The following is a 57,671-nucleotide window of genomic DNA, read 5'->3' as shown; positions in this document are numbered from 1 at the left end:
CTGGAGGTAGTTCTGGATCGCGGGGGAGGAGTCGACCGCCTTGCGCAGCGCGCCGCGGTCGCCGACGGCCGTCACCTTGTACGGCGGGGAGTAGACGCGGCCCTGGAGGATCAGGGTGTTGCCGACGCAGCGGACGGCGCTGGTGGAGATCAGCCGCTGGTCCATGACCTGGATGCCCTTGGCGCCGCCCTGCCAGAGGGCGTTGACGACGGCCTGGAGGTCCTGCTGATGGATGACCAGGTCGTTGGGCTGCGGCTGCGGCACGCCGGGGATCCTGGCCGTGGCGTTGGGCGGGGCGTCGGTGAGGGTGACGGTCAGGCCGGGGCCGCTGATCGGCGTGGTGCCGGCGGCCGCCTCGAGGGCGGCCAGCTTCTTGTTCCGGGCGGCGGTGCCGCCGTCGCCGCGCCGGGCGAGGGCGTCCACCTGCTCGCGGGCGGCCGCGGCGCTCTCGTCCAGGCCGGCGTTCTTGCGGCTGCGCTCCTGGATGAGGTCGGAGAGCCGGAGCATGGAGTCGTCGGTGCGGATGTTGGTTCCGTGGGCGGTGTTGAAGCTCATCCAGAAGATGAGACCGGCCAGCGCGAAGACGGCCCCGGTCAGCAGCCGGACGGGCTTGAAGCGCCGGGACGGCCTGCTGGTGGAGTCCGCAGAATTACTCAACGTACCCTTATCCTCTCCGGCGCCACGGAAGCACTACGCTAACGGACGCCCGGGGAAAGGTGGCGTTCCCGCCGCTCGCCGCCTCGGACCAGCCCTTTGTACGTTTCCCTTGTTCCCCAGCGCGGTCACGCAGCGCATCGACAGGAGAGTTCCTCGTGCCGAAGTCACGGATCCGCAAGAAGGACGACTTCACGCCGCCGCCGGCGAAGCAGCAGACCATCAAGCTCAGCAGTGGGCGGGGCTGGGTGGCGCCGCTGATGCTGGCGATGTTCCTGATCGGGCTGGCCTGGATCGTCATCTTCTATGTGACCAGCGGTGACATGCCCATCGAGTCCCTCCACAACTGGAACATTGTGGTCGGTTTCGGCTTTATCGCAGCGGGGTTCGTAGTCTCCACACAGTGGAAGTAGCAAGCCTTCCGGGGAGCCTTCCGAGGAGTTATCCACACCCTCGTCCACAGTGGGGAAAAACTCAGAAGATCTGTGGATAACTTCCCCGGGGTTGACGCCGGTGTGACTGGTCGGCGGCGCGGGGTGCCCCGGGGCGCCCCCGCCCACCAGCGGAAACGCAGCTGTGTGCACGGACGGACACGTGTTCCCCACGCCATGCACAAGATTCTGTACTCGCTGTGGACAACCCACCGCCCGGTCAGCCGGGAACACGGCGAGCTCAGCCCGGACTCAGCCCGGGAACACGGTGAGCGCAGGCAGCGTCGCCGTCCGTACGACCACCGCGGCGACGATCACCAGCAGCGTCAGACCGCAGGTCAGCCCCTGCACCAGCGTCCGCTTCCCACGGGGCGCGTGCACCATCCCGTAGGCCACGGCGGTGCCCACCACCAGGCCGCCGATGTGGGCCTCCCAGGCGATGTTGCTCCAGGTGAAGGTGAAGATCAGGTTGAGCACGAGCAGCGCCACGACCGGGCGCATGTCGTAGTTGAGCCGCCGCATCAGCACCGCCGTCGCGCCCAGCAGGCCGAAGATCGCCCCGGACGCGCCGAGCGAGGGCTGGCGGGGGTCGGCGACGACGAAGGTCAGGGCGGCGCCGCCCAGACCGGACAGCAGGTACAGCGCCAGATAGCGGGCCCGGCCCAGCGCCGCCTCCAGCGGGGGACCGATCCACCACAGCGAGAGCATGTTGAAGGCGATGTGCATCGGCGCCTGGTGCAGGAACATCGACGTCAGCAGGCGGTACCACTGGCCTTCCGCGACGCCTTGGGGCTCGCCGCCGAGCACGGCGCGGCCGAACAGCTCAAGATCGTCGAGCAGGGCGTCTCCGCCGGCCATGACCGCGATCCACAGGGCGACGTTGAGCCCCAGGAGGACCTTGGTGACCAGCCGGGGGTCGGCCGTGTGGGTGCCGCCCGCGAGCGTGCGCGGGGCGGTGGCCCGCGGGGCGTGCCCGGTGCCGGAGCCGTCGGCGACGCAGGCCGGGCACTGGAAGCCGACCGAGGCGCTCACCATGCACTCCGGGCAGATGGGCCGCTCGCAGCGGGTGCAGCGGATGCCCGTCTCCCGGTCGGGATGCCGGTAACAGCCGACGGCCTGGTCGTTCATGCGTTCCCCTTGCGCCGGTGGTGGGCGGGCCTGTCCGGGACGCGCGGCCCCGCCCGTCATACGGACGAGCGGGGCGCCGGGTTCCCTCGGGGCGTGACGAGGGAGAGGAAGTCCGTCGTCAGCGGGTCTCGATGACGACCGACTCGATGACCACGTCCTTCACCGGACGGTCGGTGCGCGGGTTGGTGTCGGTGGTGGCGATGGCGTCGACGACCTTCTTGCCGGCGTCGGTGGTGACCTCGCCGAAGATGGTGTGCTTGCCGGTCAGCCACGTGGTGGGCGACACGGTGATGAAGAACTGCGAGCCGTTGGTACCCGGGCCGGCGTTGGCCATGGCCAGCAGGTACGGCTTGTTGAAGGCCAGGTCCGGGTGGAACTCGTCCGCGAACTTGTAGCCCGGGCCGCCGGTGCCGTTGCCCAGCGGGTCACCGCCCTGGATCATGAAACCCTCGATGACGCGGTGGAAGACCGTGCCGTCGTACAGCTTGTCCGTGGTCTTCTGGCCCGTCTCCGGGTTGATCCACGCGCGCTCGCCCTTCGCGAGCTCGACGAAGTTGGCGACCGTCTTCGGGGCGTGGTCCGGCAGGAGCCGGATCTCGATGTCGCCCCGGTTGGTCTTCAGGGTGGCGTAAAGCTGCTCGGCCACGATCTACCTTCCATAGTCTTCACTGACGGCTACCGATCCTCGCACGGACGGGATCGCGGCGAGTAGCGGGCAAACGCCCGCGCGCCGCGCGAAACCGTGGCATGGTCGAGCCGGGTCCCCGCCCGCTCCGTCCCCCGTTGACCCGGATGCCCGCCCGCACGTGCCGGACCGCCCGTCCCCAGGCATGATTTTTCACTGGGTGGAAAGGCGACAAAACATACGCCACCGAGGAGGAGGTTCTCGTGACCCGCAAGGACAGCGTGCGCGCCGCGACCAGCACGGCGAAGGACAGCGTCCGGCACGCCGCGGAAGTGGTGGCGCCCTACGCCGGCACCGCGAAGGACGCCGCCGTGCACTATGCGCACGAGGCCCGGACCCGGCTGGCGCCCAAGGTCGCGGAAGCCGCGCACCAGGCCGCGCACCAGGCCCGCTGCCAGTACGACGCACACCTGCACCCGCGGATCGAGCAGGCGCGCGACGCCCTGCCCCCGAAGATCGACCAGGCCGCCGTGCGGGCCCGCACGGCCGTCGAGCCGGTCCGGGACGAGGCCGTCGCCCGCAGCGCCGCCGCCTTCGCCGCGCTGCGCGGACAGGTCAGCCCCCAGGAGATCGAGAAGCTGGTCGCCCGGCGGGACCGGCGGTGCCGGGCGGGGCGGGCGTTCCGGCGCCTCGCCGTGGTCGCCGTGGTCGCCGGCTGTGCGTACGCCGCCTGGAAGTGGTGGGACAGGCAGGCCAACCCGGACTGGCTGGTCGAGCCGCCCGAGGCCACCGAGGTGCGCGACCGCCCGCCGCTGAGCTCGGTCGACGGCGCGGGTCCCGCGGCCTCCTCCTCACCGCTCGACCCCGAGGTCCAGGCCAAGCAGGCCGAGGCCGAGTCCTCCCCCGACAACGGCGGGACGGACGACCGGCCGTTCTGACGGCGGCCGGCCGACAGGCAGGCCGGAAGAACGGCAGCCCGGCAGACCGAATGCACCGAGGCCCCCGGCCCGCGCTTTCCGCGCGGCCCGGGGGCTCGTCGTTTTCCGGGCCCGTGGTTATCCGGAAAAGAGCGCCCGCAAACAAGTTGTCGTGTGCAATAGATTACAGGTAATTCTTTGGAAAAGCGTCCGATGATTGGGGTTGTTTTAACCGGATTGCCCGCCCGTTCCCCCACCTAAGCTGCGAAGACGGCCCCTGCTGACTCCCGAGTTCTCCTGTTTCTCCACTCTCCGCCCTTTTGCGGCACACATAAACAGAGAGGTGCTGACATGGACACATTGGTTAAAGAACGCACAGCCGCCGGCCCCGGGTCGATAGAGCTGACATCCGCCGAACTGGTCACCTACCGGCACATCGCCCGGCAGGGTCTCGTACGCATCGACGAGCTGATGTCCGGCGCCCACGGCGACGTCAGCGTTCCGGCCGTGGACAAGCTCATCGCCACCGGTCTGGTGCGGCGGCTGGGAGCCGACTGCCTGGCCGCCGTCGACCCCGCCCTTGTGTCGGACCGGCTCCTCGGGCAGTGGGAAGAGCGGGTGGAGAACGCCCGGCTGGGCCTGCAGTGGATGCGCGGGCAGATGGCCGAGCTCGGTCTCATCTACGCCACCCAGCAGCAGGCGCTGCAGGGCCCCCACCTGGAGCGCATCGAATCGCACGAGGAGGTGGTCCGGGCCCTCGAACGGTACGCCGACGACTGCCGCGAGGAGGTCCTGTCCGCCCGGCCCGGCGGCGCCCACCCCGACGCGGAGCTGATCGAGGCCCGCTACCGCTACCAGCAGCTGCTCGGGCGCGGGGTGCAACTGCGCGCCCTCTACCAGTACTCCGCGCGCTTCCACCCGCCGACGGTGCGGCACACGGAGGAGGCCATCGGCGCGGGCGTCGAGATCAGGACGGTCACCGGGGACCTGGCCCGGTTCGTCATCTTCGACCGCGAGGTGCTCGTCGTACCGCTGCGCAGCAGCCCGGGCGGAGCGCTCGTGGTCCGGGACGCCGACCTCATCGCCTTCGCCGCCGAGATGTTCAACGCGGCCTGGTCGACCGGGGAACCCATCGACAAACCGCGCGAGCGGACGTTCGTCCAGAGCCTGGCGAACCAGACGAAGCGCTCCATCCTCCAGCACCTGATCGACGGCGCGGACGACCGGACGACCGCGCGCGCCCTGGGCATCTCGGTGCGCACGTGTCAGCGCCACGTCTCCGACATCATGCAGCAGCTCGGCGCCTCCAGCCGGCTCCAACTGGGCTTCCTCCTACGGGAGCAGGAGCTGCTGAGCGGACGAAGTCCGGTCGCCACCATGTGAACGACCGGACGCGGCGGAACGGTCCCGGCCGCGCGGAGGCCCGCACAGCCGGGACCACCGGGCCCTCCGCCGGGCCCGGGGCTCCTCACACCGACTCCGGCACCTGCGGACCGGGGGCCGGTACGGCGGCGCCCGCCGGCTCCGTCCGCTCGCGGCACAGGGCGACGAGGACGGCGCCGGCGATCGCCAGGCAGCCGGAGACGACCGCGGCCCAGCTCATGCCGGTGCTCATCTCGTGGGCGGCTCCCCCGCCGCGCGGGGCGAGCGCCAGGATCGCGGCGACCAGCGCGACGCCCAGGGAGGAACCCAGGTAGCGCGAGGCGTTGTTCGCCGCGGAGCCGACCGCCACGCGGTGGGCGGGCACGCTCCGTACGGCCAGCCCGGCGAGGGCCGCGTTGACCACGCCGCTGCCGAGGCCCGCCAGCACGAGGCCGGGCACGAACCGCCACCACGAGGACTCCTCGCCGATGCCGGCCAGAGCGAGCTCGCCGATCCCGCACAGGGCCAGGCCCGCGGCGACCTGCTGGCGGTCGCCGACGCGGGCGACGAACCGGCGGGCCTGCGGCGCGGCCACGAAGGACAGGCCGGACCAGAACGCGAGCAGGCCGGCGCTGCCCAGGGGACTGAGCCCCTGCATGCTCTGCGCCGCGGTCGGCACGTACGTCATCAGGCCGATCACGCCCATGCCGGTCACCAGCGCGCCGACGACCGAGGCGACGAACGCGGGGCGCTTGAAGAAGGCCGGCTCCAGCATGGGCTCCGCGACGCGCTTCTCGATCACCACGAAGCCGGCCAGCAGGACGACGGCGGCGGCCAGGAAGACCAGGACGTGGGGCCGGCCCCAGCCGCCCCGGCCCTCGGTGAGCCCCGCGATCAGCAGCGTGATGCCCGCACCGAGCGTGAGCACCCCGGCGAGGTCGAAGGCGCGCTTGTGCGCGCTGCGGGACTCCTCCAGCGAGCGGGCCGCCCAGAGCATGACCAGCGCGGCGAGCACCGCGAGGACCCAGTACGTGACCCGCCAGTCGGTGGCCCGGCCCAGGAGCGCGGAGAACACCGGGCCGATGGCGATGCCGCCGCCCACCATCGCTCCCCACAGGCCGGTGGCCCTGGCCCGCTCGGGGCCGGGGGCGAAGGCGTGGGCCAGGAGGCCGAGGCTGGAGGCCAGGAGCGCGGCGCTGGCCGCGCCCTGGACGATGCGGCCGAGGACGAACACCGGTGTGACGGGCGCGACGGCGCACACCACGGTGGAGACCACCAGCAGCGCCCCGCCGATCACGAACATCCGCTTGCGGCCGTAGTCGTCGGCGAGGGTCCCCGCCACCATCAGGCACGCCGCGAGGCCGACGCTGATGCTGCCCAGGATCCAGGTCTGCCCCGAGGGCCCGGAGCCGAGCGCCGCTCTGACGGTCTGCACGGTCGAGACGGGAGCGGTGAAGTTGATGAGCACGAGCAGGGTGGCCACGCACGAGATCGCGAGAGTCGAACGGGCGGAGGACCGGCGCTCGACCGGTTCGGTCGTCACTACTACCCCCAGGAGATCGGTGGAGTTCAGTCATTGAACCACATAGTTCAGTGACTGTACCGCTAGACTTTCGTCATGGCATTGGGACGTGGCTACGCAGACCAGGACTGTTCGCTGGCCCGGGCACTCGAAGTGGTCGGGGAACGGTGGACGCTCCTGGTGCTCCGCGACTGCTTCTACGGAGTGCGGCGCTTCGGCGACTTCCACGCCCACCTCGGCATCCCGCGCGCCGTGCTCGCCGACCGCCTCAAGGCCCTGGCCGCGGTGGGCGTCGTCGAGCGCCGCCCCCACACCACGGGCGTCGAGGTCGACTACGTCCTCACCGAGCGCGGGCTCGACCTCTGGCCGATCGTGTTCTCCCTGGCGCAGTGGGGCGAGCGCTGGCTCGCCCCGGAGGGCTCGCGCCGGCTCTTCAGCCACGCCGCGTGCGGCACGGACATCGGCTCCGGCGGCGCATGTCCCGCGTGCGGCACCGTCCCCCCGCCCGCCGACCTCCTCATCCGCCAGGGCCCCGGCGCCGACGCGACGCTGCGCGACGACCGGGTCAGCACGGCCCTGCGCAGCGGCCCCCACCGCCTCCTGACCGACCTGTTCCCGGCACCCGCGCACACGGCCCCGTCCGGCCCCTGAACAGGGCCGTCGTCCGGTTCCGGAGCGGTTCCGGCCACCCGGCCGGGCGATACATGCCCCATGCACCCGTCTTGTGACTCTCCTGTTTACGACAGTCGCAATCACGACGCCCCCGGAAGCTGTCGCGGCAGGACGGCCCGCTGGCAGGGTCTCTCCCAGGGAGCGCTCCGGCAGCTCCCCGCAGGGACGTGCCGTCCCGCAGAGGCGCGGCGGCAGTTCACGTAATTCATGGGGGAATGACGCATGCCTGGATCCGAGTGGGCGGCCGGCGACGCGCTGCGACGCGAGGTCCTGGGAAACACCTATGTCGACGGCGTGTCCGACACGTGGGCAGGAGCAGCCGAGCTGCAGGACCTGGTCGTACGCCTCGCCTGGGGGACCGTCTGGCAACGGCCCGCGTTCGACCGGAAGTTCCGGAGCCTGCTCACCGTCGCCATCCTCACGGCGATGAACCGCAAGCACGAGCTGGAGCTCCACATCGGCGGCGCGCTGCGCAACGGGTGCACGGTGGACGAACTCGTCGAGGTCGCCCTCCAGTGCGCCGTGTACTGCGGGTTTCCCGCCGCGATCGACACCGTGCGGTCGATCAAGCAGATCAGCGACGCGATGTCCTGACCAGCGGACCTGGCAAAGCCGCCCCGAACTGGGAAGACCTCAACGGAGTCCCACTGTGAAACCTAGGGCAGTGCACACGGTCACGGTTGGCATAGTCGGCGTGGGCCCTCGCGGATTGTCCGTCCTGGAGCGCATCGTCGAGAACGCGCGTGACCGTACCGGCGATTCTCTTGTCATCCATCTCTTCGAACCCAGGAACTTCGGTTCCGGTGACGTCTGGCGGACCGATCAGTCCCCCGACCTCATCATGAACATCGTCGCCTCCCAGATCACCGCCTTCGCGGACGACACCGTGAAGATGTCCGGCCCGGTCCGCAAGGGCCCGAGCCTGTACGAGTGGTCGGCCCGGCTGGCGGCGGGAGACATCTCCGGGGACCACCCCGAGGCCGTCCTGGCCGAGGCCCGGGAGGTCCACGAGAACAGTTACTGCCGCAGGTCCTTCTACGGGCACTACCTCGAATGGGCCTACGGCGAGATCCTGCGCAACCGCCCGGACACCATCGACATCCACGAGCACCGGGGCAAGGTCGTCTCGGTGACCGACACCGAGGCCGGCGGCCAGCTCGTGACCACGGACACCGGGCAGTCGGCCGAGGTCGGCCAGCTCGTGCTGGCCACGGGCCACGGGGCGGTGCACCCGTCCGCCGACGAGGAGACCCTGCGGGGCTTCGCCGCGGCGACGGGCGGCCGCTTCCTCCCGCCCGCCAACCCCGCCGACGCCGACCTGAGCGGCATCGCCCCCGGTCAGCAGGTACTCATCCGCGGCCTCGGGCTGTCCTTCTTCGACTACATGTCCCTGCTCACCCAGGGCCGCGGCGGCACGTACGTGCGGACCGGCGACGGGCTGGTGTACCGGCCCTCCGGGCGCGAGCCGCACATCGTCTGCGGCTCCCGCCGGGGCGTGCCCCTGCACGGCCGGGCGGACAACGAGAAGGGCGACCTGCGCCACGAGCCGAAGATCCTCACCGAGGAGCACATCGACAAACTGCGCTCGAACGCCGGGCCGTCCGGGGCCCTCGACTTCCGGCGCGACTGCTGGCCGCTGATCGCCAAGGAAGTCGAGACCGTCTACTACCGGCGCCTGGTGGAGATCAGGGAGTCGGAGGACGCCGCGGACGAATTCGGCGCGCTCTACAGCCTGCTCCCCTGGTCCTGCGACTCCGAGCGCACCGTCCTGCGCAAGTTCGGCGTCCCGGAGGAGCAGTACTGGGACTGGGACCGGGTGGCCCGGCCGTGGACCGACGGCGACGTCGCGTCCTCCCGCGCCTGGACCGGCTTCCTGCGGTCCTACCTGGTGGACGACATCGCCGAGGCCCGCCGGGGAAACCTCAGCAGCCCCGTGAAGTCCGCCCTGGACGTCCTGCGCGACATCCGCAACGAGATGCGCTACGTGATGAACAACGGCGGCATCGAGGGGCGTTCGTACCAGGACGACGTCGAGGGCTGGTTCAACTCGCTGCACGCGTTCCTCTCCCTGGGGCCGCCCTGGAGCCGGGTCGAGGAGCTCGTGGCGCTGATGGACGCCGGCGTGGTCGAGGTCGCCGGTCCCCGCTTCACGGTGGACCACGACCACGCGCGCGGCGTCTTCGTCGGCAGCTCGGCCGTCCCCGGTGACGTCCGTACGGGCACCGTCCTCATCGACGCCCGGCTCCCCAAGGTGGACCTCGCCCGGACGGACAACTCGATCCTCGTCCACCTCAAGAAGCACCAGCAGGTGAAGCACTTCACGGTGCAGACCGCTTCGGCCGGCGAGTACGTCACCGGCGGCGTGGCCGTCACCGAGCGGCCCTTCCGGGTCATCCGCAGCGACGGGTCGGTCCACCCGCGGCGCTATGTGTTCGGCGTGCCGACGGAAGGGGCGAACTGGGTCACCGAGACCGGCATCCGCCCCAACGTCAACTCCATCACCGTGGGCGACAGCGACTCCATCGCGCGGGCCGTGCTCGGCCTTTCCTGAGGACACCTGACACAAGCCCGACACCAGAAAGAAGTCATCATGAGTCCGCTTTCCGCCGCGGAACTGGACCCCGTGGACATCCTCGCGGTCGACGACGAGCTCGGCGAGACCGAGCGGGACATCAGGGACACCGTGCGGGCCTTCGCCCGGACCGAGCTGGCCCCGCACGTCGCCGGATGGTTCGAGGCCGACACCATGCCGCGCGAGATCGTCAAGCACCTCGGCGCCCTGGGGCTGCTCGGCATGCACCTTGACGGCTACGGCTGCGCGGGCGCCGGCGCCACGGCGTACGGGGTGGCCTGCCGGGAGCTGGAGGCCGTCGACTCGGGGCTGCGCTCCTTCGTCTCCACCCAGGGCTCGCTGGCCATGTACGCCCTCCACCGCTGGGGCTCGGAGGAGCAGAAGCAGCGGTGGCTGCCGGCCATGGCCGCGGGCGAGGCCGTCGGCTGCTTCGGCCTGACGGAGCCGGACGCCGGCTCGGACCCGAGCGCCATGCGCACCCGCGCCCGCCGCGACGGCGACGACTGGGTGCTCGACGGCTCGAAGATGTGGATCACCAACAGCCCGTTCGCCGACGTGGCCGTGGTGTGGGCCCAGACCGACCCCGAGCAGGGCGCGAAGGGCATCCGCGGCTTCGTCGTCCCGGCCGGCACGCCCGGCTTCACCGTCAACAAGATCACCCGCAAGCTGTCGCTACGCGTCTCGGTGACCGGCGAACTCGTCCTCGACGGCGTGCGCCTGCCCGCCGACGCCGTCCTGCCGGGCGCCGCGGGCCTCTCCGGGCCGCTGAGCTGTCTGAGCGAGGCCCGCTTCGGGATCGTCTGGGGCGCAGTGGGCGCCGCCCGCGCCTGCTACGGGACGGCCCTGGAGTACGCGGGTCAGCGCGAGCAGTTCGGCCGTCCCCTGGCCGGTTTCCAGCTCACCCAGCGGAAGCTCTCGGAGATGGCCGTACAGGTCGCCCAGGCGTCCCTGCTGGCCGCCCGGCTCGGCCGGCTCAAGGACGCCGGCCGCCTGGACCCCGCACAGATCAGCGTGGGCAAGCTGGCCAACGTGCGCGCGGCGCTCGACATCGCCCGCAGCGCCCGGACGATCCTGGGCGGCAACGGGATCACCCTGGAGTACCCGGTCTTCCGGCACATGGTGAACCTGGAGACGGTGCTCACCTACGAGGGCACCGAGGAGATGCACCTGCTCTCCATCGGCAAGGCGGTGACCGGTGTCCAGGCCTTCCGCTGACATCCGGCCGCACGAGAGCGCCTTCGTCGCGGCGGCCGGGCTGGTCGTCACCGAGGTGAGCCCCACCCGCGTCCGCGGCCACATCGACCTCGGACCGGACCACCACACCCCGTGGGGCATCGTCAACGGCGGCGTCTACACCACCGCCGTCGAGAGCGCGGCCTCCCACGGGGCGTCGGCGGCCGCCGGCCCCGGCCGGCACGCCGTGGCCGTGCACATCTCCACCGACCTGCTGCGCTCGCGGACCGAGGGCCGGGCCGAGGTCGTCGCCGAGGCCGTGCACCAGGGCCGCACGCAGCAGATCTGGGTCGTCACCGTCTCCGACGGACAGCCCCTCGCCCGCGGCCAGGTGCGGCTGCAGAACACCGGCACGGGCACGGGCGTCGGCACCGGCACCGGCACCGGCACGGGACAGGAGCAGACATGACCGCGTTCCCCGCCCTGGGCCTCGACACCGCGAGCCGCTTCCTCGTGGCGCTGGGCCTGGAGTTCGACGAGGTCGCGGGCGACGGCGTCCGGGGCCGCATCGCACTCGGCCCGCAGCACCACAATCCGTGGGGCGTCGTGCACGGCGGAGTCCACAGCACCGTCGTCGAACGGGCGGCCAGCGTCGGCGCCTCGAAGGCCGTCGCGGACCGCGGCCTCTTCGCCGTGGGCGTGCACAACGCGACGGACGTGTTCGTCACGACGACCGGCGGCCCCGCCCTCGTCACCGCCCACCCGGTGTTCCAGGGCGACCTCCAGCAGGTGTGGTCCGTGGAGATCACGGCAGGCGGCGGCACCGGCCCCCTCCTGGCCCGCGGACAACTGCGGCTGCAGAACGTCCCGAAGCGGGCCTCGTAGACGGCCCGCCTCTTTAAAGACCCGCCTCTTTAAAAGAGAAGCACCCCCGTACCCCGAAAGGCCATGCAATGACTGCGTCACCGTCCCGCAAGGTTCTGGACCTGATGATCGGCTACTGGGCCTCGCAGAGTGTCTACGTGGCCACCAAGCTGGGCCTCCCCGAGCACATCGAGAGCGGCCTCACCACCAGCCGCGAGCTCGCCGAGGCCACCGGCTCCCACGAGCGCTCGCTGTTCCAGCTCATGCGCTTCCTCACCGGTCTCGGGATCCTGGAGGGCGACGACAAGACCGGCTTCTCGCTCACCCCGGCCGGCGAGCTCCTCAAGGAGGACGCGCCCGACTCCCTGCGCGACCTCACCCTGATGTACGGCGAAGAGTTCTACGAGACCTGGGGAAAGCTGCTCCACAACGTCAAGACGGGGCAGCCCGCCTTCGAGGCCGCCTTCGGCGCCCCGATGTACCCGTACTTCACCGCCAACCAGGAGTCCGCACGCCGGTTCGACGGCACCATGGCCGGCGGCGCGTTCTTCCGCGACCTGCCGCGGGTCTTCGACTTCTCGTCGGCGCGCACCGTCGTCGACATCGCGGGCGGCACCGGCGCCCTGCTCTCCGAGGTCCTCAAGGCCGCCCCCCACGTCAAGGGCGTGCTCTTCGACCAGGCCCACGTGATCGAGGCCGCGAAGGCCGCCATGGCGGACCGCGGGCTCACGGAGCGCGTCTCCTACGTCGAGGGCGACTACACCGCCTCGCTCCCCACCGGCGGCGACGTCTACCTGTGGTCGCGCATCCTGCACAGCCGCTCCGACGAGTCCTGCGTCGACCTGCTGAAGCGCTGCCACGACGCCATGGACCCGGACGGCACCGTCATCGTGCTGGAGCGCACGATCCCGCCGACCGGCGAATCCTCCCTCGGGCTCTGGTTCGACCTGCAGATGATGGTCCTCGTCGGCGGCACCGAGCGCAGCGAGCAGGAGTACGCGGACCTGTTCGCGGAGTCCGGCCTCGCCCTGCACGCCGTCCTCCCGCTCTCCCTGGACATGTTCGCCATCGTCGCGAGGCGCGCGTGACGGTGCCGGCGGCGACGGCGGCGACGGCCGGCGCACCGGGTCACGCCTTCACCGAGCTGACGCCGGTCTCCTTCCTGCGCCGCGCCGCCGCCGTGTTCGCCGACCGCCCTGCCGTCGTCGACGGCGACTTCCGCTGTACGTACGCGGAGTTGTGGGACCGCTCCCAGCGGCTGGCGGGGCTGCTCGCGGAGCACGGCGTCCGGCCGGGCGACCGGGTGTGCGTCCTCGCCCCGAACACCCACCTGACGCTCGAAGCGCACTACGGGGTGCCCCTGGCCGGTGCGGTGCTCGTCGCCCTCAACACCCGGCTGGCCCCCGCCGAGATCGCCTACATCCTCGAACACAGCGGCGCCCGCCTGGTGCTGGCCGACACCGAGCTCCTGCCCCGCCTGGAGAACGCGCTCGGCCTGCTCGCCGAGCGGCCGGCCGTCATCGGCTCGGACCGCTACGACGAGGCGGTCGCCGCAGCCGCGCCGCACCGGGTCGAGGTCACCGACGAGCGCGGGCTGCTGTCCGTCAACTACACCAGCGGCACCACCGGACGCCCGAAGGGAGTGATGTACCACCACCGGGGCGCCTACCTCAATGCACTGGCCATGGCCTTCCACACCCGGATGGACCCGGCCTCGCGCTACCTGTGGACGCTGCCCATGTTCCACACCAACGGATGGTGTTTCCCCTGGGCGGTCACCGCGGCGGGCGGCGTGCACCACTGCCTGCGCAAGGTCGACCCGGCCGAGGTCTGGCGGGCACTGCGGTCCGACGGCATCACCCACCTCTGCGCGGCCCCGACCGTCCTGACCATGCTCGCCGACCACCCCGACGCGGCCCCCGTCCCGCACCCCGTACGGATCTTCGCGGGCGGTGCCCCGCCCCGGCCGGCGCTGCTGGCGCGGATGACCGGACTGGGCGTGGACGTCACGCACTTCTACGGGCTCACCGAGACGTTCGGCAACGCGCTGCTGGGCATCCAGCAGCCCGAATGGGCCGCCCTCGCCCCCGAGGACCGGGTCCGCAAGGCCGGCCGGCAGGGCGTCGCCAACGTCGTCGGGGAACCCGCGCGCGTCGTCGACCGCGACGGCGACGACGTCCCCGCCGACGGCGAGACGATCGGCGAGATCCTCCTCCGCGGCAACAACGTCATGCTCGGCTACTACCGCGACGAACAGGCCACCGCGAAGGCCTCGGCCGGAGGATGGTTCCGCACCGGGGACCTCGCCGTCCACCACCCCGACGGCTACGTCGAGATCCGCGACCGCGCCAAGGACGTCATCATCTCCGGCGGCGAGAACATCACCTCGGTGGAGGTCGAGAACGCCCTGACCGCGCACCCCGAGGTGGCCGAAGCGGCAGTGGTGGCGGGGCCGCACGCGGTCTGGGGCGAAGTCCCCGTCGCCTTCGTCTCCCGCCGCCCCGGAGGCTCCGTCGGCGAAGAGGAGCTCATCGCATTCGTGCGCGCCCGGCTCGCCCGGTTCAAGGCGCCGCACCGGATCGTCTTCGGGCGGCTCCCCACGACGTCGACGGGCAAATTGCAGAAGAACCTGCTGCGCGAACGGGCGTCCGCCCTCCCCGCCGGCCGCGAACCCGAGTGAGTCGCCCGCCTTACCGACCCTGAATTCGAGTAATTCAAGCAAAGGATGAGTGGATGTCCCGCCGCCTGTTCACTTCGGAGTCCGTGACCGAGGGTCACCCCGACAAGATCGCCGACCAGATCAGCGACACGATCCTCGACGCCCTCCTGAAGGAGGACCCGGGCTCCCGGGTAGCCGTGGAGACGCTCCTCACCACCGGCCTGGTCCACATAGCCGGCGAGGTGACGACCAGGGCCTACGCCGACATCCCCGGCCTCGTCCGCAAGAAGATCCTGGACATCGGCTACGACTCGTCCAGGAAGGGTTTCGACGGTTCTTCCTGCGGTGTGTCGGTGTCGATCGGCGCGCAGTCGCCGGACATCGCCCAGGGTGTGAACGCGGCCTACGAGGCGCGTGTGGAGGGCGATGAGGACGAGCTCGACCGGCAGGGTGCCGGTGACCAGGGCCTGATGTTCGGCTACGCGTGCGACGAGACGCCGGAGCTGATGCCGCTGCCGATCCATCTGGCGCACCGGCTCTCCCGCCGCCTGTCGCAGGTGCGCAAGGACGGGACGGTCCCGTATCTGCGGCCGGACGGCAAGACGCAGGTGACGATCGAGTACGACGGTGACAAGGCCGCGCGTCTCGACACGGTGGTCGTCTCCTCGCAGCATGCGGCGGACGTCGACCTGGAGACCCTCCTCGCCCCCGACATCCGCAAGTTCGTCGTCGAGCACGTCCTCAAGGAGCTCGTCGAGGACGGCATCAAGCTGGACACCGACGGCTACCGCCTCCTCGTGAACCCCACGGGCCGTTTCGAGATCGGTGGCCCGATGGGTGACGCGGGTCTGACGGGCCGGAAGATCATCATCGACACGTACGGCGGCATGGCCCGTCACGGCGGCGGCGCCTTCTCGGGCAAGGACCCGTCCAAGGTCGACCGCTCGGCCGCGTATGCCATGCGCTGGGTCGCCAAGAACGTCGTCGCCGCAGGCCTGGCGTCGCGGTGCGAGGTGCAGGTCGCGTACGCGATCGGCAAGGCCGAGCCCGTCGGCCTGTTCGTGGAGACCTTCGGCACCCACACCGTCGACACGGACAAGATCGAGAACGCGATCGCCGAGGTCTTCGACCTCCGCCCGGCCGCGATCATCCGCGACCTGGACCTGCTGCGCCCGATCTACGCGCAGACCGCCGCGTACGGCCACTTCGGCCGTGAACTCCCGGACTTCACCTGGGAGCGCACCGACCGCGTAGCCGCCCTGAAGAAGGCCGCAGGGGCGTAATCAGCCGAGCCGCAGGCAAGGAGAGAGCTCCCGTGCGCATCACAGTCACCGGTTCGATAGCCACCGACCACCTGATGGTCTTCCCCGGACGCTTCGCCGACCAGCTCATCACCGAGCAGCTCGACAAGGTGTCCCTGTCCTTCCTCGCCGACCACCTCGAAGTCCGCAGGGGCGGCGTGGCGGCCAACATCTCCTTCGGTCTGGGCCGCCTCGGCCTGCGCCCGGTGCTCGTCGGCGCGGCCGGCGTCGACTTCGCCGAGTACGAGGCCTGGTTGCGCGCCGGCGGCGTGGACACCGGATCGGTCCGGGTCAGCGAGACCCTGCACACGGCCCGCTTCGTCTGCACCACGGACGCCGACCAGAACCAGATCGCCACCTTCTACGCCGGGGCCATGGCCGAGGCCCGCGAGATCGACCTGGCCGAGGTGGCGCGGCGCGCCGGGCGGCTCGACCTCGCCCTCGTCGGCGCGGACGACCCGGCCGCCATGCTCCGGCACACCGCCGCCGCCCACCGCCTGGGCGTCGCGGTGGCGGCCGACCCGTCCCAGCAGCTGGCCCGGCTCGACGCGGACCAGACCCGGTCCCTCGTGGACGGCGCCCGCTTCCTGTTCACCAACGAGTACGAGGCCGCGCTGCTCAAGGAGCGGACGGGCTGGACCGCGCAGCAGGTGCTGGGCCGCGTCGGCATGTGGATCACCACGCTCGGGGCCGACGGCGCGGTGCTCGCCCGGGACGGCGAGGACCCCGTGCCCGTCCCCGCGGTCCCGGCGGGCGCGATCGCCGACCCGACGGGCGCGGGGGACGCGTTCCGCTCCGGGTTCCTCGCCGGAACCGCCTGGGGCTGGACGGCCGAACGGGCCGCCCAGCTCGGCTGCACCCTGGCCACCACCGTCCTGGAGTCCACCGGCACCCAGGAGTACAAGCTCGTGCCCGCGGACCTCGTGGGCCGCGCCGCCGACGCCTACGGGCCGGCCGCGGCCGCCGACCTGGAGCTGCGGCTGGCGGGGGTGTGAGAAGGGCTCTCCGGCCCGCGCGATGTGCGCGGGCCGGAGAGCCCTCCCGTGCGACGGGTGACGCGCGACGGGTGACGTGCGGCGTGCGACGTGCGACGTGCGACCGCGTCCGGCGGGCCCGGGCAGTCTTGGACGGGATCAGGCCGCCTCAGGCGCCGCCCCGGCCCGGTCCCGCTCCGTACCGGCCGTGAAGAACGCCGCCGCCTCGTCGAGCGCGTCCTGGTCGTCGTGCACCTGGCCCGGCCGCGTGCCGCTGCCGAGCAGGACGCCGCCGAAGTTCATGCCCATGAACTCGGCGGTGAGCCGCAGCGAGCCGACGAGCGGCTCGGCGACCCTGCGGTCCCGGGTGGCGTGCCCGGCGACGCCGTACAGCGTCCGGCCGCCCATGGCCGCCCGGAAATCGGCGCCGGGCACGCGCAGCCACCCGGACCAGTGGTCCAGGTAGAGCTTGGCGGGCGTCGCCAGGCTGTACCAGTAGACGGGGGAGACGATGACGAGGTCCGTGGCGGACAGGGTCGCGTCCAGCAGCATCCGGGCGTTCCCGGTCGGCTGCGGGTACACCCCGTCGCCCTCGTGGCGCAGGTCCTCGAAGGGGTCGAGCGGGTGATCGGTGAGCCGTATCCACTGCTGCTCGACCGGGGCCGGCAGCGCCTCGGCCGCCTTCCTCGCCAGCTGCTCGGAGTTCCCGGACACCCCGGGCGTCCTCGAACTGGCCAGCAGGAAGAGGAATTTACGTGACAACGGGCACCTCTCTCAGAAGGAGGGACGGCCCGCCGGTCCGGCGGTGCCGGCCGGAACAGGCGACGGCGGCGACGGCGGAAACCGGCGTCGGCACGTCGTGCACGGAGAAATTACCCGACGCCCCCTGCACCGCAGTGCTGCGTTCGGCGCCGGAGAGCCTGGCCAGCGCCTTGCGCCGGACCCGCTCCCGGGCGGCCGCCGCGGAAACGGGCCCCTCGGCCCGCTCGAGCGCCAGACAGAGCCGGATCCCGGCGGAGAGCCCGAGCACCCAGGCGTCCGCGGACCAGACGAGGTCCAGGACCAGGGGCGTCGCGCACGCCCCCGCGTCGTCCTCCGGCGCGTCCTCCCGCAGGCCCCGCCCCCCGGACACCCACATCCCGGCGGACATGTCGATCGCCTCCGGTGCGGCCCCCACGAGGTCGGCCAGCACGCGCCGCGCACCGGCGCGGGCCGCCGCGAAGCCGCGGCGCTCCGCCGGGCGCGTGATGCGGGCGCACCGGATCTTCTCCTCGCGCGACAGCAGTGCGATGTCGCCGATCGCGTCCGCACGGCGCCCGCCCGGGCGGCCCGCGTCGCAGAACCACACGTGCACTTCGTCCCTCACGGGGAGTGTGCGATGCACAGTGCCTCCTCCCGCCCCGTCCGGCGAAGCCGAGAAGCGGAGCCGGTTACTCAAAGAGCAGAGACGGTTACCTGCCGACGAATCCCATTCCTTTTCGGAAAGGCCACCGGTAGGGTCTGTGAAGGCCGAAAGAACGGTCGACGGGGGAGGATGTCGGATCAGATGACCGGGACAGCCCTGCGGATTTCCATGAATGGAATGTTTCCGCAGTGCGAAGCCGTCCCCACCACCGGGCCTACCAGGGCTGACTCTGCCAGATGATGTCGTCGGTGCCGTCCTGGCCTGCCCTGGAGCCTCCCCCGAGCCCCCCGGCAATGCCGACCGCGGCCTTGAATGCAGAAATAGCAAAATTAAACTTCACGCCAAATCCCCCCGGTTATGCAGTGGCGTTCCGGACGCCACCTCCCGTTACCCCCACGGTGCCCCGGAAACCGGACCGGGCGCCATAAGCGCCCTATGGCGAGAAGTCGTCAGCGAGTTCTCTTCACCCTCCACCGAGCCGACGATTGAGAAGAAAATGGACAAAATCGCTACAGAGGCGCCCCTCTCGCCTCTCGGTGACCTCCATGTACTGCTCTACCGCATGGCCCTCGAACACGGCCGGCTCCGGCCGCGGGACGCGGCGCTCCACCTGGACGTACCCGGAGCCGAGGTCTGCGCCGCGGTGGCGGAACTCTCCCGGCTGCACCTGCTCCACCCCGCCGAGGACGCTCCGGACGCGGCCCGGCCCGCGGGGTCGGCGGCCTGCGACAGCGACACCGCGTACGCCCCCCGCAGCCCCGACGTCGCGGCCACCCACGTCACCGGCCCGATCGAGTCGCAGATCCAGCAACTCCACCGCGAGTCCGAGCGGATGAGCAGTCACGTGATGGCGATGAAGCCGGTCTTCGAGGAGTCCTGGCACGGCCACTTCACCCGGACCCCCATCGAGTACCTGACCACCCTCGACGCCGTCCGCGCCGCCCTCGCGCGGCTGTCCGCCGCCGCCCGCGTCGAAGTCGCCGCAGCCCACCCCGACCTGCCCGCCCCCGCCACCCTGGAGGAGGGCCTGCAGCGCACCACCGAGGCGATCGGCCGCGGCGTGCTCCTGCGCACCGTCTACCCCCACTCGGTGCTCTCCCACGCGTACATGCGCCAGCACCTGAGCAGGATGGTGGCGCTCGGCGCCCGGGTCCGCACCACGGCCCACGTGCCCGACCGGGTCCTCTTCTTCGACGCCACCACGGCCGTCCTCGCCGACCACGGCAGCTCCTCGGACGACGGCAAGGGCGCGCTCGCCGTCCGCGACCCCTCTCTCGTGCGCTTCCTCTACCGCTCCTGGGAGAGCGCCTGGGAGTCCGCGCGACCGTTCACCGGGGAGACCGACGACGGCTCCGCCAAGGACGAACTGCGCCGCTCCGTCCTCGAACTCCTGGAGTCCGGGATGAAGGACGAGGTGGCGGCCCGCAGGCTCGCGATGTCCGTCACCACCTACCGGCGGCACGTCACCGAACTGCTCACCGAGCTCGGCGCACAGAGCCGTTTCCAGGCGGGAAGCTACGCCCGCCGGGCGGGCCTGCTGAACGGCTGACGTGCGGCACGTGCCCGCGGCAACGCCCGGCGCCGCCCCATGAAAAAATCCCCTCCGCCCCGCGTTTCCGCAGGTCAGAGGGGATTGTTTGTGGAGCCTAGGGGAGTCGAACCCCTGACATCTGCCATGCAAAGACAGCGCTCTACCAACTGAGCTAAGGCCCCGTCGCCGACCAGACTACCCGGTGCCCGCGCTCTTTTCCGACCGGGTATCGCCGGGGCCCAGCACTCTCCGTAGGATGCACCGCAAGATTCGCTGCAGCGAAGCGAAGGGGAGAGCGAGATGGACGCAGCACAGCAGGAAGCCACCGCGCGCGCACGGGAGCTGCAGCGGAGCTGGTACGGGGAGCCTCTGGGGGCGCTCTTCCGCCGTCTCATCGACGACCTCGGCCTCAATCAGGCCCGGCTCGCCTCCGTGCTCGGCCTGTCCGCGCCGATGCTCTCGCAGCTGATGAGCGGCCAGCGCGCGAAGATCGGCAACCCCGCGGTGGTCCAGCGGGTGCAGGCGCTGCAGGAGCTCTCCAGCCAGGTCGCGGACGGCACCGTGAGCGCCGCGGAGGCCGCGGACCGGATGGAGGAGGTCAAGAAGAGCTCGGGCGGCTCCGTCCTCAACTCCACGCAGACGACGGCCAGCAGCGGCGCGCCGACCGTCCGCCGGGTGGTCCGCGAGATCCAGTCGCTGCTGCGCTCCGTGGCCGGCGCGGGCGACATCATCGAGGCCGCGCAGAGCCTCGCCCCCACCCACCCCGAACTGGCCGAATTCCTGCGGGTGTACGGCGCCGGGCGGACCGCCGAGGCGGTCGCGCACTACGAGGCCCACCAGAGCTGACCGCGCGCACGCGATGGGTGAGCTCTTCGCCGGGCGTTACGAGCTGGTGGACCCGATCGGCCGGGGCGGCGTGGGGGCCGTCTGGCGGGCCTGGGACCGGCGCCGCCGCCGCTACGTGGCGGCCAAGGTCCTCCAGCAGAGCGACGCCCACACCCTGCTGAGGTTCGTCCGCGAGCAGGGGTTACGGATCGACCACCCCCACGTGGTCGCGCCGATGAGCTGGGCGGCCGACGACGACAAGGTGCTGTTCACCATGGACGTGGTGAGCGGCGGGTCCCTCGCCCATCTCATCGGCGACTACGGGCCCTTGCCGCCGCACTACGTGTGCGTCCTGCTGGACCAGCTGCTCTCCGGCCTCGCCGCGGTGCACGCGGAAGGCGTGGTGCACCGGGACATCAAGCCCGCCAACGTCCTGCTGGAGGCCACCGGCACCGGCCGGCCCCACGTGCGGCTCTCCGACTTCGGCATCGCCATGCGCAAGGGGGAACCGCGCCTCACCGACGCCAACTACGTGATGGGCACCCCCGGTTATTTCGCGCCGGAGCAAATGCTGGGCGAAGAGCCCGATTTCCCGGCCGACCTCTATGCGGTCGGCCTGACGGCGCTGTACCTCCTCACGGGCCGCAAGCCCGACGCCGAGGCGCTCATGGAGCGCTTCGCCGAGCACGGCACGCCCTGCGCCCCGGAAGAGGTCCCCGAGCCCCTCTGGCAGGTCATTGCGGGCCTCCTGCAGCCCGAGCCGGGGCTGCGCTTCCGTACGGCCACAGGGGCGCGCAAGGCCCTTGCCGCGGCCGTGGAGATGATGGACGGCCCCGCCACGGCCGCCGAGGAGCCCATCGAGGTCTTCGACCAGCTCGGCCCGCTGCCCTCGGGGTTCGGCCCGGAGGGCCCGGCGCACGCGCCCGTCCCGCTCCCGCCGCCCCTGCCGGCCTATCCGCCCCTTCCGGCGGCCCGGCTGCCGCAGCCGCCGGCTCAGCTCCCTCCGGCGCAGCTTGCGCCCGTGCAGCACACACCGCCGGCCACGCGCGCGTACACGGCGGCACGGCCCGTACGGCACCGCATACGGCAGCCGGGACCGCCCGCGAAGGTGGCCGTGCCGGTGCTGATCGTGGCGCTGCTCTGCCTGGGGATCGGCATCTGGGCCCTCAACGCCGCATAGGTTGCTTTCGCAACTCAATTATTTGCAATCGAAAACTGCAGGGTGGCCGAAAACAGCAGGGCCCCGGCCGTGTCGGCCGGGGCCCTGCTCAGGACTCGTTTTGTCTCACACACCCGAACCTGCGGGCACGGAGTCGGTCGCCTCCGTCCACAGGTCCTGCTCGGCGCGATCCGCCTGGATCTGGCGGTACACGAGGAGCCCGCCGATGGCGGCCAGTGCGACCAGGAGGAGCTTCTTCACCGCGCGACCTCGTCTTTCCTTGACGTAAGGGGACCTCTGGTGGCCGATGATACACACCGGCCGATACCGATCGGTGACCTGTGCGGCGTCCCGTCCACGATCCGGCCGCGGGCCCAACTGCCCGTCCTGCGAAAACAGATCGGCCCGGGCGGAGAAATCTCCGACCGGGCCGATCGTGCGGTGGGGCTAACAGGACTTGAACCTGTGGCCTCTTCCTTATCAGGGAAGCGCTCTAACCGTCTGAGCTATAGCCCCTCGCGACACCGAAAGATTAGCGCACTCGGGGCCCAGTCCCAAAATCCTGTCGGACCGGGCCCCGGCCGGCGCTATTCGTCCTCGGCCAGCGTGAGCTCCACACCGCCCACGAAACCCGCCGAGAGGTTGTAGATGAAGGACCCCAGCGTGGCCAGCGCGGTGGCCAGGACCACGTTGATCACGGCGATGACCGACGTGAAGAGCAGGGTGTGCGGCAGCGACAGGAACGACTGCAGGTCGAAGCCGCCGCCGTCGCTGGAGCTCGTGGCGTCGCTGATCGTGCCGCCGACGGTCTCGAAGACGCCCATGGCGTCCATGACCGTCCACAGCACGGCGGAGGCCACGATCGTGCACACGCCCAGCGCGATCGACAGCAGGAAGCTGACCTTCATCACCGACCACGGGTCGGCCTTGGCCACCCGCAGCCGTGCCGTACGCGTACGCGGCTCCGGACGGCCCGCGGGACGCGGCGCGGCGCCCGCCGCACCACCGGTGCGGGCGGCGCCCTGAGGGGCCGCAGGGCGCGGGACGGAGCCCGCCGCCCCACCGGGCTTCGCGGCCCCCTGCGGGGCCGCCTGGGGCGCCTGGGAGCCCTTGGGGGCGCCCTTCTTCAGGGCGCCCGCAGGTGCCTTGGAGCCGTCCTGGCCGGGGATCCGGGGCGGGGCCTTGACGGCGTTGCGCGGGTCGGCCGAAGCGGCCTTCGCCGAGCCCTTCGCCGCCGGCTTGCCCCCGTTGTTCCCGGCCTTCGCGCTCTCAGCGTCGTCTGCCACGGATGCAGCCTTCCCGGCCTCGGCGGCCTTCACGTCTGAGGACTGCGCAGCCTTGGAGCTCGCGGCCTTTCCGGCCTTCGCCGTCTTCGCCGCCCCGGCCGGCTTCCCTGCGTCGCCGGACCCGGCGGCCTCGCCCTCCGGCTCGGCGCCGGCGGAACCGGCCGGCGGCTCGTACGCCTTCGGCGGGTGGTACGGCTCCGGCTTGCGGGTGTCCGTCAACGTCCCCCCTCGGGAGTCCGCGTCCGCGCCGGGGCCACGGGCGCCGGCCTCATCGGTAGCAGGTGCGGCGGTAGTGCTGCGCTCGGCACCTGCACCGCTTGCCGCGGCGCCCGTGGCTCGACTCACGACTTACTCCTCGATGTTCCCTGCCGGGGCGGATGCGCCCTCGGCACCCTCAGCTCCGTCGCCCTCGACTGCATCGGCCGGCTCATCGACCTCTTCAGCCTCGCGACCGGCTTCGGCGTTCCGTGCGATGCCCACAACGGCATCGCGCTTGCCCAAGTTGATCAGCTGGACGCCCATGGTGTCACGGCCCGTCTCCCTGACCTCGCTGACCCGCGTACGGATCACGCCGCCGCTGAGCGTAATGGCAAGGATCTCGTCGGTCTCCTCGACCACCAGCGCACCGACCAGCGAGCCACGATCCTCCACGATCTTGGCCGCCTTGATACCGAGGCCGCCGCGGCCCTGAACGCGGTACTCGTCCACGTTCGACCGCTTCGCGTAACCGCCGTCGGTGGCGGTGAAGACGAACGTCCCCGGGCGCACGACGCTCATGGAGAGCAGCTCGTCGCCCTCGCGGAAGCTCATGCCCTTGACGCCGGAGGTGGCCCGGCCCATCGGACGGAGCGCTTCATCCGTAGCGGTGAAGCGGATCGACTGGGCCTTCTTGCTGATCAGCAGCAGGTCGTCCGCGGCGGAGACCAGCTCGGCACCGATCAGCTCGTCCTCGGCGCCGCTGTCCGTCTCGCGCAGGTTGATGGCGATGACGCCGCCGGACCGCGGGGAGTCGTAGTCCTTGAGCGAGGTCTTCTTCACCAGGCCCGACTTGGTGGCGAGCACCAGGTACGGCGCGACGTCGTAGTCGCGGACGGCGAGGATCTGGGCGATCTTCTCGTCCGGCTGGAAGGCCAGCAGGTTGGCCACGTGCTGGCCGCGGGCGTCACGGCCGGCGTCCGGCAGCTCGTAGGCCTTGGCGCGGTAGACCCGGCCCTTGTTCGTGAAGAACAGCAGCCAGTGGTGGGTGGTGGAGACGAAGAAGTGGTCGACGATGTCGTCTTCCTTGAGCTTCGTGCCCCGCACGCCCTTGCCGCCGCGCTTCTGCGAGCGGTAGTCGTCGGTCTTGGTGCGCTTCACATAGCCGCCGCGGGAGATCGTGACGACGATGTCCTCCTCGGCGATCAGGTCCTCGATGGACATGTCACCGTCGAAGGGCACCAGCGCCGAGCGCCGGTCCTCGCCGAACTTCTCGACGATCGCCGTGAGTTCCTCGCTGATGATCTGGCGCTGACGCTCGGGCGAGGCGAGGATCGCGTTGTACTCGTTGATCTTCGCCTGGAGCTCGTCGTGCTCCGCCACGATCTTCTGGCGCTCCAGGGCGGCCAGACGGCGCAGCTGCATCTCGAGGATCGCGTTGGCCTGGATCTCGTCGATCTGCAGCAGGCCCATCAGGCCCTCGCGGGCGATGTCGACGGTCTGGCTGCGCCGGATGAGCGCGATGACCTCGTCGATGGCGTCCAGGGCCTTGAGCAGACCGCGCAGGATGTGGGCGCGCTCCTCGGCCTTGCGCAGCCGGAAGCGGGTGCGCCGGACGATGACCTCGATCTGGTGCGTCACCCAGTTGCGGATGAACGCGTCCAGGGAGAGGGTGCGCGGCACGCCGTCCACCAGCGCCAGCATGTTGGCGCCGAAGTTCGTCTGCAGGTCGGTGTGCTTGTAGAGGTTGTTCAGCACGACCTTGGCGACCGCGTCCCGCTTGAGGACGATCACCAGGCGCTGGCCCGTGCGGGAGGAGGTCTCGTCGCGGACGTCGGCGATGCCGCCGATCCGGCCGTCCTTCACCAGGTCGGCGATCTTCTGCGCGAGGTTGTCCGGGTTGACCTGGTAGGGCAGCTCGGTGACCACCAGGCACTGACGGCCCTGGATCTCCTCGACCTGGACCACCGCGCGCATCGTGATCGAGCCGCGGCCGGTGCGGTAGGCCTCCTCGATGCCCTTGCGGCCCACCACGAGGGCGCCGGTCGGGAAGTCGGGGCCCTTGATGCGCTCGACGAGCGCGTCCAGCAGCTCCTCGGCCGAGGCCTCCGGGTTGGCCAGGAACCACTGGGCGCCCTCGGCCACCTCGCGCAGGTTGTGCGGCGGGATGTTGGTGGCCATGCCGACCGCGATGCCGGCGGAACCGTTCACCAGCAGGTTGGGGATGCGCGACGGCAGGACCGTCGGCTCCTGGTTGCGGCCGTCGTAGTTGTCCTGGAAGTCGACGGTCTCCTCGTCGATGTCCCGGACCATCTCCATGGCCAGCGGCGCCATCTTGCACTCGGTGTAGCGCATGGCGGCGGCCGGGTCGTTGCCCGGGGAGCCGAAGTTGCCGTTGGAGTCCACCAGCGGCATCCGCATGGCCCAGGGCTGGGCGAGGCGGACGAGCGCGTCGTAGATGGAGGTGTCGCCGTGCGGGTGGTACGAACCCATGACGTCACCGACGACGCGGGCGCACTTGTAGAAGCCCTTCTCGGGCCGGTAGCCGCCGTCGTACATCGCGTAGAGCACACGGCGGTGCACCGGCTTGAGGCCGTCGCGCACGTCGGGCAGCGCACGCGAGACGATGACGCTCATCGCGTAGTCGAGGTAGGAGCGCTGCATCTCCGTCTCGAGCCCGACGGGCTCGACGCGCATGCCCACGCCCTCCAGCGGGGCGGGCGCGCCCTCGGGGGTCACCTCGGGCACGGGAGCGGTGGGGGTCTCAGGGGTCTCGTCGGCCATTGCTGTTCAAAGTCCTTTCGCGCTGCGGCTGTCTCGTGATGGGCCGACGGGCTCAGATGTCGAGGAAGCGGACGTCCTTGGCGTTGCGCTGGATGAAGGAGCGCCGGGCCTCGACGTCCTCTCCCATGAGCACCGAGAACAGGTCGTCCGCCTGCGCGGCGTCGTCCAGGGTGACCTGGCCGAGAACGCGGTGGTCGATGTCCATGGTGGTCACGCGCAGCTCCTCGGCGTTCATCTCACCGAGACCCTTGAAGCGCTGGACCGAGTCGTCCTTGATCCGCTTGCCGTTCTCGCGGCCGAGCTGGATCAGGGCGTCGCGCTCGCGGTCGGAGTAGGCGTACTCGAAGTCGTCCCGGCCCCACTTGATCTTGTAGAGCGGGGGACGGGAGAGGTAGACGTGCCCGGCCTCGACCAGCGGACGCATAAAGCGGAAGAGGAAGGTGAGCAGCAGGGTGTTGATGTGCTGACCGTCGACGTCGGCGTCCGCCATCAGGATGATCTTGTGATAGCGGAGCTTCGCGATGTCGAAGTCCTCGTGCACACCGGTGCCGAAGGCGGAGATCAGCGCCTGGATCTCCTGGTTCTGCAGGATCTTGTCGATCCGCGCCTTCTCCACGTTCAGGATCTTGCCGCGGATCGGGAGGATCGCCTGGTACTGCGGGTTCCGGCCGGACTTGGCCGAGCCGCCGGCGGAGTCACCCTCGACGATGAAGATCTCGCACTTGGTCGGGTCGTTCGACTGGCAGTCGGACAGCTTGCCCGGCAGCGACGCCGTCTCCAGCAGGCCCTTGCGACGGGTGAGGTCGCGCGCCTTGCGGGCCGCCACACGGGCGGTGGCCGCCTGGATGGACTTGCGGATGATGTCCGCGGCCTCGTTCGGATTGCGGTCCAGCCAGTCCGTCAGCTGCTCGTGGACGACCTTCTGCACAAAGGTCTTGGCCTCGGTGTTGCCCAGCTTGGTCTTGGTCTGGCCCTCGAACTGCGGCTCGCCCAGCTTGACGGAGATGATCGCCGTCAGACCCTCGCGGATGTCGTCGCCCGTGAGGTTGTCGTCCTTCTCGCGGAGCAGCTTCTTGTCGCGCGCGTAGCGGTTGATCAGACCGGTGAGCGCCGCGCGGAAGCCCTCCTCGTGCGTACCGCCCTCGTGGGTGTGGATGGTGTTGGCGAAGCTGTAGACACCCTCGGTGTACTGGGAGTTCCACTGCATCGCGACCTCGACCGAGAGCATCCGCTCCTTGTCCTCGGCCTCGAAGTCGATCACCGACGGGTGAATGACCTCGCCCTTGCGCGAGTTGAGGTAGCGGACGAAGTCCGAGATGCCGCCCTCGTAGTGGTAGCGGACGTTGAGGGGCTTGCCCTCCTCGTCCACGTGGGCCGGGCGCTCGTCCGTCAGCGAGATGGTCAGGCCCCGGTTGAGGAACGCCATCTCCTGGAAGCGCCGCGAGAGCGTCTCGAAGGAGTACTCGGTGGTCTCGAAAATGTCGCCGTCGGCCCAGAAGGTGACCGAGGTGCCGTGCTCGTCGGTCGCCTCGTTCTGCTGCAGCGGGGCGGTCGGGACGCCGAGCTTGTAGTCCTGGGTCCACCGGAAGCCGTCGGTCTTCACCTCGACCGCGACGCGCGTCGACAGCGCGTTGACGACCGAGACGCCGACGCCGTGCAGACCACCGGAGACCGCGTAGCCGCCGCCGCCGAACTTGCCGCCCGCGTGCAGGACGGTCAGGACGACCTCGACGGCGGGCTTGCCCTCGGAGGGCACGATGCCGACCGGGATGCCACGGCCGTTGTCCACGACGCGCACGCCGCCGTCGGAAAGGATCGTCACGTCGATGGTGTCCGCGTGGCCCGCAAGGGCCTCGTCGACGGAGTTGTCCACGACCTCGTACACGAGGTGGTGCAGGCCGCGCTCACCGGTCGAGCCGATGTACATGCCGGGCCGCTTGCGGACGGCGTCCAGACCCTCCAGGACGGTGATCGCACTGGCGTCGTAGGACGCGGATGCGCCCCCCGCGGGTGCGGTCTCCGCCGCGCCGTCCGTGGAAGGGGTGGTGTTCTCGTTGGGGTTGCCGGAATCGGCCACGAAGCGCCCTTTCTGGCACAGCACAGGCCATCCCCGACTGCGGCGGGGAGACCCCACCCGAGGCAGGCAGGAGCGGCTGCGTCGTTCTGCGTTGGTCGACGAGTCCCGCGAGCCGGCGGGATTGGCACCAGTCTACCGGTAGCGCTGACATGAATGGGGGTTTGGCGGTGCCTGAGCCTGCACGTGCCGCCCTGAACCGGCATCAGCCGACTCCCTATATGTGGACCCGGGCTCCAAGAGGCTCACAGCGGCACTCAGCGCTTCGGGCTGTCAACCGCCCGCTACCGTGAGCGGGGTCTCAGCGCCGGCCCCGGCGCACCCCCCGTCGCACCGCATCACCCCAGGTCACGCGGATCACCCGGCACTCGGTTCCCACGGGAGCACCACAGACCCTCATCCGTCCCCGCCGTCGCCACTCGCGCCGGGCACGCGCGAGGCACGTGCGGGGCGTCCGGTCAGCGGCGCCGGACACCCGGCGTCAGCCGTACGTGTCCCCCGGACCCGTGCTGCCCGGAGCGCGCAGCGAACCGTAGCGGCGGCTCGGGCCGCCGGGGCCCAGCACCTTGATCGTCCGCACCGTGCCATGGCCGAGGTCGTCGTTGAGCCGGGCCACCAGCTGGGGGGCCAGCAGGCGCAGCTGCGTCGCCCACGCCGTCGAGTCGCACTGCACCGTCAGGACGTGGGAGTCCTCGTCGAAGTTCTGCGGCATGCAGTGCAGGGCCAGCGCATCGCCCACGATCTGCGGCCAGCGGCCCATCACCCCGCCCACCGCCGCGGGCTTCTCCCAGCCCCGCTCGGTGATCAGCCTGTTGATGGCGGCGCCGAGCGGCAACGGGTCGCGCCCGTCGGCGCGCGCACCGGAGCGCAGCACCCCGCCGCGGCGGACGTGCTTCTTCTGCTGGGCCGCGGCGCCCCTCGCCTTCGCCTGCTCCTTGGCGGCGCGCAGCGCGACCCGCGCCAGGTCCACCCCGGACGGCTCGGGTGTCTTCGGCTGCTCCGAGGGCGTACTCATACGCGCTCGACCCTGCCTTCCGAGACCGCGTACCGGGCGCCGGTGAGGACCTCCGGAACATCGTCGTCCACCGCGGCGGTCACCAGGACCTGCTCGCCGTGGGCCACCAGCTCCGCCAGCCGCTCGCGGCGCCGGGCGTCCAGCTCCGCGAAGACGTCGTCCAGCACGAGCACCGGCTCGTTGCCCTCGGAGCGCAGCAGCTCGTAGGAGGCCAGGCGCAGCGCCAGCGCGTACGACCAGGACTCGCCGTGGCTCGCGTACCCCTTGGCGGGCAGCCGGCCGAGCTTGAGAAGGAGGTCGTCCCGGTGCGGGCCGACCAGCGTCACGCCGCGCTCGATCTCCTGCTTGCGGGCTTCGGCGAGCGCCGCCAGCAGCGCCTCGTAGAGCTCCTCGCGGCTGCGCGCGCCCTCGATCGCGGCCGGCCCGCGGTACTCGAAGGACACCGGGCCGCCGCCGGGGGCCAGCTGCTCGTACGCCTTGTCGGCCAGCGGACGCAGCTCGTCGATCAGGTCGAGGCGGCGGGCCAGCAGCTCGGCGCCGGCGCGGGCCAGGTGCTGGTCCCAGATGTCGAGCGTGGACAGATCGAGGCCGCGGCCGCCGTGCCGGCGGGCCATCGCCGCGCTCTTGAGGAGGGTGTTGCGCTGCTTGAGGACCCGCTCGTAGTCGGAGCGGACGCCCGCCATGCGCGGGGAGCGCGCGGTGATCAGCTCGTCCAGGAAGCGGCGGCGCTCACCGGGGTCGCCCTTGATCAGGGCCAGGTCCTCCGGGGCGAACAGCACCGTCCGCACGATGCCGAGCACGTCACGCGGCCTGACCTGGGACGACCGGTTGATCCGGGCGCGGTTGGCCTTGCCGGGGTTGAGCTCCAGCTCTATCAGCTGCTGCCGCTCGCCCTGGACGACGGCGGCGCGCACGACGGCGCGGTCGGCGCCCATCCGGACCAGGGGCGCGTCCGAGGAGACCCGGTGGCTGCCGAGGGTGGCCAGATAGCCGATCGCCTCGACGAGATTGGTCTTGCCCTGGCCGTTGGGTCCCACGAACGCCGTGACGCCCGGGTCGAGCGGGACCTCGACCCGGGCGTACGAGCGGAAGTCGGCCAGCGACAGATGCGAGACATGCATGGTGCGCCGACCTCTTCCGCTGTGTACTGCTCGTCCTGCTGGTGATGCTGTTACTGCTGTGGTGCTCGTACTGCTGTGAGGCTCGGTGCTACTTGCTCTCGACCGCGTGGCCGCCGAACTGGTTGCGCAGCGCGGCGATCATCTTCATCTGCGGGGAGTCGTCCTGGCGGGACGCGAAGCGGGCGAAGAGCGACGCGGTGATCGCGGGCAGCGGCACGGCGTTGTCGATCGCGGCCTCGACCGTCCAGCGGCCCTCGCCGGAGTCGGCCGCGTAGCCGCGCAGCTTGTCGAGGTGCTCGTCCTGGTCGAGGGCGTTGACCGCGAGGTCCAGCAGCCAGGAACGGATGACCGTGCCCTCCTGCCAGCTGCGGAAGACCTCGCGCACGTCGGTGACGGAGTCGACCTTCTCCAGCAGCTCCCAGCCCTCGGCGTAGGCCTGCATCATGGCGTACTCGATGCCGTTGTGGACCATCTTCGCGAAGTGGCCGGCGCCGACCTTGCCCGCGTGCACGGAGCCGAAGTCACCCTCGGGCTTGAGCGCGTCGAAGACGGGCTGGACGCGGGCGACGTTCGCGGCGTCGCCGCCGTACATCAGCGCGTAGCCGTTCTCCAGGCCCCAGACGCCGCCGGAGACGCCGCAGTCGACGAAGCCGATGCCCTTGGCGCCCAGCTCCTCGGCGTGCTTCTCGTCGTCCGTCCAGCGGGAGTTGCCGCCGTCGACGACGACGTCGCCCGGGGAGAGCAGCTCGCCGAGCTCGTCGATGGTGGCCTGCGTCGGCGCGCCGGCCGGGACCATGACCCATACGACGCGCGGCCCCTGGAGGGAGTCCACCAGCTCCTTGAGGCTGCTGACATCCGCGAGGTCCGGGTTGCGGTCGTATCCGATGACGGTGTGGCCTGCGCGGCGGATGCGCTCGCGCATGTTGCCGCCCATCTTGCCGAGACCGACGAGACCGAGCTCCATGGGTGATCCTCTATGCCTTGAGTGGGTTCGTACCTGGGTCCGAGCCTACGCCGGGGAGGCGCTGCACACCTGTGGGGCGGGGGCGCTCAAAGGGTGAGTGCCCCCGCCGGTGCCGGTCCCGTCGGGGGCATCAGCCCGAGAGCCGCACCGGCATGATCAGGTACTTGTACGCGTCGTCCGCCTCGGCGTCGAGCGCGGGCTTGCCGCTCAGCAGCGCCGGCTTCGTCGACGTCGTGAAGGACAGCTGGGCGACCGGCGAGTCGATCGCCGACAGACCCTCCAGCAGGAAGCCGGGGTTGAACGCGATCGAGATGTCGTCGCCATCGAGCGCGGCGTCGACGCGCTCCACAGCCTGTGCATCGTCGCTGGAGCCGGCCTCCAGGATCAGCACGCCCTGCTCGAAGCTCAGCCGCACCGGGGTGTTGCGCTCGGCGACCAGCGCGACGCGCTTGACGGCCTCGACGAACGGGGCGGTCTCGATCACGGCGACGGAGTTGAACTCGGTCGGGAAGAGCGTGCGGTACTTCGGCAGGTCGCCCTCGAGCAGGCGCGTGGTGGTGCGGCGCCCGGCACCCTCGAAGCCGATCAGACCCTCGCCCTTGCCGGAGCCGGCCAGGGCGATCGAGACGGAGTCGCCGCCGCTGAGGGACTTGGCGGTGTCCAGCAGGGTCTTGGCGGGCACCAGGGCGACGGCGGAGATGTCCGGCGTCTCGGGCTTCCACATGAACTCGCGGACCGCGAAGCGGTAGCGGTCGGTGGAGGCCAGGGTGACGGTGTCGCCCTCGATCTCGATGCGGACACCGGTGAGCACCGGCAGGGTGTCGTCGCGGCCGGCGGCGATGGCGACCTGGGCGGCAGCGGCGGCGAAGACCTCGGCCGGGACCGTGCCCGTGGCCGTGGGCATCTGGGGCAGGGCCGGGTACTCCTCCACAGGCAGGGTGTGGAGTGTGAATCGCGAGGAGCCGCAGACCACGGTGACGCGCACACCGTCGGTGGAGATTTCCACAGGCCTGTTGGGAAGTGCGCGGCAGATGTCGGCGAGGAGGCGGCCGGAGACGAGGACGGTGCCGTCCTCCTCCACATCGGCGTCGACCGAGACGCGGGCCGAGACCTCGTAGTCGAAGCCGGAGAGGCTGAGGGAGCCCTCCTCGGCCTTCAGGAGAAGGCCCGCGAGGACGGGCACCGGCGGACGGGCCGGGAGGCTGCGGGCCGCCCAGGCCACTGCCTCCGCGAGTACATCGCGCTCCACCCGGATCTTCACCGGAAACCGCCTCCTGCTTGTTGCTGGCTCGCCCTGCTGGCTTCTTCGTCGGCTGCTTGCCGGAGACCAGTCTGACGCACACCGCTGACAGCTGGTGCGTCTCGGGGTCAAGTCGGGTCGGAGGGCGTGGCGCGGTCCGCGGCCGAGTTGTGCACAGGACCCACTTCGAAACGAGTTCCCCGCTTGATCTCTGTGGTCGTAGTAGTAGGGCCTGTGGAAACGGTGGACAACCGTCTTTGCCCAGGTCAACGCCGGTTTTTTGTCCACCGGGCCTGTGGGTGGGGGCGGTGGATAAGCGGGGTGTTCTGTGGACCGTGGAAAGTTCTGCACAACCGGTGCACAGGCAGGGCGCACTTCTCCCCAGGGCTGTCCCCAGTTTTACCCAGGTTCCCCACAGCCCAACCCGGCACCTTGGTGTGACGCCTTTCACTCGGTGCGGTGAGCTCGGGCGTTTCGTTGCCGAACAGTGGACAGGGGTGTGGAAAGGCTGTGTACAACATCCACTGGCCTGTGGGCCGCCGGTGGACAACGGTCATGCCGCCTTGTGGGTGAATCCGTTGTCCACAGGCTGTGGAATCCCGTCGGCCACAAATCCACACGCCGCTGACCTCGCCTGATGGGCTATCAACAGCCTCCTCTGTGGACAGCGTCTGGACAACTTCGCAGTCCCCAGCGTGTGGACAGCCGGTCGGCAAGGAATCTGTGGAGAACCCCGGGTACGCCGAGCGGAATCGAACAGAGCCGTCCACGGCTGTGGACGCCCGGCGCCTCCCGGACGCTCCCAGGTCGCCTCCGAAACCCCTCCGAGACTCCTCCGGCACGCCTCCGAGACGCTCCCCGGGCGGCCTCAGAGCGTCCTCAGAGCGTCTCCGGCGCGTCCCCAGGACGGCTCCGGTACGTCCCAAGCCGCCCCCGGGACCGCGAAAAGGGCGCTCCGGGAAGCGTCCCGAAGCGCCCTCAGGCGGTTCTCGCGGCTCTTGTCAGCCGTTCTTGATGCGGTTCGTCAGCTCGGTCACCTGGTTGTAGATGGAGCGCCGCTCGGCCATCAGCGCACGGATCTTCCGGTCCGCGTGCATCACCGTCGTGTGGTCGCGGCCGCCGAACTGCGCACCGATCTTCGGCAGCGACAGGTCCGTGAGCTCGCGGCAGAGGTACATCGCGATCTGGCGTGCCGTCACCAGCACGCGGCTGCGCGAGGCCCCGCACAGGTCCTCGACGGTGTGCCCGAAGTAGTCGGCCGTCGCCGCCATGATGGCCGGCGCCGTGATCTCCGGCGAGGCGTCCTCGCCGCCCGGGATCAGGTCCTTGAGGACGATCTCGGTCAGGCCCAGGTCGACGGGCTGGCGGTTCAGGCTCGCGAAGGCCGTCACCCGGATCAGCGCGCCCTCCAGCTCGCGGATGTTGCGCGAGATGCGGGAGGCGATGAACTCCAGGACCTCCGGCGGGGCGTTGAGCTGTTCCTGCACCGCCTTCTTGCGCAGGATCGCGATCCGGGTCTCCAGCTCCGGCGGCTGGACGTCCGTGATCAGGCCCCACTCGAAGCGGTTGCGCAGCCGGTCCTCCAGGGTCACCAGCTGCTTGGGCGGCCGGTCCGAGGACAGCACGATCTGCTTGTTGGCGTTGTGGAGCGTGTTGAAGGTGTGGAAGAACTCCTCCTGCGTCGACTCCTTGCTCGCCAGGAACTGGATGTCGTCGACCAGCAGGATGTCCATGTCGCGGTAGCGCTTGCGGAACGCGTCCGCCTTGCCGTCGCGGATGGAGTTGATGAACTCGTTGGTGAACTCCTCGGAGCTCACGTAGCGCACGCGCGTGCCCGGGTAGAGGCTGCGCGCGTAGTGCCCGATGGCGTGCAGCAGGTGGGTCTTCCCCAGGCCCGACTCGCCGTAGATGAAGAGGGGGTTGTACGCCTTCGCCGGCGCCTCGGCCACCGCGACCGCGGCGGCGTGCGCGAAGCGGTTGGACGCTCCGATGACGAAGGTGTCGAAGAGGTACTTGGGGTTCAGCCGGGCGGTCGGCTCGCCCGGGCCCGATGCCGGGGCGGGCTTGGCCGCGAGCGGGCCGGGGACGGGCCGCTCGCCGCGCTCGCCGCCGCGCGGGTGGCTCTCGGGCAGATCGCGGCGCTGCTGCTCGTACGGCATGCGCTCGGGCGGCTGCGACCGGTAGTCGGAGGCCTGGTCGTACGCGCCCTGCTGGTCGTACGAGCCGGGCTGGTCGTACGGCTGCTGCTCGTAGGAGCCGGCGGAGTGCTGCGAGGCGTACGGATCGCGTTCGCCCTCGGCGAAGCCGCCGAGGCGCTGCTGCTGCCAGCTGTAGTCGTTCCTGTCGCCCCGGTCACCGCGGTCACCGCGGTCACCGCGGTCACCGCGGTCACCGCGCTCGCCCGGAGGCGGCACCGGGGGCCCGGAGGGGGCCGAGTGGCGCGGCCAGGCGCCGGGCTCGGGGCGCTGCTGCTGGTAGTCCGGGTAGGCGGGGCGCACGGACGGCAGGTCGTCGGAGGGCGCCGGGCGGCCGTAGCTCTCGCGGCCCTCGTAGGCGCCGCCGTCGTAGCCCTCGTAGCCGTCACGGCTCTCGTAGGCGTCGCGGCCCTGGCCACCGGCCCGGCCCGCGGGCTCCTCGTAGCGGGGCGGCTGCGGGGCCTGGGGGCGCTCGGCAGGGGGCTCGCCGGCCGAATCGTCGACGGTGATCGCGATCCGGATGGGGCGGCCGCACTCGCGGCTGAGCGTCTCGCTGACGATGGGGGCCAGCCGGCCCTCCAGTACGCCCTTGGCGAATTCGTTGGGTACGGCCAGCAGGGCGGTGTCCGCGACGAGGGCCAGCGGCTGGCACCGCTTGATCCAGTGCTCGTCCTTGGACTCGACGCCCTGGCCGCGCTTGTCCCGGCCCTCGCCCAGGAGCTGGTCGAGCACGCGCGGCCACACTGCGGCAAGATCGGCAGGCAGGTCAGCCACAGGGCACGCTCTCTCAGTCACTGGGGGCGCCCCGCGAGTCCCACGAATGTGTGGTTCTCGGGACGGGCGGGAAGGATTCGGAGTTCAGCCACGGTAGTCAGGCCGCGGTGCGTGGTTCAAGTCGTTGTCCACAGGGTGTGTACAAATGTGCCATGGGGCGGGGCGTGTCGTCCCACCGGCCCGCGGCGGGCTACGGTGTATCCCTGGTGCGCTGCCGGTTTGACCGAATGGCGTAGCCGCGCGTACCGTGACCAGGTCGAGTTGTCGATGGCTGCTGCCGCCTGCCTCCGATGGGCAAAGGCCGTGTCGAGTATCTGATGCGGTCATGAAGCGGTGCACTCGGGCGTTGCGAGCTTCTCGTGGGCGCACGGTGACAGCCAGGCGATGTCCCGCCACCACCGATTCATTTCTGGAGCCCCCGAGTGAGCAAGCGCACCTTCCAGCCGAACAACCGCCGCCGCGCGAAGACCCACGGCTTCCGCCTGCGCATGCGCACCCGTGCCGGCCGCGCGATTCTCGCGTCCCGCCGTGGCAAGGGTCGCGCCCGCCTGTCGGCCTGAGCAGCCTGACCAATAGGTCCATGACGTGCTGCCTACCGACAATCGGCTGAGGCGGCGCGAGGACTTTGCGACCGCGGTGCGCCGAGGACGCAGGGCCGGGCGCCCGCTCCTCGTCGTCCACCTCCGTAGCGGTACAACGGACCCGCACACACCCGGGGAGATTGCTCCCCCGGTGCGTGCGGGTTTCGTCGTCAGCAAGGCCGTCGGCGTCGCCGTAGTCCGCAATCTGGTGAAGCGCAGGCTTCGCCACCTGATGCGTGACCGGCTCGATCAGCTGCCCGCCGGTAGCCTGGTGGTGGTACGGGCCCTGCCCGGCTCGGGCGAGGCGGACCACGATGAGCTGGCCCGTGATCTTGACACCGCACTGCAGCGGCTGTTGGGAGGGGCGCCGCGCCGTTCCGATCCCCCCGAGGGCACCCCTTGGGACCTTGGCCGAAGCCAGGGAGGGAGCGCACGGTGAAGTATCCGCTGCTGTGGTTGATCAAGCTCTATCAGTGGACCATCAGCCCACTCCTGGGCCCGGTCTGCAAGTACTACCCGTCGTGCTCGCACTATGGCTACACCGCCATTGACGTGCACGGCGCGGTCAAAGGAACGGCGCTCACGGCCTGGCGCATCCTGCGCTGCAATCCGTGGTCGCTCGGTGGCGTCGACCACGTACCTCCCCGGAAGCGTCCGGTCTGGCACCAGCGGCTGAGGAGCCGACTGGGCGGGAACCCCGCCTCGGGGCCTGCCGCACAGCCCGAGACTCAGCCCAACGCCCAAGGAGCCTGATTCGTGGACACGATCCTCGGTCCTCTCTATTACGCAGTTTCCTGGATCATCGTCCAGTTCCACTCGCTGTACAGCCTCGTCTTCGACGAGGACAGCGGCTGGGCGTGGGGTCTGTCCATCGTCTCCCTGGTGGTCCTGATCCGTATCTGCCTGATCCCGCTCTTCGTGAAGCAGATCAAGGCCACGCGGAACATGCAGGCGCTCCAGCCGAAGATGAAGGCGATCCAGGAGCGCTACAAGAGCGACAAGCAGCGCCAGTCCGAAGAGATGATGAAGCTCTACAAGGAGACGGGCACCAACCCTCTCTCGAGCTGCCTTCCGATCCTGGCCCAGTCGCCCTTCTTCATCTCGCTGTACCAGGTCCTGAACCACATCGCGCAGGGCAAGACGGTCGGTGTCATCGACCAGCAGCTGCTGGCCAGCGCGCGTGAGGCACACATCTTCGGCGCTCCGCTGTCGGTGACCTTCCTGTCCTCCGCGGAGAAGGTCGAGTCCTTCGGCGCCACGCTGCTGGACGTCCGCGTCGTCACGGTCGTCATGATCGTTCTGATGTCGCTGTCGCAGTTCTACACGCAGCGCCAGCTGATGACGAAGAACGTCGACCTCTCGGTGAAGACGCCGTTCATGCAGCAGCAGAAGATGCTGATGTACGTCTTCCCGATCATCTTCGCCGTCCTCGGTATCAACTTCCCCGTCGGTGTCCTCGTCTACTGGCTGACCACCAACGTGTGGACCATGGGCCAGCAGATGTTCATCATCCGCCGTAACCCGACTCCGGGCAGCGTCGCCTTCAAGCAGCGCCAGGAGCGCCTGCGGGCCAAGGGCAAGCTCAAGGAGGACCCGGCCGAGGTCGAGGCCAAGAAGGCCGTCGAGGCCGCGCGCGCCAACCGCCAGCAGCCCAAGCGCCAGACCAAGGCCAAGCGTCAGGTCGCCGGGACCACCGCCACGACGGACTCCACCGAGCAGAAGCCCTCGCTCGAGAAGAAGCAGGGCACGGACGCCGGGGAAGCCAAGGACGCCAAGGGCGGGAAGCCCGGGCAGGCCGGCGGCGGACCCAAGTCCGGGCAGCGCAAGAGCGGCCCGCAGCGGCCCAAGCACCCCTCCAAGAAGTAATGAAGGAGTCCACCGTGACGGACACGCAGCGCCAGACCAGCGGTGTCGCCGCCGAGGGCACCGACACCCTGTCCCGCCTGGAGCAGGAGGGCGAGATCGCGGCCGACTACCTCGAGGGTCTGCTGGACATCGCCGACCTCGACGGCGACATCGACATGGATGTCGAGGCCGACCGCGCCGCGGTGTCGATCATCAGCGACTCGACCAGCCGTGACCTGCAGAAGCTGGTCGGCCGCGACGGCGAGGTGCTGGAGGCGCTCCAGGAGCTCACCCGTCTGGCCGTGAACCGGGAGACCGGCGACCGCAGCCGCCTCATGCTGGACATCGCCGGCTTCCGCGCCCGCAAGCGCGAGGAGCTGGCGAAGGTGGGCGCCCAGGCTGCCGCCGACGCTCGCAGCACCGGTGCCGCGGTCAAGCTGGACCCGATGACGCCCTTCGAGCGCAAGGTCGTCCACGACGCCGTGGCCGCCGCGGGCCTGCGCAGCGAGTCCGAGGGCGAGGAGCCCCAGCGCTTCGTCGTCGTCCTCCCCGCCTGAGCCGCAGCTCTCTGAGCGGTTCCCTCTCGGTTACTCGATCCCACTTCTAGGTGTGTCCGGCCCCGTCTGCTCGCAGGCGGGGCCGATCCTTGTCAGCCTGATATTCAGACTCTGAATTCTCAGTGATTCTCAGAGAGACGTCGTACGGAAGGACGGTTTCCCGTGGATGAGGCAGCGGAGCTCCCCCCGGCGCCCCCGGAGGCCCGGGAGGTTTTCGGTGACCGCCTGCCGGAGGCCGTTCGGTACGCCGAGGTGCTCGCGGACGCGGGCGTGCGGCGTGGTCTCATCGGTCCCCGCGAGGTTCCGCGGCTGTGGGAGCGGCACCTGCTGAACTGCGCGGTGCTCGCCGAGGCCGTCCCGGACGGCGTCTCCGTGTGCGACGTGGGCTCGGGCGCCGGGCTGCCGGGCATCCCGCTGGCCCTGGTCCGGCCGGACCTCCAGATCACGCTGCTGGAGCCGCTGCTCCGCCGTACGACCTTCCTCCAGGAGGTCGTGGAGCTGCTGGGCCTGGACCACGTCACCGTCGTCCGCGGCCGCGCCGAGGAGATGCTCGGCAAGGTGCAGCCGGTGCACGTCGTCACCGCCCGGGCCGTGGCCCCGCTGGACCGGCTGGCGGGCTGGGGCGTGCCCCTGCTGCGGCCGTACGGCGAGATGCTCGCCCTCAAGGGCGACACCGCGGAGGAGGAGCTCAAGGGTGCCCGTGCGGCGCTCAGCAAGCTCGGCGTCGTGCGGACCTCGGTGCTTCAGGTCGGCCAGGGCGTGGTGGACCCGCCGTCCACCGTGGTCCGGGTCGAGGTGGGGGAGAGCCCGGGCGGTGTGCGCTTCGCCGCCAAGCGGGCCAAGGCTGCGGGGCGGTCGCGCCGCCGGCGCTGAGGTCACCCTGGGGGAGCAGAGGAATGCTCCATACAACCTGCCAAACCTATCCGTAGCGGAGTGTCGCCGCTGAGCAGCAGAGCGTGCGCTGCATCGTGTTTCACGTGAAACGACGCTCCTTGCTGCAGGGAATCATCGACCGGGGTCGCGCGGTTGTACCGCGCGGCCAGCGGACGACCGAGCACACCGATGCATCCACAGGAATGCTGGATTCATCCACAGGAGAACGGGCCTCGCTGGTTCACAACACCGAAAGCATGGCAGGCTCTGTCCATCGCGAGCCTGATGTCGAGGAGAGTGAATCCTTGCGGTCCGACGCCAATATCGCGGGGCCGATGGCCGACCCGGTCCCCGGCCCCCGCCCCGCCGAGTCCGAATCCGGGATGGAGCTTGTTTCCCGTGCTGCGGACTCTCGGGGGACAACCCCCGAACCCCCGGCCGACGCCCTGAGCTCGGTTTCACGTGAAACACCCCCTCCCCCGATGCCCCGGCCGGAGCAGACCCGGGTCATGGTGGTCGCCAACCAGAAGGGCGGCGTGGGCAAGACCACGACGACCGTGAACCTGGCGGCCTCGCTGGCGCTCCACGGCAACCGTGTGCTGGTCATCGACCTCGACCCCCAGGGCAATGCCTCGACGGCTCTGGGCATCGACCACCACGCCGAGGTGCCGTCGATCTACGACGTCCTGGTGGACAGCAGGAAGCTCGCCGACGTGGTGCAGCCGGTCGTCGACGTGGAGGGGCTCTTCTGCGCGCCCGCCACGATCGACCTGGCAGGCGCCGAGATCGAGCTGGTCTCGCTCGTCGCCCGGGAGAGCCGGCTGGACCGCGCGATCAAGGCCTATGAGCAGCCGCTGGACTACATCCTGATCGACTGCCCGCCCTCGCTCGGCCTGCTGACGGTCAACGCCCTGGTCGCGGGCGCGGAGGTGCTGATCCCCATCCAGTGCGAGTACTACGCCCTGGAGGGCCTCGGCCAGCTGCTGCGCAACGTCGAGCTGGTGCGCGGGCACCTCAACCCCCAGCTCCACGTCTCGACGATCCTGCTGACGATGTACGACGGGCGGACCCGGCTGGCCTCCCAGGTGGCCGAGGAAGTGCGCACCCACTTCGGTCACGAGGTGCTGCGGACGAGCATCCCCCGCTCCGTCCGGATCTCCGAGGCGCCCAGCTACGGACAGACGGTTCTGACGTACGACCCGGGCTCCAGTGGAGCGCTCTCCTATCTGGAGGCGGCCCGGGAGATCGCGCTGCGGGGGGTCGGCGTACGTTACGACGGCAGTAGGGCTCACCTGGTGGGCCGCCAGCAACAGCAAGACCAGCACAGCATGTCGGAGGGGCTGCAGTGAGCGATCGACGTAGAGGACTGGGCCGTGGGCTCGGTGCCCTGATTCCAGCGGCGCCGAAGGCATCGGAGAGCGCCGGCCCCGCCGGGGGGCCCGGCGCCACGTCCCCCACCGCGGTACCGGTACTCGCGCCGGAGCGGGGGGTGGCAGCGTCCAAGGTGACCGCGCTGCCGGTGAAGGACTTCACCGTTTCACGTGAAACGGATGCAGAGACGCTGCGCGCCGAGGCCCTGGCCGAGGCGCCGGTGGAAACGGTGGCCGGGGCGCACTTCGCCGAGCTGCCGCTGGATGCCATCAAGCCCAACCCGAAGCAGCCGCGGGCGTACTTCGACGAGGGACCTCTCAATGAGCTGATCCACTCCATCCGTGAGGTGGGACTGCTCCAGCCCGTCGTGGTCCGGCGTCTGGGCCCCGAGCGCTATGAGCTCATCATGGGCGAGCGGCGCTGGCGGGCCTGCCGGGAGGCCGGCCTGGAGCGGATCCCCGCGATCATCCGGGCGACCGAAGACGACAAGCTGCTGCTCGACGCGCTGCTGGAGAACCTCCACCGGGCTCAGCTGAACCCTCTTGAGGAGGCTGCCGCCTACGACCAGCTCCTCAAGGACTTCAACTGCACGCACGACGAGCTGGCCGGCCGGATCGGGCGCTCGCGTTCGATGGTGACCAACACGCTGCGGCTGCTGAAGCTGGCGCCGGAGGTGCAGAACAAGGTCGCTTCCGGTGTGCTGATGGCCGGCCACGCCCGCGCCCTGGTCGGGGTGACCGACCCCGAGGAGCAGGTGAAGCTCGCCACGCGCATCGTGGCCGAGGGTCTCTCGGTGCGCACGGTCGAAGAGACCGTGAAGACGATGGACCCGGAGAAGCGCCGCTCCTCCAAGCCCAAGGGCCCCCGCGCCGGCGCCCGGGTCTCCCCGGCGCTGACCGATCTGGCCACCCGGCTGTCGGACCGCTTCGAGACCCGGGTGAAGGTCGACCTCGGGCAGAAGAAGGGCAAGATCGTCGTCGAGTTCGCCTCGATGGAGGACCTGGAGCGCATCCTGGGCACACTCGCCCCGGGCGAGGGCCGGGTGATAGAGCAGAAGCTCTCTCACGAGGACGAGGACTGACAGCAGACGAGGGCTGACAGCAGGGGCTGACAGCATGGTCCGGAGACAGGGCTGAGCAGCACCGCACCTCAGGGCGGGTTGTGTTTCACGTGGAACACAACCCGCCCTTTGCCTTGTCCTGCTGTTCGCTCAATCCACGCACGGATACGATGCGTTGGGGTATGGCGCAACCACGTTGACACAGTTCGCGGAGGGGCGGGGCCATGCGATGGGTGAGCCGGACCGGACTGGTGGCAACAGGCTTCGGCCTGGGAGCAGTCGGCGGATTCGTCGGCAGCTTCCTCCAGGAGCGGAGTGCGCTGAGCGCCGCCCGGAGTACGGCAGCACGCGACGGAAGTGAGGAAATGGCTCCATGGGGCGTCGGCTCGTACCGCTCACGCTGGACAATCTCCCGGACCTTCCCCGGCGCTGTCGTTCCTGCGTCTTCTGGGAACTCGATCCGGTCAGCGGTGAGGCCGCGCTGAAGGCGGGCCGGCCCGAGCTGGAGAAGGAGGCCTGGATCTCCGGGGTCCTTCTGGAGTGGGGTTCCTGCGGCCGGGTGGCCTACGTCGACGAGGTCCCGGTGGGTTTCGTGCTCTACGCGCCGCCCGCTTATGTCCCCCGGTCCGCCGCCTTCTCCACCAGCCCTGTCGCCGCGGATGCCGTGCAGCTGATGACGGCATGGCTGACCCCGGGATTCCAGGGCCAGGGGCTGGGCCGGATGATGGTGCAGACCGCCGCGAAGGACGTCCTGCGGCGGGGGTTCAAGGCGATCGAGGCCTTCGCCGATGCGCGCTGGAAGGAACCGGCCTGTGTGCTGCCGGCCGATCACCTCCTGGCCGTCGGCTTCAAGACGGTGCGCCCACACCCCCGCTATCCGCGGCTCCGGTTGGAGCTCAGGTCGGCGCTCTCCTGGAAGGAGGACGTCGAGCTCGCGCTGGATCGCCTGCTGGGTGCCGTGCAGAAGGAGCCGGCGCTGCGGCCGCTGTAGTCGTTGTTTCACGTGAAACGCCGGGCGGCCGGTGCGTTTCACATGAAACGCACCGGCCGCCCGGAGAGTGATCCTTACGCGCGGACGAAGCCTGCGCGGAGATCCACGCCTGCGCGTGGATGACGCTTACGCGTGGATGAAGGTGCTCAGCTCGCGCTCCAGAGCCGCCTTCGGCTTGGCACCGACGATCGTCTGGACGACCTCGCCACCCTTGTAGACGTTCAGGGTCGGGATCGACATGACGCCGTACTTGGCGGCGGTGGTCGGGTTCTCGTCGATGTTCAGCTTGACGATCTCGATCTTCTCGCCGTACTCCGCCGCGATCGCCTCCAGGGACGGGGCGATCTGGCGGCACGGACCGCACCACTCGGCCCAGAAGTCCACCAGCACGGGCTTGTCGCTCTTGAGGACGTCCTCGTCGAAGGACTTGTCGGTCACGGTCTTGAGAGCCACGGAGGTCTCCTTATTTCTTTCTGCGTGGGGCGGGGGGGGAGAAGGGGGTGGGTCAGGCGGTCTTCTCGGGCTCGCGCACGTGCTCGCTGTCCGAGAGAGAGGCGAGGAAGCGCTCGGCGTCCAGCGCCGCGGAGCAGCCGGTACCGGCGGCGGTGATGGCCTGGCGGTAGGTGTGGTCCACGACGTCGCCGGCGGCGAACACACCGGTCAGGTTGGTGCGGGTGGAGGGAGCGTCCACCTTGAGGTAGCCCTCGTCGTCCAGCTCCAGCTGCCCCTTGAAGAGCTCGGTGCGCGGGTCGTGGCCGATCGCGATGAACAGGCCGGTCACCGGCAGCTCGGAGGTCTCGCCGCTCTTGAGGTTGCGCAGGGTCAGGCCCGAGAGCTTGTTCTCGCCGTGGATCTCGGCGACCTCGCTGTCCCACACGAAGGAGATCTTCGGGTCGGCGAAGGCACGCTCCTGCATGGCCTTGCTGGCCCGCAGGGTGTCACGGCGGTGGACGACGGTGACGGACTTGGCGAACCGCGAGAGGAAGGTGGCCTCCTCCATCGCGGTGTCACCGCCGCCGATGACGGCGATGTCGTGGTCCTTGAAGAAGAAGCCGTCGCAGGTGGCGCACCAGGAGACGCCGCGGCCCGAGAGCTCGTCCTCGCGGGGCAGGCCCAGCTTGCGGTGCTGCGAGCCGGTCGTGACGATCACGGCCTTGGCGCGGTGAACGGTGCCCGCGGAGTCCGTGACGGTCTTGATCTCTTCGCTCAGGTCGACCGCGATGATGTCGTCCGGGATCAGCTCGGCGCCGAAGCGCTCGGCCTGCGCCCGCATGTTGTCCATGAGGTCCGGGCCCATGATGCCGTCGCGGAAGCCGGGGAAGTTCTCGACATCGGTGGTGTTCATCAGGGCACCACCGGCGGTCACGGCGCCCTCGAAGACCAGCGGCTTCAGCGAGGCGCGGGCGGTGTAGAGCGCGGCCGTGTAGCCCGCGGGCCCGGAGCCGATGATGATCACGTTGCGGACGTCGCTCACGGGAGTCTTCCTTGTCTGCCGACTGCTGTCTCGGTCCTTGAGGGGTTCACCCCACCCAACGGATCCTACGGGGCAGGCATTCCCGTGGACGCCTGCTGCGGCCGGGAGAGATCAGAGGCGTGACAGCGTCTCGGTCAGCAATACCTTGCCCGGTGTCGCGGAGCCCGCGTCGACGCAGGTGGCAGAGACCACATAGGCGTCGACGAGCGCGGTGTCACCAGGGTGCGGCAGGACGACGAGGTAGGCGTCCTCACCCTGATAGGTGTCCGGCTCGGAGACCAGGGCCTGCTCCGGGCGGCCGATGCCCTGCCGTACGCAGAAGGGCGCCGTACCGCCCGAGGCGCTCAGCGTCCTGTTGGGCGCGTCCCCGTCGGCCTCGGCGGTCTTCCCCCGGGGTTCGGTAGGGCCGAAGGACAGGGGCTTGAGGAGCTCGTGCACCCGCGCCGTGAGCTCACCGGAGCCGAGACGGGACGCCGACGCACTGCTCACGCGGTCCTTGGAGGGCGTCGCCGTGGGAGCGTCCGTTCCACCGGACTGCAGGAAGAGGCCGCCCACGCCGAGCACGGCGGCGGCACAGGCGCTGCCGAGGAGCACGGTGGGCCAGCGGCGGACGCGCGAGCGCCGGGGCTTGCGGGACGGCGGTGCCGTCATGCCGGGGCCGGGCCCGGTGGACGTGCGGGGGCGGCCGGGGGGCCGGGGGGCCGTTTCACGTGAAACCGGGGCTCCCGCTCCCTGCTCTCTCCTCGACTCCTTCTCCCCCCGCTCCGTTTCACGTGAAACAGAGGCTGCGACATGGGAAACAGGAACACCGAACGGAGGCGTGGTCGAGTCCAGCAGTGCCTCGGCGGCGAGCGCGGCGTCGATGCGGCCCGCGATGTCCAGCGGCATCCGGGGCGGGCCGGGCAGGGTCCCGAGCGCCCCCCGGATCTCGTCCAGGGAGCTGCGCACGTCCTCGCACAGCTCGCACGCCGCCAGATGCTCCCGCACGTCCGCGGTGCGTGCCGGCGAGAGCACCCCCTCGGTGAGCGCGGAGATCTCCGCGACCTCCGGGTGCCCATCCGTGCCGGTCATCGAAGTCACGCTCGCCCACCTCCGCCCTTCACTGGATCTGCGTCGCTCTGTCCTGCCGGTGGTGGGACGGACGCCCCCTGCGACCGGTTCCTTCCCCCGTCGAGCGGTGGGCTACCCCTGCCACCGGGACGCAGATGGGTGAGGATCGGCAGAAGGCGTGCCCGACCCCGTGCGCAGCGGCTCTTCACGGTGCCGACGGGGACGTCCAGCACCTCGGCCGCCTCGGCGACGGGATAGCCCTGCATGTCCACCAGGACGAGGGCGGCGCGCTGGTCGGGTGGGAGCGTGGCCAGGGCCTGCAGCAGCTCCCGGTGCAGGTCTCCGCGCTCCGCGGGCGCGGCCGCGGATTCATGGGGCTCGATGAGCTGCTCCAGCCGCTCGGTCTCGGCCAGCGGTGCGGTGCGCCGCGACGCGGCCTTGCGCGCCCGGTCCAGACAGGCGTTGACGGTGATGCGGTGCAGCCACGTGGTGACGGCGGACTGCCCGCGAAAGGTGTGCGCGGCGCGGTAGGCGGAGACCAGGGCGTCCTGTACGGCGTCCGCGGCCTCTTCTCTGTCGCCGAGGGTGCGCAGGGCGACGGCCCAGAGGCGGTCACGGTGTCTGCGCACGATCTCGCCGAAGGCGTCGGGGTCACCGGCGACGTGCCGGGCGAGGAGATCGGCATCGCTGATGCCGTCACGCAGGACGTCGTCCACCGTCGAGCCCTCCCCCTGAGGTCCGTTCCGAACGTCAGCCGGTGAACTTCACGTTGGTGATGCCCTGCTTGTAGCCGGCACCGGCGTAGGTCTGCTCGTCAGCGCCAGAGTAAGGGGCTGCGGTGATCCAGAGCAGGACGTACCGGGCCCCGACCGGCTTCTTGAGGGAGAGGCTTATCGAATCCGTCGTCGTCTGCTTGGTCGTCAGCTTCTTCATCGACTTCAGCGACTCGGTGCCGGCGAGGGACTTCGCCGAGTAGAGCGACACCTCGGTGTGGTTGCCGCCGTAGAGCAGCTTGATGTCCGCGGAACTGAGCTGCTGCTTGCTGCCGAGGTCGTAGATGATGCCGACGCCGCCCTTGTACTGGGTCAAGGAGGGCCCGTCGGTGAAGGTGCGTGAGCGCCAGACGTCCTTGGGGGCGTAGTCCGTGGCGTACGTGTTCTTCACCCGGTCCGGACTCTGCGGGGTGCCGTCCGGGGCGTACTCCTGGGCGTCGGTGATCTTCACCGGCTCCCCGGTCGGCTTCGAGCCGTCGTCGCCCGTCGACTCGGAGATCTGCGGGCGGTCCTCCTGCCCGTCCTTGAGGAGCGTGTCGGCGAGCTGCCAGCTGGCCAGGCCCAGGGCGGCGATCAGCAGGGCGGCGACGCTCCACTTGAGCGCCCGGCCCGTGCGGCCCTGCAGCGGAGGCGGCGGGGGCACCGCCATGGGACCCGTGGGGCCGACACCGTGCGGCGGCTGCTGGCCGTAGGCGTGCGGGCGGGGGTAGCCGCCCGGCGCCGTGGTGAAGGACGGCTCCGGGGGCCGGATCCGCGGCATGGCGGCGACGGCCTTGGACAGCTCCTCCGGGGTCGTGCACGGCGTCTCCTGCCGCGACGAGGCGGAGCCGTCGTGGACGAGCGCGCGCATGGCGAGCTCGGAGAGGCCGCGGTGGACGCCGGCGCGGACCTGGTCGGGGGCGATGAGGCCGACGCCCTTGGGCAGGCCGGGCAGCCCGTGGGCGCTGTCCTCGTAGGGCCAGCGCTGGGTGAGCGCGGCGTAGAGGAGCGCGCCGATGGCCTCGGTGTCGGTCTGCTGGGGGCGGTCGGAGGTGATGCCACGGAGCGCCGCCATGACGGCCAGGCCGCGGATGCGGTACTGCCCGGTGCCGGTGCGCAGCACCGAGCCCGGGTGGAGGCGCAGGTGGGCGAGGCCCTCGCGGTGGGCGGCGGCCATGGCCTGGGACACCTGGCTGACGAGCTGGTAGGCGTCGTGCGGCTCCATGGGGCCGGAGGCGAGGACGTTGGTCAGCTCGGTGGCGTCGGGCAGCCACTCGTGGACGACGTAGACGAGGTCGTTCTCCTCGACGGCGTCGAGCACCTGGACGAAGCGGGGGTCGCCGAGGAGGGCGGCGGAGCGGGCGGCGGCGAGGACGGGGCGGGCGCGCGGGTGGTCGGCGGGCAGCAGATGGACGCCCACGGCGCGGCGGAGCTTCTCGTCCACCGCACGCCAGCTGCTGAATCCCTCCAGACGGGTGACGCACTCCTCCAGGCGGTAGCGTCTGGCGAGCTTGTGGCCGCTGTGCAGTTCGGGCGTGGTCTGGGCGTCGCGGGCGGGCTTCTTGCCGTCCGCGCGCCCGCTGTCCTTGTGGGTGCCGGCCTTGATCGCGGCCTCCGCCCCGTCGGCCGTGGCCTTGCCCGCCTTGGCGGTCAGCGGCTTGCCGCCGCTGTTGCCTGCCACGTCGACGGCAGCTGTGCTCCGTTCTGCCACCGTCGTTCCTGCCTCCCCATCCGTTGCACGCTGTCCACAGCCAAGACAATTGTGCCCACAGTCCGGCGCTATGCACGACACACGGCGGCGGGCGAAGGTTGTGCTCCCGTCAGCGTCCGAGTCGCCCGCGGACCATACCGACCATGGCCGTCAGCTCCTCGATCCGCATCCGCTTGGCGGCGAGGTAGAAGACGCCGAGCAGGACCAGACCGCCGACGATCAGGGAAGCGAGCGAACCGGGCACGCTCTGGCCGAGGACCTGCGTGATGCCGTAGGCCGCGGCTCCGCCGACGAGGGCCGCGGGGATGCACGCACCGGCGAGGCGGGCGTACGTCCGCACGACGCGCGAGCCGTCCAGATCCCCGCCGAGGCGGGTACGCAGGCGGCGCCACGCGATACCGACGCCGACGGCGTAGCCGAGGCCGTAGGAGAAGGCCATGCCGGCCACGGCCCAGCGGGCGGGCAGGACGAGGTAGCTCACGACGGCGGAGGCCGCGAAGGCCGCGGAGACGATCAGCGTGTTGTAGAAGGGCGTACGGGTGTCTTCGTAGGCGTAGAAGCCACGGAGGATGACGTACTGCGCCGAGTACGGGATCAGGCCGAGGCCGAAGGCCATGAGGATGAAGCCGATGTTGGTGGCACCGCCCGTGCCCGAGCCGCCCGAGAACATCAGCGTGGACATGGGGACGCCGAGCGCCAGGAAGGCGAAGGCGCAGGGCACGATGGCGACGGCCGAGGTGCGCAGACCGTGCGAGAGGTCGTCCCGGACGGCGGAGGCGTCGCCGTCGTGGGCGGCGCGGGAGATCCGGGGGAGCACCGCGGTCATCACCGAGACGGTGATGATGGCCTGCGGCATCTGCCAGAGCTGCAGCGCGAAGTTGTACGCCGTGATGCCCGTACCGGTGTGACCGGCCTTCTCCGCCAGCGCGCCGGCCTTGGTGGCGAGCTGCGTCACCACGACCATGCTGAGCTGGTTCGCGAGGACGAAGAAGAAGGTCCACTTGGCGAGGCCCGCGGCCTTCCCGAGGCCCTGCCCGCGCCAGTCGAAGCGGGGCCGGATACGGAATCCGGCCTCCCGCAGGTAGGGGAGCATGGCCAGCGCCTGGACGACGAGGCCCAGCAGCGTGCCGATGCCGATCAGTTGCACGCCCTCGGCCGGGATGCCGGCTGCGTCGACCTGGCTGTCCTTGAAGGGACCGAAAGCCCAGATGAAGGAGCCGAAGGTGGCGATGATGATGATGTTGTTGAGGACCGGGGTCCACATCATCGCGCCGAACTTCCCGCGCGCGTTGAGGATCTGGCCCAGCACCACGTGCACGCCCATGAAGAACATCGTGGGCAGGCAGTAGCGGGCGAACGCCACCGCCACTTCCATCCGGTCCGGGTCGGAGGCGATGGTGGGCGACATCGCCTGGATGAAGAGCGGCGCCCCCAGCACGCAGACGGTGGTGACGCCCGCCAGGAGCACGACGACGAGGGTCAGCAGCCGGTTGGCGTACGCCTCGCCGCCGTCCTCGTCGTTCTTCATCGCACGGACGAGCTGCGGAATGAAGACGGCGTTCAGCGCGCCGCCGCCCACCAGGATGTAGATCATCGTCGGCAGGACGTTGGCGACCTGGTAGTCGTCGTTGAGCGTGCCGACGCCGATCGCCGCCGCCATCACGAGGTTGCGGCCGAAGCCCAGGAGCCGGGAGACCATCGTGCCGGCGGCCATCAGGGCGCTGGACTTCAGCAGGCTCGCCGCCTTGCCGCCCTTGGCCGGCGCCGCGGACGCGGCGGGCTCCGGCTCCGCGGCGGGCTCGGCGGCCGGGACCTTCGGTGGCGGCACGGGGGAGCCGTACTGCCCCGGTGCCGGGATCTGCTGCCCCGGCCGCCGCGGCGGCTCGTAGGGCTGCTGCTGGTCGCGGTAGAGGTGGGCGAAGGCGTCCCGCCGGGGGCCGCCGTCGCCCTGGCGGTCGAAGCCGTCCACCGCGGCGAACTGCTTGGTCGCGTCGTCGTCGCCGTGGGCGGGGAAGCCCGCCGGACCGGACGGGCCGGACGGAGCCGGGGGCCACGCCCCGGCGCCCGGCTGCTGCTGCGGGTAGGTGTTGCGGTACGTGCCGGGCGGCGCCGGGGGCGCGGCCTGGTCGTACAGCGCGTCGCTCAGCGGGTCCTGGGCGGCCGGGTCGTGCCCGGGGTAGGGCTCGGAGGCGTAGGCGTCCCGCAGGTAGGGATCCTGGGCGTACGGGTCCTGGCGGGGCGTGCCGGGGGGAGCCGGGGGCGGCGGGTACTGACCCCGCGGCTCACCACCCGCGCCCTGCCCGCGGTCACCGTCGTACGGCGCGTTCATCGCTACCCCACCTCATCGTCCGCGGCCGGCCGGCCCCACTAAGCGTCAACGTTCCACTTTCTCACCCGAGCCGGATGGCTCCGTGTCATGCGATCCGGTGTCCGGGGCCGGGTCACCCGGCCGCGCGGGCCGGTCGTCCCCCGGGCCTCCGTTGTCCGGTCCCTCGCCGTCCGCCCCGGGCTCCCCGCCCTCGGTCGTACGGGCGGCGGACCGCTTCCGCTTGATGTAGATGCGGAGCCCCGCGAGGACCAGCAGGAGCACACCACCGGCGATGACGAGGAGAACCATAGGGGTGATGGACGTGACATGCACAGTGAAGACGACCGGGTCGCCGTAGGGCTGGCCCTCGGCCGTGTAGAGCCGGGCCGTCACGCGCACCGGGCCGTTGGCATTGGCCCGGGTCTCGAACTTCACCGACTGGTTCTGCCCGCCGTTGATCTTCACGGGCTGGGAGCGGTCGACCTGCAGACGGTTGGTCTGGCTGGACTCCAGCACCAGGTGGAGCCCCTCGATCCCCTGCAGCAGGCCGTTGTGGACCGTTATGGGGATGGTCGCGCTGCGCCCGGACAGGGTGACATCGGACTTCTTGATCAGCTCCACGCGGCGGGTGAGCCCGTACAGGTAGGACTGCACCGCCTCGCGGAACTCGGCGGCGCCCTTGCGGTCGCCGCGCCACGAGGTCGACATCTCCCGCATGATCGCGCTGCCGAAGGGGGTCACCACGCGGTCCTGCGAGGTCAGGATCACCTTGAAGCCGTCCAGCGTGGACTGGGTCTTCTGGATCTCCTGGAACGCCTTGGTGGACAGCTCCTGCTCGCGCAGCGAACCGGGGTACGAGCCGGTGCCCGGGACCTGCTGGTTCGCATCCGGGTCCGGCTTGGCCGCGGCCGCGTCGCCCAGATTGACGGGCTGCGTCCAGCGGTTGTCCGACAGGGCCTTGATCGCCGCGGCCATCGCCTGGGCCTGGCTCGCGGTGGGCATGCGCTGCGGCGCCACGACGATGCTGCGCTCGTTGTCCGGCGCCTGCCGGTTCACCAGGAGGCTCTGGGCGACGAACCGCTGCACGGCGAGCGAGTACTCGCCGGCGCGGACGAGGTCGCCCTGGAAGCCGGTGGACATCCGGGCGTCCGCCACGACGGCGGTGTTGCCGCTGCCGATCTGGCGGGCCGCGGTGGGGCTGTAGGACGTCCGGTCGCGGAAGCTGTCGCTGCGCGCGATGACGTTGTGAGCGCCGGCCGAGGTGGCCACGTCGATGATCGAGGAGTCGACGGCGCCGTCGACGGGCCAGGCGAAGTCCGTGCGCGGCTTCACGCCGAGGATGGTGTCCACGGTGGTCGAGGCGAGCTCCGTGGCGGACTGCAGGTGGCTCAGGGAGCCCGGCACGTCCTTGCCGTGGTGGGCCAGCGACGCGAGGTCGGGGTCGCCGAACGGCAGCGCCACCACCTGGTCGCCGGCGACGGCGGTCTGCAGCTGGCTGAGCCACTGCTTGGCGACCGCCTGGCCGCGGCCCGGGGTGGTCCGCCCGCCGGGCCCGCCCACCCGGTAGCTCTTGGTCATGGCCTCGACCGTGGCGAGCAGGTCCGGGTCGATCACCCAGGTGATCGGGAGGTCCTTGCCCAGCGCGACCAGCTGCTGCAGCCGGCCGCCCGGGGCCAGCTCCGCGGCCAGGTCGTCGTTGGGGAAGATCGGCGTCTGCTGCTGGTCGGACTCGGTCCGGGCGGTGAGGTGCGTCGCGGAGATCAGCGGCCACAGGAACGTGAGCTGCGTCTTCTTGCCCTCGATCGCGGAGGGCTGCCAGGTCAGCAGCGTCTGAGTGATCCCCAGCACCCGCTCGAAGCCCTGGTCCGCCGTGCGCCCCGACAGCGAGACGCCGAGCTGGTACACCCCGTCCCGGCTGAGGTCCAGGTCCTTCGCCGGCAGCGAGATGCTGAAGTCGCGGCTGGCCCCCGGAGGGAGCTTGTCGATCTTCTGGGTGTGCTTGCCGATCTCGGAGCCGTCGGCGCCCGACGGGGACCGGCTGCCGGTCTCGTCGGCGTCGACCCGGCTGTTGATCTGGCTTCCCACCCGCAGGCCGACGTGCGCGTCGGTGACCGTCGAGCCGCCGGTGTTGGTGACGCTGCCCGCGACCGTGAGCGTGTCGTCCTGCTTCGGCGCGGCGGGGGTCAGCGTGTGGACGGAGACGTCGACCGGGCGGGAGCCCGAGGGCTCGGCACGGGCCTCCGGCGCCGCCGACAGCTGCACCAGGCCGAGCAGCAGCGCCACTCCCGTCAGGAGTGTCGCAAGGTGCCGGGACCACCGGCAGGCAGCAGCGGAGGGGGTCTCCTGGGTCTCTGCCGCCTCGGCCACGCGCTCGCCCGTCCCTCGTCGTCGTCAGTGGTCGTCGGTTGTGCGTCCACGAATGGTAACGAGGCCCGCTGTGACGAAGTGCTGCGGACCGCTCCGCAAGATCGCTCGGCCGGCCCGATGTCCCGGCTGCGCCCGCTTTGCGTGGGGTGCGCCATGCGTCCGTAACGGGGAGGCCCTGCGGCGCGCGGCCACGTACCCTCTTCTGTTGTGCCGAATGCCAACAATGACAGCCTCACCCAGTCGTCGACCAACGAGCTCAGCCAGGTGCAGCGCCGTGCCGTGAGCGAGCTCCTTAGGGTCTCCCCCGTGGCCGACGACCTCGCCCGCCGATTCCAGGAAGCCGGGTTCACGCTTGCCCTGGTCGGCGGATCCGTACGGGACGCGCTGCTCGGCCGGCTCGGCAACGACCTCGACTTCACCACGGACGCCCGCCCGCAGGACGTCCTGAAGATCGTCCGGCCCTGGGCGGACTCCGTCTGGGAGGTCGGCATCGCCTTCGGCACCGTGGGATGCCGCAAAGCCGACTTCGATATCGAGGTCACCACATACCGGTCCGAAGCCTACGACCGGACCTCCCGCAAGCCGGAGGTCTCCTACGGCGACTCCATCGAGCAGGACCTCGTCCGCCGCGACTTCACCGTCAACGCCATGGCCGTCGCGCTGCCGGAGAAGGAGTTCATCGACCCGCACAACGGCCTGGAGGACCTGGCCGCCCGGATCCTGCGCACCCCCGGCACCCCGGAGGAGTCCTTCTCCGACGACCCGCTGCGCATGATGCGGGCCGCCCGCTTCGCCGCCCAGCTCGACTTCGAGGTCGCTCCCGAGGTCATCACCGCGATGACGGAGATGTCCGGCCGGCTCGAGATCGTCTCTGCCGAGCGGGTCCGGGACGAGCTCAACAAGCTGATCCTCTCCGACCACCCGCGCAAGGGCCTGAAGCTCCTGGTCGACACCGGCCTCGCCGCGCTCGTCCTGCCCGAGCTGCCCGCCCTGCGCCTGGAGCGCGACGAGCACCACCGCCACAAGGACGTGTACGAGCACACGCTCACCGTCCTGGAGCAGGCCATCGCACTGGAGGCCCCGCGCGATCAGCCCGGCGGCGGCCCCGACCTGGTGCTGCGCCTCGCGGCCCTGCTGCACGACATCGGCAAGCCGCGGACGCGCCGCTTCGAGAAGGACGGCCGGGTCTCCTTCCACCACCACGAGGTGGTGGGCGCCAAGATGACCAAGTCCCGGATGACCAAGCTCAAGTACTCCAACGAGCTGGTGAAGGACGTCTCCAAGCTCGTGGAGCTGCACCTGCGCTTCCACGGCTACGGCACCGGCGAGTGGACCGACTCCGCCGTCCGCCGGTATGTGCGTGACTCCGGGCCCCTGCTGGAGCGGCTCCACAAGCTGACCCGGTCCGACTGCACCACGCGCAACAAGCGCAAGGCCAATGCGCTCTCGCGGGCCTACGACGGCCTGGAGGAGCGCATCGCCAAGCTGCAGGAGCAGGAGGAGCTGGACGCGATCCGGCCCGACCTGGACGGCAACCAGATCATGGAGATCCTGGGCGTGGGCCCGGGCCCGCAGATCGGCAAGGCGTACAAGCACATGCTGGAGCTGCGCCTGGAGAACGGCCCGATGAGCCACGACGAGGCGGTCGCCGCGCTCAAGGACTGGTGGGCGGCGCAGGGCTGACCCCTCGGTTTCACGTGAAACATGAAGCGGGGGCGGTGGGTGATTCACGGTTTCACGTGAAACAGCCACCGCCCCCGCTTCATGCGTCCTCCCGGCTCCTGAAGCCCGCCAGGGCGACGGCGACGACGGCGTAGAGCGTGGCGACCGCGGACACCAGCAGGGCCGACCGGCCGTCGGGCGGCAGCATCAGAGCCGCCACTGCGGCCGCTCCCACGAAGGCGACGTTGAACAGGACGTCGTAGAGCGAGAAGATCCGGCCACGGAAGGCGTCGTCCACCGAGGACTGGACCACGGTGTCCGTGGCGATCTTGGCGCCCTGGGTGGTCAGGCCCAGGACGAAGGCTGCGATCAGCATGGGGACGCGCTCGAAGGGCAGCCCGAGGGCGGGTTCCAGCACCGCCGCGGCGGCGGCGCAGGCGACCATCCAGCCGAGCCTGCCCAGCCGGGACACCGCCCAGGGGGTGATGACGGCCGCCGCGAAGAACCCCGCTCCCGAGATGGCGACGGCCAGCCCCAGCAGGGCCATCCCCTTGGACTCGCTGCTCGTCCACGCGTAGCGGCAGAGCATCAGCACGGTGACGGTCAGGGCGCCGTAGCAGAAGCGCATCAGCGTCATGGCGGCGAGCGCGCAGGAAGCCGTGCGGCGCTCGGCGAGATGGCGCAGCCCCGCGGCCAGTCCCCGCGCGGTACCGGTCAGGGCGGCGCCCAGCCGGCGGGCCACCGGCGTGTCCGGCCCCAGCAGGCCGATGGGCATCAGCAGGGAGCTCAGGGCGGCGGCCAGGTAGAGGGCTGCGCCGAGCAGGACGACCCAGGCGTCGGATCCCGCCCCCTCGGGAGCGGCCACGCGTACGGCGAAGGCGAGGCCGCCTCCCACGGTGGCCGCCAGGGTTCCGGCGGTCGGGGAGAGGGAGTTGGCCATGACCAGCCGCTCGCGGGAGTCGACCACGCGGGGCAGGGAGGCGGAGAGCCCTGCCAGCACGAAGCGGTTGACGGCGGTGACCGAAAGGGCGGAGGCGTAGAAGAGCCAGTCGGGGACGCGCGCGACGACGAGCAGGGCGGTCACGGTGGCCAGGGCGGCGCGCAGCAGGTTGCCGTGGAGCAGCACCTGGCGGCGGCGCCAGCGGTCCAGCAGCACGCCGGCGAAGGGGCCCAGCAGCGAGTACGGCAGCAGGAGCACGGCCATGGCCGAGGCGATGGCCGTGGGGGAGGCCTGCTTCTCCGGGGAGAAGACCACGTAGGCGGCGAGGGCGACCTGGTAGACCCCGTCGGCGGCCTGGGAGAGGAGCCTGACTGCCAGCAGGCGGCGGAAATCGCGAAGGCGGAGCAGGACGCGAAGATCACGCACAACGGGCATGGTCCACAGCCTCACACAACGCACAGGTCCCCGGGCGGACGACCCGGGGACCTGTGGCGGAGAGGAGGCGGAAGAAGCGGAACGCTTAGCGCTCGACCTCGCCCTTGATGAACTTCTCGACGTTCTCGCGGGCCTCGTCGTCGAAGTACTGCACCGGCGGCGACTTCATGAAGTACGAGGAGGCGGAGAGGATCGGGCCGCCGATGCCGCGGTCCTTGGCGATCTTCGCGGCGCGGACGGCGTCGATGATGACACCGGCCGAGTTCGGGGAGTCCCAGACCTCGAGCTTGTACTCCAGGTTCAGCGGGACGTCACCGAAGGCGCGGCCCTCGAGGCGCACGTACGCCCACTTGCGGTCGTCCAGCCAGGCCACGTAGTCCGAGGGACCGATGTGGACGTTCTTCTCGCCCATCTCGCGGTCGGGGATCTGCGAGGTGACGGCCTGCGTCTTGGAGATCTTCTTGGACTCGAGGCGGTCGCGCTCGAGCATGTTCTTGAAGTCCATGTTGCCGCCGACGTTCAGCTGCATCGTGCGGTCCAGGATGACGCCCCGGTCCTCGAACAGCTTGGCCATCACGCGGTGCGTGATGGTGGCGCCGACCTGCGACTTGATGTCGTCACCGACGATCGGGACACCGGCCTCGGTGAACTTGTCCGCCCACTCCTTGGTGCCGGCGATGAAGACCGGGAGGGCGTTGACGAAGGCGACCTTGGCGTCGATGGCGCACTGCGCGTAGAACTTCGCGGCGTCCTCGGAGCCCACGGGGAGGTAGCAGACGAGAACGTCGACCTGCTTGTCCTTGAGGATCTGGACGACGTCCACGGGAGCCTCGGCGGACTCCTCGATGGTCTCGCGGTAGTACTTGCCCAGGCCGTCGAGGGTGTGGCCGCGCTGGACCGTGACGCCGCTGTTCGGCACGTCGCAGATCTTGATGGTGTTGTTCTCGCTGGCGCCGATGGCGTCGGCGAGGTCGAGACCGACCTTCTTCGCGTCGACGTCGAAGGCGGCCACGAACTCCACATCACGGACGTGGTAGTCGCCGAACTGCACGTGCATCAGACCCGGCACGCGGCCGTTCGGGTCGGCGTCCTTGTAGTACTCGACGCCCTGCACCAGCGAGGCGGCGCAGTTGCCCACGCCGACGATGGCTACGCGAACCGAACCCATTCCGGTTGCTCCCTGTTAGTACTCGACGAAGCCCTGCAGGAGTGCAGGGCTCACTGGTCCGGACCGGTGCGCTTGTCACGCCCGGCCCGCTCGCTCTCGATCAGCTCGTTCAGCCAGCGGACCTCGCGCTCCACGGATTCCATGCCGTGGCGCTGAAGCTCGAGGGTGTAGTCGTCCAGCCGTTCCCGGGTGCGGGCGAGGGAGGCGCGCATCTTTTCGAGGCGCTCCTCCAGACGGCTGCGGCGGCCTTCCAGCACGCGCATCCGTACGTCTCGCGACGTCTGCCCGAAGAACGCGAAGCGGGCGGCGAAGTGTTCGTCCTCCCACGTGTCCGGGCCGGTGTGGGCGAGCAGCTCCTCGAAGTGCTCCTTGCCCTCTGCCGTCAGGCGGTAGACAATCTTTGCCCGTCGTCCGGCCAGGGACGCCGCACGGGCGTCCTCCGGAGCGCTCCCGGGCTCCTCGACCAACCAGCCGTTCGCCACTAGGGCCTTCAGGCAGGGGTAGAGGGTGCCGTAGCTGAACGCACGGAACACCCCGAGCGAGGTGTTCAAGCGTTTCCGCAGCTCGTAGCCGTGCATCGGGGACTCGCGGAGCAGGCCGAGGACGGCGAACTCGAGGATGCCGGAGCGTCTGCTCATGTTTCGCCTCCTTGTCGCACACAGCCTAGTCCTTGTGATCCCTAGTCCCTATTGGTCCCTTATGCCGACTCCGAGCCGACCCTTATGCCGAGCTGATGTATCGACTCGATACATCCAGACGATAGAACGCACCCCTGGATGCGACAAGAGGGGGCACGGTGAACGAGGTCACATCACCGATTCGTGGGACACAAGCGGCCTGATTTGGAGTGAACATCCGCAGTAGGAGCGATTTGGCCGTGCGTAGTCTGTGCGCCATGCAGACCAGCGGGAACCGAGTGACGACGACAGGCGTCCTCGTCCCGTACGCAATGCGCCCGGTTGCCTCAGGCAGCCGTTCAGCGCATCGGGGGGAACGCAAGCCACCTGCCGCTTCCAGGCGATAGCGCCTGCCCGAGGAGTAGTCGTTCGATGAGCGAGCACCGCCGCAAGCCGCCGCAGCCTCAGGGCGGCGGACGAGCCGCGG

At 70.5% G+C, this 57,671-nt stretch carries 50 protein-coding genes, 2 tRNA genes and 1 pseudogene (1 of these 53 running past the window's edge); 26 read left to right on the top strand and 27 right to left on the bottom strand.

Translation table 11 applies throughout. The features are described 5' to 3' along the window. On the bottom strand, positions 1 to 657 hold the 5' portion of the coding sequence (locus V7793_RS05940) for a DUF881 domain-containing protein (RefSeq protein ID WP_335581839.1). It extends 108 nt beyond the left edge of the window; 657 of the gene's 765 nt are visible here — the first part of the coding sequence; the start codon lies at positions 655 to 657; its stop codon lies beyond the left edge, outside the window. Between the two features lie 155 nt (positions 658 to 812). Here V7793_RS05940 and crgA point away from each other — a divergent pair, with 155 nt between their 5' ends. Next, positions 813 to 1,067, top strand: a complete 255-nt coding sequence (gene crgA / locus V7793_RS05935) for a cell division protein CrgA (protein ID WP_030366859.1) — start codon at positions 813 to 815, stop codon at positions 1,065 to 1,067. Between the two features lie 270 nt (positions 1,068 to 1,337). On the opposite strand, the gene V7793_RS05930 is transcribed toward crgA, so the two are convergent. Together V7793_RS05930 and V7793_RS05925 are read right to left on the bottom strand one after the other, a co-directional pair. Then, positions 1,338 to 2,213, bottom strand: coding sequence for a rhomboid family intramembrane serine protease (locus V7793_RS05930; protein WP_335581838.1), 876 nt, complete (start codon positions 2,211 to 2,213; stop codon positions 1,338 to 1,340). 118 nt (positions 2,214 to 2,331) lie between these two features. Then, a complete protein-coding gene (locus tag V7793_RS05925; protein WP_335581837.1) occupies positions 2,332 to 2,859 on the bottom strand; it encodes a peptidylprolyl isomerase in 528 nt (175 codons plus the stop codon). 242 nt (positions 2,860 to 3,101) lie between these two features. Between V7793_RS05925 and V7793_RS05920 the strand changes: the two genes are divergently transcribed. Together V7793_RS05920 and V7793_RS05915 are read left to right on the top strand one after the other, a co-directional pair. Then, positions 3,102 to 3,776, top strand: a complete 675-nt coding sequence (locus V7793_RS05920; RefSeq protein ID WP_335581836.1) for a DUF5324 family protein — start codon at positions 3,102 to 3,104, stop codon at positions 3,774 to 3,776. 330 nt (positions 3,777 to 4,106) lie between these two features. Beyond that, positions 4,107 to 5,138 carry a LuxR C-terminal-related transcriptional regulator gene (locus V7793_RS05915; protein WP_335581835.1) on the top strand — a complete coding sequence of 344 codons (1,032 nt, stop codon included), beginning with the start codon at positions 4,107 to 4,109 and terminating at the stop codon, positions 5,136 to 5,138. Between the two features lie 85 nt (positions 5,139 to 5,223). Here the strand turns inward: V7793_RS05915 and V7793_RS05910 are convergent, their stop codons facing one another. Beyond that, entirely contained in the window at positions 5,224 to 6,660 is a 1,437-nt protein-coding gene (locus tag V7793_RS05910) for an MFS transporter (RefSeq protein WP_335581834.1), read from the bottom strand. A 75-nt stretch (positions 6,661 to 6,735) separates the two neighbouring features. Between V7793_RS05910 and V7793_RS05905 the strand changes: the two genes are divergently transcribed. From V7793_RS05905 to V7793_RS05860, 10 genes are all read left to right on the top strand, one after another. After that, positions 6,736 to 7,290, top strand: a complete 555-nt coding sequence (locus tag V7793_RS05905) for a winged helix-turn-helix transcriptional regulator (RefSeq protein WP_335581833.1) — start codon at positions 6,736 to 6,738, stop codon at positions 7,288 to 7,290. 243 nt (positions 7,291 to 7,533) lie between these two features. Then, positions 7,534 to 7,905, top strand: a complete 372-nt coding sequence (locus V7793_RS05900; protein ID WP_058047339.1) for a carboxymuconolactone decarboxylase family protein — start codon at positions 7,534 to 7,536, stop codon at positions 7,903 to 7,905. Positions 7,906 to 8,005: 100 nt separating this feature from the next. Then, positions 8,006 to 9,862 carry an FAD/NAD(P)-binding protein gene (locus V7793_RS05895; protein WP_335581832.1) on the top strand — a complete coding sequence of 619 codons (1,857 nt, stop codon included), beginning with the start codon at positions 8,006 to 8,008 and terminating at the stop codon, positions 9,860 to 9,862. 39 nt (positions 9,863 to 9,901) lie between these two features. Beyond that, entirely contained in the window at positions 9,902 to 11,098 is a 1,197-nt protein-coding gene (locus tag V7793_RS05890; RefSeq protein ID WP_335581831.1) for an acyl-CoA dehydrogenase family protein, read from the top strand. Further along, complete coding sequence (locus tag V7793_RS05885) at positions 11,079 to 11,525, top strand: PaaI family thioesterase (protein ID WP_335581830.1); 447 nt, start codon at positions 11,079 to 11,081, stop codon at positions 11,523 to 11,525. The genes V7793_RS05890 and V7793_RS05885 overlap by 20 nt, the downstream gene beginning before the upstream one ends. Beyond that, positions 11,522 to 11,941 carry a PaaI family thioesterase gene (locus V7793_RS05880; protein ID WP_335581829.1) on the top strand — a complete coding sequence of 140 codons (420 nt, stop codon included), beginning with the start codon at positions 11,522 to 11,524 and terminating at the stop codon, positions 11,939 to 11,941. The genes V7793_RS05885 and V7793_RS05880 overlap by 4 nt, the downstream gene beginning before the upstream one ends. A 68-nt stretch (positions 11,942 to 12,009) precedes the next feature. Beyond that, entirely contained in the window at positions 12,010 to 13,008 is a 999-nt protein-coding gene (locus tag V7793_RS05875; RefSeq protein ID WP_335581828.1) for a methyltransferase, read from the top strand. Continuing rightward, complete coding sequence (locus V7793_RS05870) at positions 13,005 to 14,600, top strand: AMP-binding protein (protein WP_335581827.1); 1,596 nt, start codon at positions 13,005 to 13,007, stop codon at positions 14,598 to 14,600. Before V7793_RS05875 ends, V7793_RS05870 begins: the two co-directional genes overlap by 4 nt. Positions 14,601 to 14,653: 53 nt before the next feature. Next, complete coding sequence (gene metK, locus V7793_RS05865; protein WP_335581826.1) at positions 14,654 to 15,862, top strand: methionine adenosyltransferase; 1,209 nt, start codon at positions 14,654 to 14,656, stop codon at positions 15,860 to 15,862. A 32-nt stretch (positions 15,863 to 15,894) separates the two neighbouring features. Beyond that, positions 15,895 to 16,875 carry a carbohydrate kinase family protein gene (locus V7793_RS05860; RefSeq protein WP_335581825.1) on the top strand — a complete coding sequence of 327 codons (981 nt, stop codon included), beginning with the start codon at positions 15,895 to 15,897 and terminating at the stop codon, positions 16,873 to 16,875. A gap of 138 nt (positions 16,876 to 17,013) precedes the next feature. On the opposite strand, the gene V7793_RS05855 is transcribed toward V7793_RS05860, so the two are convergent. Together V7793_RS05855 and V7793_RS05850 are read right to left on the bottom strand one after the other, a co-directional pair. Beyond that, the gene (locus V7793_RS05855) at positions 17,014 to 17,616 is read right to left on the bottom strand and encodes a flavodoxin family protein (RefSeq protein WP_335581824.1); all 603 of its coding nucleotides are present in this window, start codon (positions 17,614 to 17,616) and stop codon (positions 17,014 to 17,016) included. Further along, a complete protein-coding gene (locus tag V7793_RS05850) occupies positions 17,606 to 18,238 on the bottom strand; it encodes a hypothetical protein (RefSeq protein WP_335581823.1) in 633 nt (210 codons plus the stop codon). The genes V7793_RS05855 and V7793_RS05850 overlap by 11 nt, the downstream gene beginning before the upstream one ends. A 517-nt stretch (positions 18,239 to 18,755) precedes the next feature. Between V7793_RS05850 and V7793_RS05845 the strand changes: the two genes are divergently transcribed. After that, on the top strand, positions 18,756 to 19,808 hold the full coding sequence (locus tag V7793_RS05845; RefSeq protein ID WP_335581822.1) for a hypothetical protein: 1,053 nt from the start codon (positions 18,756 to 18,758) through the stop codon (positions 19,806 to 19,808). Positions 19,809 to 19,899: 91 nt separating this feature from the next. Here the strand turns inward: V7793_RS05845 and V7793_RS05840 are convergent. After that, positions 19,900 to 19,972: transfer RNA gene (locus V7793_RS05840), tRNA-Ala, on the bottom strand. 118 nt (positions 19,973 to 20,090) lie between these two features. On the opposite strand from V7793_RS05840, the gene V7793_RS05835 reads away from it, so the two are divergent. After that, positions 20,091 to 20,636, top strand: coding sequence for a helix-turn-helix domain-containing protein (locus tag V7793_RS05835; protein ID WP_058045309.1), 546 nt, complete (start codon positions 20,091 to 20,093; stop codon positions 20,634 to 20,636). 13 nt (positions 20,637 to 20,649) lie between these two features. Next, the gene (locus V7793_RS05830; protein WP_335581821.1) at positions 20,650 to 21,795 is read left to right on the top strand and encodes a serine/threonine-protein kinase; all 1,146 of its coding nucleotides are present in this window, start codon (positions 20,650 to 20,652) and stop codon (positions 21,793 to 21,795) included. 105 nt (positions 21,796 to 21,900) lie between these two features. Here the strand turns inward: V7793_RS05830 and V7793_RS05825 are convergent, their stop codons facing one another. From V7793_RS05825 to dnaA, 10 genes are all read right to left on the bottom strand, one after another. After that, positions 21,901 to 22,035 (bottom strand): DLW-39 family protein, encoded by a 135-nt coding sequence (locus V7793_RS05825; RefSeq protein WP_003958712.1) that lies wholly within the window; start codon positions 22,033 to 22,035, stop codon positions 21,901 to 21,903. Positions 22,036 to 22,216: 181 nt separating this feature from the next. After that, positions 22,217 to 22,290: transfer RNA gene (locus V7793_RS05820), tRNA-Ile, on the bottom strand. A gap of 71 nt (positions 22,291 to 22,361) precedes the next feature. Next, the gene (locus V7793_RS05815; RefSeq protein ID WP_335581820.1) at positions 22,362 to 23,279 is read right to left on the bottom strand and encodes a DUF3566 domain-containing protein; all 918 of its coding nucleotides are present in this window, start codon (positions 23,277 to 23,279) and stop codon (positions 22,362 to 22,364) included. Positions 23,280 to 23,408: 129 nt separating this feature from the next. Continuing rightward, positions 23,409 to 26,039, bottom strand: coding sequence for a DNA gyrase subunit A (gene gyrA / locus V7793_RS05810; RefSeq protein WP_335581819.1), 2,631 nt, complete (start codon positions 26,037 to 26,039; stop codon positions 23,409 to 23,411). A gap of 52 nt (positions 26,040 to 26,091) precedes the next feature. Further along, on the bottom strand, positions 26,092 to 28,140 hold the full coding sequence (gene gyrB / locus V7793_RS05805; protein ID WP_256791795.1) for a DNA topoisomerase (ATP-hydrolyzing) subunit B: 2,049 nt from the start codon (positions 28,138 to 28,140) through the stop codon (positions 26,092 to 26,094). A gap of 454 nt (positions 28,141 to 28,594) precedes the next feature. Next, entirely contained in the window at positions 28,595 to 29,128 is a 534-nt protein-coding gene (locus tag V7793_RS05800) for a DUF721 domain-containing protein (protein WP_335581818.1), read from the bottom strand. Further along, a complete protein-coding gene (recF, locus tag V7793_RS05795; protein WP_058045314.1) occupies positions 29,125 to 30,249 on the bottom strand; it encodes a DNA replication/repair protein RecF in 1,125 nt (374 codons plus the stop codon). The genes V7793_RS05800 and recF overlap by 4 nt, the downstream gene beginning before the upstream one ends. An 88-nt stretch (positions 30,250 to 30,337) precedes the next feature. Next, a complete protein-coding gene (gene gnd / locus V7793_RS05790; protein ID WP_335581817.1) occupies positions 30,338 to 31,213 on the bottom strand; it encodes a phosphogluconate dehydrogenase (NAD(+)-dependent, decarboxylating) in 876 nt (291 codons plus the stop codon). A gap of 130 nt (positions 31,214 to 31,343) precedes the next feature. Further along, complete coding sequence (dnaN, locus tag V7793_RS05785) at positions 31,344 to 32,474, bottom strand: DNA polymerase III subunit beta (RefSeq protein WP_335581816.1); 1,131 nt, start codon at positions 32,472 to 32,474, stop codon at positions 31,344 to 31,346. A 980-nt stretch (positions 32,475 to 33,454) separates the two neighbouring features. Then, entirely contained in the window at positions 33,455 to 35,422 is a 1,968-nt protein-coding gene (gene dnaA / locus V7793_RS05780) for a chromosomal replication initiator protein DnaA (protein WP_335581815.1), read from the bottom strand. A gap of 422 nt (positions 35,423 to 35,844) precedes the next feature. Between dnaA and rpmH the strand changes: the two genes are divergently transcribed. The 9 genes and pseudogenes from rpmH to V7793_RS05735 all read left to right on the top strand — a co-directional run bounded on the left by rpmH (position 35,845) and on the right by V7793_RS05735 (position 42,700). Further along, positions 35,845 to 35,982 carry a 50S ribosomal protein L34 gene (rpmH, locus tag V7793_RS05775; protein WP_003949374.1) on the top strand — a complete coding sequence of 46 codons (138 nt, stop codon included), beginning with the start codon at positions 35,845 to 35,847 and terminating at the stop codon, positions 35,980 to 35,982. Positions 35,983 to 36,007: 25 nt separating this feature from the next. After that, a pseudogene (gene rnpA / locus V7793_RS05770) lies at positions 36,008 to 36,376 on the top strand (ribonuclease P protein component); the annotation flags it as partial. 62 nt (positions 36,377 to 36,438) lie between these two features. Further along, a complete protein-coding gene (gene yidD / locus V7793_RS05765; protein WP_168097064.1) occupies positions 36,439 to 36,756 on the top strand; it encodes a membrane protein insertion efficiency factor YidD in 318 nt (105 codons plus the stop codon). A gap of 3 nt (positions 36,757 to 36,759) precedes the next feature. Next, positions 36,760 to 37,869 (top strand): membrane protein insertase YidC, encoded by a 1,110-nt coding sequence (yidC, locus tag V7793_RS05760; RefSeq protein WP_335581814.1) that lies wholly within the window; start codon positions 36,760 to 36,762, stop codon positions 37,867 to 37,869. Between the two features lie 14 nt (positions 37,870 to 37,883). Further along, the gene (locus V7793_RS05755) at positions 37,884 to 38,405 is read left to right on the top strand and encodes a Jag family protein (RefSeq protein WP_335581813.1); all 522 of its coding nucleotides are present in this window, start codon (positions 37,884 to 37,886) and stop codon (positions 38,403 to 38,405) included. A 162-nt stretch (positions 38,406 to 38,567) separates the two neighbouring features. Beyond that, positions 38,568 to 39,278 (top strand): 16S rRNA (guanine(527)-N(7))-methyltransferase RsmG, encoded by a 711-nt coding sequence (gene rsmG, locus V7793_RS05750; protein ID WP_058045322.1) that lies wholly within the window; start codon positions 38,568 to 38,570, stop codon positions 39,276 to 39,278. A gap of 257 nt (positions 39,279 to 39,535) precedes the next feature. Continuing rightward, positions 39,536 to 40,627 carry a ParA family protein gene (locus V7793_RS05745; protein ID WP_335581812.1) on the top strand — a complete coding sequence of 364 codons (1,092 nt, stop codon included), beginning with the start codon at positions 39,536 to 39,538 and terminating at the stop codon, positions 40,625 to 40,627. Then, positions 40,624 to 41,730 (top strand): ParB/RepB/Spo0J family partition protein, encoded by a 1,107-nt coding sequence (locus tag V7793_RS05740; RefSeq protein WP_335581811.1) that lies wholly within the window; start codon positions 40,624 to 40,626, stop codon positions 41,728 to 41,730. Before V7793_RS05745 ends, V7793_RS05740 begins: the two co-directional genes overlap by 4 nt. Before the next feature lie 352 nt (positions 41,731 to 42,082). Then, positions 42,083 to 42,700 carry a GNAT family N-acetyltransferase gene (locus V7793_RS05735; protein ID WP_168095374.1) on the top strand — a complete coding sequence of 206 codons (618 nt, stop codon included), beginning with the start codon at positions 42,083 to 42,085 and terminating at the stop codon, positions 42,698 to 42,700. 126 nt (positions 42,701 to 42,826) lie between these two features. Here the strand turns inward: V7793_RS05735 and trxA are convergent, their stop codons facing one another. From trxA to V7793_RS05700, 7 genes are all read right to left on the bottom strand, one after another. After that, positions 42,827 to 43,153, bottom strand: coding sequence for a thioredoxin (gene trxA, locus V7793_RS05730; protein WP_335581810.1), 327 nt, complete (start codon positions 43,151 to 43,153; stop codon positions 42,827 to 42,829). Between the two features lie 52 nt (positions 43,154 to 43,205). After that, complete coding sequence (gene trxB, locus V7793_RS05725; protein WP_335581809.1) at positions 43,206 to 44,174, bottom strand: thioredoxin-disulfide reductase; 969 nt, start codon at positions 44,172 to 44,174, stop codon at positions 43,206 to 43,208. Positions 44,175 to 44,285: 111 nt separating this feature from the next. Next, positions 44,286 to 45,245 carry a zf-HC2 domain-containing protein gene (locus V7793_RS05720; protein ID WP_335581808.1) on the bottom strand — a complete coding sequence of 320 codons (960 nt, stop codon included), beginning with the start codon at positions 45,243 to 45,245 and terminating at the stop codon, positions 44,286 to 44,288. 5 nt (positions 45,246 to 45,250) lie between these two features. After that, on the bottom strand, positions 45,251 to 45,940 hold the full coding sequence (gene sigM / locus V7793_RS05715) for an RNA polymerase sigma factor SigM (protein ID WP_335581807.1): 690 nt from the start codon (positions 45,938 to 45,940) through the stop codon (positions 45,251 to 45,253). 34 nt (positions 45,941 to 45,974) lie between these two features. After that, a complete protein-coding gene (locus V7793_RS05710) occupies positions 45,975 to 47,687 on the bottom strand; it encodes a protein kinase family protein (protein WP_335581806.1) in 1,713 nt (570 codons plus the stop codon). Between the two features lie 109 nt (positions 47,688 to 47,796). Continuing rightward, positions 47,797 to 50,016: a murein biosynthesis integral membrane protein MurJ gene (gene murJ / locus V7793_RS05705; protein WP_335581805.1), complete on the bottom strand. Its 2,220-nt coding sequence runs from the start codon at positions 50,014 to 50,016 to the stop codon at positions 47,797 to 47,799. Positions 50,017 to 50,061: 45 nt separating this feature from the next. Further along, on the bottom strand, positions 50,062 to 52,362 hold the full coding sequence (locus V7793_RS05700; RefSeq protein WP_335581804.1) for a DUF6049 family protein: 2,301 nt from the start codon (positions 52,360 to 52,362) through the stop codon (positions 50,062 to 50,064). 207 nt (positions 52,363 to 52,569) lie between these two features. On the opposite strand from V7793_RS05700, the gene V7793_RS05695 reads away from it, so the two are divergent. Beyond that, entirely contained in the window at positions 52,570 to 54,045 is a 1,476-nt protein-coding gene (locus V7793_RS05695) for a CCA tRNA nucleotidyltransferase (RefSeq protein WP_335581803.1), read from the top strand. A gap of 79 nt (positions 54,046 to 54,124) precedes the next feature. Here the strand turns inward: V7793_RS05695 and V7793_RS05690 are convergent, their stop codons facing one another. The 3 genes from V7793_RS05690 to V7793_RS05680 form a co-directional block, all read right to left on the bottom strand. Further along, entirely contained in the window at positions 54,125 to 55,399 is a 1,275-nt protein-coding gene (locus V7793_RS05690) for an MFS transporter (protein WP_335581802.1), read from the bottom strand. Positions 55,400 to 55,484: 85 nt separating this feature from the next. Next, the gene (locus tag V7793_RS05685; RefSeq protein ID WP_335581801.1) at positions 55,485 to 56,567 is read right to left on the bottom strand and encodes an inositol-3-phosphate synthase; all 1,083 of its coding nucleotides are present in this window, start codon (positions 56,565 to 56,567) and stop codon (positions 55,485 to 55,487) included. 50 nt (positions 56,568 to 56,617) lie between these two features. Then, positions 56,618 to 57,205 carry a PadR family transcriptional regulator gene (locus tag V7793_RS05680; protein WP_030366826.1) on the bottom strand — a complete coding sequence of 196 codons (588 nt, stop codon included), beginning with the start codon at positions 57,203 to 57,205 and terminating at the stop codon, positions 56,618 to 56,620. Positions 57,206 to 57,671: the final 466 nt, after the last annotated feature.

This window comes from Streptomyces sp. KLMMK (genome assembly GCF_036961605.1).
In the GTDB taxonomy this organism is placed as follows: Bacteria; Actinomycetota; Actinomycetes; order Streptomycetales; family Streptomycetaceae; genus Streptomyces; species Streptomyces telluris.
Note: the sequence above shows the minus strand (reverse complement) of the source record. Positions and strands in the feature narration are given on the sequence as shown.

Bases quoted from the DNA above. Each gene is read 5' to 3' on its own strand.
- V7793_RS05930 (WP_335581838.1), bottom strand. From the start codon at position 2,213: ATGAACGACCAGGCCGTCGGCTGTTACCGGCATCCCGACCGGGAGACG.
- V7793_RS05915 (WP_335581835.1), top strand. From the start codon at position 4,107: ATGGACACATTGGTTAAAGAACGCACAGCCGCCGGCCCCGGGTCGATA.
- V7793_RS05905 (WP_335581833.1), top strand. From the start codon at position 6,736: ATGGCATTGGGACGTGGCTACGCAGACCAGGACTGTTCGCTGGCCCGG.
- V7793_RS05900 (WP_058047339.1), top strand. From the start codon at position 7,534: ATGCCTGGATCCGAGTGGGCGGCCGGCGACGCGCTGCGACGCGAGGTC.
- V7793_RS05890 (WP_335581831.1), top strand. From the start codon at position 9,902: ATGAGTCCGCTTTCCGCCGCGGAACTGGACCCCGTGGACATCCTCGCG.
- V7793_RS05880 (WP_335581829.1), top strand. From the start codon at position 11,522: ATGACCGCGTTCCCCGCCCTGGGCCTCGACACCGCGAGCCGCTTCCTC.
- V7793_RS05875 (WP_335581828.1), top strand. From the start codon at position 12,010: ATGACTGCGTCACCGTCCCGCAAGGTTCTGGACCTGATGATCGGCTAC.
- metK (WP_335581826.1), top strand. From the start codon at position 14,654: ATGTCCCGCCGCCTGTTCACTTCGGAGTCCGTGACCGAGGGTCACCCC.
- V7793_RS05845 (WP_335581822.1), top strand. From the start codon at position 18,756: ATGGACAAAATCGCTACAGAGGCGCCCCTCTCGCCTCTCGGTGACCTC.
- V7793_RS05835 (WP_058045309.1), top strand. From the start codon at position 20,091: ATGGACGCAGCACAGCAGGAAGCCACCGCGCGCGCACGGGAGCTGCAG.
- V7793_RS05830 (WP_335581821.1), top strand. From the start codon at position 20,650: ATGGGTGAGCTCTTCGCCGGGCGTTACGAGCTGGTGGACCCGATCGGC.
- gyrA (WP_335581819.1), bottom strand. From the start codon at position 26,039: ATGGCCGACGAGACCCCTGAGACCCCCACCGCTCCCGTGCCCGAGGTG.
- V7793_RS05800 (WP_335581818.1), bottom strand. From the start codon at position 29,128: ATGAGTACGCCCTCGGAGCAGCCGAAGACACCCGAGCCGTCCGGGGTG.
- recF (WP_058045314.1), bottom strand. From the start codon at position 30,249: ATGCATGTCTCGCATCTGTCGCTGGCCGACTTCCGCTCGTACGCCCGG.
- gnd (WP_335581817.1), bottom strand. From the start codon at position 31,213: ATGGAGCTCGGTCTCGTCGGTCTCGGCAAGATGGGCGGCAACATGCGC.
- V7793_RS05745 (WP_335581812.1), top strand. From the start codon at position 39,536: ATGGCAGGCTCTGTCCATCGCGAGCCTGATGTCGAGGAGAGTGAATCC.
- V7793_RS05735 (WP_168095374.1), top strand. From the start codon at position 42,083: ATGGGGCGTCGGCTCGTACCGCTCACGCTGGACAATCTCCCGGACCTT.
- V7793_RS05720 (WP_335581808.1), bottom strand. From the start codon at position 45,245: ATGACCGGCACGGATGGGCACCCGGAGGTCGCGGAGATCTCCGCGCTC.
- murJ (WP_335581805.1), bottom strand. From the start codon at position 50,016: ATGAACGCGCCGTACGACGGTGACCGCGGGCAGGGCGCGGGTGGTGAG.
- V7793_RS05690 (WP_335581802.1), bottom strand. From the start codon at position 55,399: ATGCCCGTTGTGCGTGATCTTCGCGTCCTGCTCCGCCTTCGCGATTTC.
- V7793_RS05685 (WP_335581801.1), bottom strand. From the start codon at position 56,567: ATGGGTTCGGTTCGCGTAGCCATCGTCGGCGTGGGCAACTGCGCCGCC.
- V7793_RS05680 (WP_030366826.1), bottom strand. From the start codon at position 57,205: ATGAGCAGACGCTCCGGCATCCTCGAGTTCGCCGTCCTCGGCCTGCTC.